Annotated in this window: 37 protein-coding genes and 1 tRNA gene; 22 read left to right on the top strand and 16 right to left on the bottom strand. The window is 63.3% G+C overall.

What is annotated here, in order from left to right:
- On the top strand, positions 1-636 hold a 636-nt coding region (locus LBC97_03380; GenBank protein ID MDR2565099.1), incomplete at its 5' end, for an ECF transporter S component.
- Positions 637-1,127: 491 nt separating this feature from the next.
- Positions 1,128-1,331, top strand: coding sequence for a substrate-binding domain-containing protein (locus LBC97_03375; protein ID MDR2565098.1), 204 nt, complete (start codon positions 1,128-1,130; stop codon positions 1,329-1,331).
- A 478-nt stretch (positions 1,332-1,809) separates the two neighbouring features.
- Here LBC97_03375 and LBC97_03370 read toward each other — a convergent pair whose 3' ends face one another.
- From LBC97_03370 to LBC97_03335, 8 genes are read right to left on the bottom strand one after another with little or no spacing between them, the layout of a single operon-like run.
- Positions 1,810-2,883 carry a C45 family peptidase gene (locus tag LBC97_03370; GenBank protein ID MDR2565097.1) on the bottom strand — a complete coding sequence of 358 codons (1,074 nt, stop codon included), beginning with the start codon at positions 2,881-2,883 and terminating at the stop codon, positions 1,810-1,812.
- Between the two features lie 23 nt (positions 2,884-2,906).
- Complete coding sequence (locus tag LBC97_03365) at positions 2,907-3,548, bottom strand: FMN-binding negative transcriptional regulator (protein MDR2565096.1); 642 nt, start codon at positions 3,546-3,548, stop codon at positions 2,907-2,909.
- Positions 3,549-3,551: 3 nt separating this feature from the next.
- The gene (locus LBC97_03360; protein MDR2565095.1) at positions 3,552-4,571 is read right to left on the bottom strand and encodes a P1 family peptidase; all 1,020 of its coding nucleotides are present in this window, start codon (positions 4,569-4,571) and stop codon (positions 3,552-3,554) included.
- The gene (locus LBC97_03355; GenBank protein ID MDR2565094.1) at positions 4,568-5,359 is read right to left on the bottom strand and encodes a dipeptide/oligopeptide/nickel ABC transporter ATP-binding protein; all 792 of its coding nucleotides are present in this window, start codon (positions 5,357-5,359) and stop codon (positions 4,568-4,570) included. The genes LBC97_03360 and LBC97_03355 overlap by 4 nt, the downstream gene beginning before the upstream one ends.
- Entirely contained in the window at positions 5,356-6,231 is an 876-nt protein-coding gene (locus LBC97_03350) for an ABC transporter ATP-binding protein (protein MDR2565093.1), read from the bottom strand. The genes LBC97_03355 and LBC97_03350 overlap by 4 nt, the downstream gene beginning before the upstream one ends.
- A 48-nt stretch (positions 6,232-6,279) precedes the next feature.
- Complete coding sequence (locus LBC97_03345; GenBank protein MDR2565092.1) at positions 6,280-7,110, bottom strand: ABC transporter permease; 831 nt, start codon at positions 7,108-7,110, stop codon at positions 6,280-6,282.
- Positions 7,107-8,078, bottom strand: a complete 972-nt coding sequence (locus LBC97_03340) for an ABC transporter permease (GenBank protein ID MDR2565091.1) — start codon at positions 8,076-8,078, stop codon at positions 7,107-7,109. The genes LBC97_03345 and LBC97_03340 overlap by 4 nt, the downstream gene beginning before the upstream one ends.
- A gap of 22 nt (positions 8,079-8,100) precedes the next feature.
- Positions 8,101-9,723 (bottom strand): ABC transporter substrate-binding protein, encoded by a 1,623-nt coding sequence (locus LBC97_03335; protein MDR2565090.1) that lies wholly within the window; start codon positions 9,721-9,723, stop codon positions 8,101-8,103.
- A 143-nt stretch (positions 9,724-9,866) separates the two neighbouring features.
- On the opposite strand from LBC97_03335, the gene LBC97_03330 reads away from it, so the two are divergent.
- On the top strand, positions 9,867-10,871 hold the full coding sequence (locus LBC97_03330; GenBank protein ID MDR2565089.1) for a LacI family transcriptional regulator: 1,005 nt from the start codon (positions 9,867-9,869) through the stop codon (positions 10,869-10,871).
- 476 nt (positions 10,872-11,347) lie between these two features.
- Here LBC97_03330 and LBC97_03325 read toward each other — a convergent pair whose 3' ends face one another.
- A complete protein-coding gene (locus LBC97_03325) occupies positions 11,348-11,953 on the bottom strand; it encodes a LytR C-terminal domain-containing protein (protein ID MDR2565088.1) in 606 nt (201 codons plus the stop codon).
- Positions 11,943-12,284, bottom strand: a complete 342-nt coding sequence (locus LBC97_03320; protein ID MDR2565087.1) for a type II toxin-antitoxin system VapB family antitoxin — start codon at positions 12,282-12,284, stop codon at positions 11,943-11,945. Before LBC97_03320 ends, LBC97_03325 begins: the two co-directional genes overlap by 11 nt.
- A 64-nt stretch (positions 12,285-12,348) precedes the next feature.
- On the opposite strand from LBC97_03320, the gene LBC97_03315 reads away from it, so the two are divergent.
- Positions 12,349-13,410, top strand: a complete 1,062-nt coding sequence (locus tag LBC97_03315; protein ID MDR2565086.1) for a hypothetical protein — start codon at positions 12,349-12,351, stop codon at positions 13,408-13,410.
- A gap of 10 nt (positions 13,411-13,420) precedes the next feature.
- Here LBC97_03315 and LBC97_03310 read toward each other — a convergent pair whose 3' ends face one another.
- The 4 genes from LBC97_03310 to LBC97_03295 form a co-directional block, all read right to left on the bottom strand.
- Positions 13,421-15,760 carry a penicillin-binding protein gene (locus LBC97_03310; protein MDR2565085.1) on the bottom strand — a complete coding sequence of 780 codons (2,340 nt, stop codon included), beginning with the start codon at positions 15,758-15,760 and terminating at the stop codon, positions 13,421-13,423.
- A gap of 249 nt (positions 15,761-16,009) precedes the next feature.
- Positions 16,010-16,762, bottom strand: a complete 753-nt coding sequence (locus LBC97_03305; protein ID MDR2565084.1) for a succinate dehydrogenase/fumarate reductase iron-sulfur subunit — start codon at positions 16,760-16,762, stop codon at positions 16,010-16,012.
- Positions 16,759-18,759 carry a fumarate reductase/succinate dehydrogenase flavoprotein subunit gene (locus LBC97_03300; GenBank protein MDR2565083.1) on the bottom strand — a complete coding sequence of 667 codons (2,001 nt, stop codon included), beginning with the start codon at positions 18,757-18,759 and terminating at the stop codon, positions 16,759-16,761. The genes LBC97_03305 and LBC97_03300 overlap by 4 nt, the downstream gene beginning before the upstream one ends.
- Positions 18,756-19,544 (bottom strand): succinate dehydrogenase cytochrome b subunit, encoded by a 789-nt coding sequence (locus LBC97_03295; protein ID MDR2565082.1) that lies wholly within the window; start codon positions 19,542-19,544, stop codon positions 18,756-18,758. The genes LBC97_03300 and LBC97_03295 overlap by 4 nt, the downstream gene beginning before the upstream one ends.
- A gap of 304 nt (positions 19,545-19,848) precedes the next feature.
- Between LBC97_03295 and LBC97_03290 the strand changes: the two genes are divergently transcribed.
- The 11 genes from LBC97_03290 to LBC97_03240 all read left to right on the top strand — a co-directional run bounded on the left by LBC97_03290 (position 19,849) and on the right by LBC97_03240 (position 31,737).
- Complete coding sequence (locus tag LBC97_03290) at positions 19,849-20,769, top strand: MurR/RpiR family transcriptional regulator (protein MDR2565081.1); 921 nt, start codon at positions 19,849-19,851, stop codon at positions 20,767-20,769.
- Between the two features lie 7 nt (positions 20,770-20,776).
- A complete protein-coding gene (locus tag LBC97_03285) occupies positions 20,777-21,784 on the top strand; it encodes a metallophosphoesterase (GenBank protein MDR2565080.1) in 1,008 nt (335 codons plus the stop codon).
- A gap of 16 nt (positions 21,785-21,800) precedes the next feature.
- Positions 21,801-22,679, top strand: a complete 879-nt coding sequence (locus tag LBC97_03280) for an endonuclease/exonuclease/phosphatase family protein (protein MDR2565079.1) — start codon at positions 21,801-21,803, stop codon at positions 22,677-22,679.
- Positions 22,676-24,109, top strand: coding sequence for a hypothetical protein (locus tag LBC97_03275; protein ID MDR2565078.1), 1,434 nt, complete (start codon positions 22,676-22,678; stop codon positions 24,107-24,109). The genes LBC97_03280 and LBC97_03275 overlap by 4 nt, the downstream gene beginning before the upstream one ends.
- Before the next feature lie 11 nt (positions 24,110-24,120).
- Positions 24,121-25,752, top strand: coding sequence for an ABC transporter substrate-binding protein (locus LBC97_03270; GenBank protein MDR2565077.1), 1,632 nt, complete (start codon positions 24,121-24,123; stop codon positions 25,750-25,752).
- Positions 25,749-26,777, top strand: coding sequence for an ABC transporter permease (locus tag LBC97_03265; GenBank protein MDR2565076.1), 1,029 nt, complete (start codon positions 25,749-25,751; stop codon positions 26,775-26,777). Before LBC97_03270 ends, LBC97_03265 begins: the two co-directional genes overlap by 4 nt.
- Before the next feature lie 155 nt (positions 26,778-26,932).
- Complete coding sequence (locus LBC97_03260; protein ID MDR2565075.1) at positions 26,933-27,706, top strand: ABC transporter permease; 774 nt, start codon at positions 26,933-26,935, stop codon at positions 27,704-27,706.
- The gene (locus LBC97_03255; protein MDR2565074.1) at positions 27,703-28,704 is read left to right on the top strand and encodes an ABC transporter ATP-binding protein; all 1,002 of its coding nucleotides are present in this window, start codon (positions 27,703-27,705) and stop codon (positions 28,702-28,704) included. The genes LBC97_03260 and LBC97_03255 overlap by 4 nt, the downstream gene beginning before the upstream one ends.
- Complete coding sequence (locus LBC97_03250) at positions 28,701-29,465, top strand: ATP-binding cassette domain-containing protein (protein ID MDR2565073.1); 765 nt, start codon at positions 28,701-28,703, stop codon at positions 29,463-29,465. Before LBC97_03255 ends, LBC97_03250 begins: the two co-directional genes overlap by 4 nt.
- A complete protein-coding gene (locus LBC97_03245; protein MDR2565072.1) occupies positions 29,462-30,196 on the top strand; it encodes an HAD family phosphatase in 735 nt (244 codons plus the stop codon). Before LBC97_03250 ends, LBC97_03245 begins: the two co-directional genes overlap by 4 nt.
- 47 nt (positions 30,197-30,243) lie before the next feature.
- Complete coding sequence (locus LBC97_03240) at positions 30,244-31,737, top strand: MFS transporter (protein MDR2565071.1); 1,494 nt, start codon at positions 30,244-30,246, stop codon at positions 31,735-31,737.
- 55 nt (positions 31,738-31,792) lie between these two features.
- Here LBC97_03240 and LBC97_03235 read toward each other — a convergent pair whose 3' ends face one another.
- Positions 31,793-32,431, bottom strand: coding sequence for an NYN domain-containing protein (locus LBC97_03235; GenBank protein MDR2565070.1), 639 nt, complete (start codon positions 32,429-32,431; stop codon positions 31,793-31,795).
- Between the two features lie 671 nt (positions 32,432-33,102).
- On the opposite strand from LBC97_03235, the gene tgt reads away from it, so the two are divergent.
- The gene (gene tgt / locus LBC97_03230) at positions 33,103-34,356 is read left to right on the top strand and encodes a tRNA guanosine(34) transglycosylase Tgt (protein ID MDR2565069.1); all 1,254 of its coding nucleotides are present in this window, start codon (positions 33,103-33,105) and stop codon (positions 34,354-34,356) included.
- Positions 34,357-34,767: 411 nt separating this feature from the next.
- Entirely contained in the window at positions 34,768-35,637 is an 870-nt protein-coding gene (locus tag LBC97_03225; protein MDR2565068.1) for a hypothetical protein, read from the top strand.
- Positions 35,638-35,755: 118 nt separating this feature from the next.
- Here the strand turns inward: LBC97_03225 and LBC97_03220 are convergent, their stop codons facing one another.
- On the bottom strand, positions 35,756-37,150 hold the full coding sequence (locus LBC97_03220; GenBank protein MDR2565067.1) for an MFS transporter: 1,395 nt from the start codon (positions 37,148-37,150) through the stop codon (positions 35,756-35,758).
- A 144-nt stretch (positions 37,151-37,294) separates the two neighbouring features.
- On the opposite strand from LBC97_03220, the gene LBC97_03215 reads away from it, so the two are divergent.
- The 5 genes from LBC97_03215 to nifJ all read left to right on the top strand — a co-directional run.
- The gene (locus LBC97_03215) at positions 37,295-38,230 is read left to right on the top strand and encodes a MerR family transcriptional regulator (protein ID MDR2565066.1); all 936 of its coding nucleotides are present in this window, start codon (positions 37,295-37,297) and stop codon (positions 38,228-38,230) included.
- 59 nt (positions 38,231-38,289) lie between these two features.
- Positions 38,290-38,374: transfer RNA gene (locus LBC97_03210), tRNA-Ser, on the top strand.
- A 1-nt stretch (position 38,375) separates the two neighbouring features.
- On the top strand, positions 38,376-40,856 hold the full coding sequence (locus LBC97_03205; GenBank protein ID MDR2565065.1) for an HAD-IC family P-type ATPase: 2,481 nt from the start codon (positions 38,376-38,378) through the stop codon (positions 40,854-40,856).
- Positions 40,850-41,863 (top strand): tyrosine recombinase XerC, encoded by a 1,014-nt coding sequence (locus LBC97_03200; protein ID MDR2565064.1) that lies wholly within the window; start codon positions 40,850-40,852, stop codon positions 41,861-41,863. Before LBC97_03205 ends, LBC97_03200 begins: the two co-directional genes overlap by 7 nt.
- A gap of 53 nt (positions 41,864-41,916) precedes the next feature.
- The coding region (gene nifJ, locus LBC97_03195; protein MDR2565063.1) for a pyruvate:ferredoxin (flavodoxin) oxidoreductase at positions 41,917-45,476 on the top strand (3,560 nt) is incomplete at its 3' end.

Here is a 45,476-nt window from a genome sequence, read left to right as displayed (position 1 = left end):
CTGCCGGCCATGATGCTGCTGATCCTGGCGCAGGTGCTGGAGGGCGGCATGGACGCGAAGACCCTGGCGCTGCTGGGCGTGCTGTCCGCCGCGATCGCGGCGGTCCGGCCGCTCGGCTCCGGGATCGGCGGCGTGGAGACCGTCTTCTTCTTGCTGATCCTGGGCGGGCGGGCGTTCGGGCCGGGGTTCGGGTTCGCGCTGGGCGGGGTGTCCCTCCTCGCGTCCGCGCTCCTCACGGGCGGGGTCGGGCCGTGGCTGGGGATGCAGATGGCCTGCTCAGCCTGGATCGCGGCGGGCGCGGGCCTGCTCCCCAGGCGGGCCGCCGGGCGGGCCGAGATCGCCATGCTGGCCGCCTACGGGGTGGCGGCCAGCTACCTGTTCGGCGCGCTCATGAACCTGTGGTTCTGGCCGTCCCTGGCCGGCGCCGGAACCGCGGCCAGCGGGATCGGGTTCGACCCGGCCGCCACGGCGGCCGCCAACTGGGGCCATTTCCTGGTCTTCACCCTGGTCACCTCCACCACCTCCTGGGACACCGTCCGCGCGATCACCTGCGCCGCAGCCCTGATCGCGCTCGGCCGCCCCATCCTCGCCCTGCTCCGCCGCGCCGGCGCCCGCGCCGCCTTCGGACCCGCCTGACCGCCAAGACCGGACGTTCCCCGAGCCCCTCCATGGCGCTTGTCGGATCAGTTCCCACACGTCCCCGCCAGCGACCACCACGGACCCGCCCGAAGCCCGTGGCACCTCAAGTCCACCGGGCAGGCGACCCGCCGAATGGCGTTCCCTATGCCGCCGACCCGTCGGCTGGCGTCTGGTGCGCCGCCGAGCCGCCCGCTGGCGTCTCCTGTGCCGCCGGCACGCCGAGCGGCGTATTATGTCCGGGCCTTTCGGCGAGTGGCGTGTTTTGTCCGGGCGATCTTACGTTTGCGCTGGTCAGAGAGTTGCACTTCGCCGAGTGGTGTACATTATCCAGCGCTCGACGAGGTGGAGGGCCAAGGACGGCACAGAATCCGCCGCTGGGCAGCTCAAGTGTTACAGGATCCGCCACTCGGCGTCGACTGGCGTTTCTTGTGCCACCGGGTCGCCCATTGGCGCTTCCTTTGCGGCCGGGTCGCCGATTGGCGCTTCTTGTGCCGCCAGGGCCCGTCGACTCCGACCGCTTGGAAATGCACAACCCGCCGATCACCGCGATCGACGTGCGCCCACGTGAGGCAGGCGCCACCTGCGCCCGTCTCCTGTTCGACATAGTGGCCGGAACTGCACCGGCCAATACCCAGGTCGAGCACGCCGTCCGCGTGGTCCGCCGCGCCTCCACGGCGCGCCTGCCGGCGTGATCAGAGTCCTTCATCCACGCGTCGGCTGGCCCCCTGTCCGTTTCTCCCCGAAGCTAGCCGAAAACCCCCGCTTCGGGGAGAAACGGACAACCGCGCCCGATGCCGCCAACCGGCCACACGGCATCGTCGCAGGTCAGCGGACCAGACCGTTGGCGCGCCCAACCCACGCCTGTCCGTTTCTCCCCGAAGCGAGCCGAAAACCCCCGCTTCGGGGAGAAACGGACAACCGCGCCCGATGCCGCCAACCCGCCCCGCGGCATCGTCGCAGGTCAGCGGACCAGACCGTCCCAAGCCCGACCGGGGCCGGGGAGGTCCCCCGGTCGGCTTCTCAGTAACGTCTGTACACGGAAGTCTGCGTTTGGGGTTGTTGGAAATGAGTGGGGCACAGCATCCACCGCCCCGCGCCGAAGAAGTAGCAGATTCAGCGCCCAAGGGTTCAGTGCGAGGTTTCCCGTGCAGCGCGGCGCGCCACCACTGCTCACACGGGAGACGCCGGCGGGATGCGGCGCCAGGTCTGAGGGCTGGCTGCGGCCAGGCCGCCCTCGCAGAAGGCCAAACCCGGAGGATCCAGTTCCAGGCAGACCGTCGCCTTGGTGACCCAGAATTCCTCGGCGGGGGTGTCCGGACCGGACATGACGGTCAGACAGCCACCAGCGTCCCGCCCGGCCAGGGCCGTCACTCGCCTGAGCGAGTCCGGTTCCCTGACGCCGTCTGCTCGGGCAACCAATTCGGTGAAGCGCTCGCGCGACTCAGCTAGATGCGGGCTGATGTCGCCACAGGCCAGAGAGGGGGACAGGAAATGGTTGGTATGGACCAGGGTGCCCCCCTTTTCCAGTCCTAGGACCTCGACCTTCGCGGGGCTGACCTCCAGGCACACGGCTCCAGCCGCGCGGCCGGGCCGCGCCGACACAGCGACAGTCATCGCCGTCGATGCCGCCACCCGCGCCGAAGCAGCGATCTCGGTGGCCGCAGCCAAGTCTTCGGCCGTGTCGACTATGCGCCGCGCCACGGCGTGGACCGGCACCCCAGCCAAGCCGGAGTCAGACTCGTGGTTCAGGATATTGAAGTGCAAGCCCAGACCGGCGGAGTTGACCCCAACCTTCCCGATTTGCCCCATTTCGGTGAACATCCACAACCCCAGCCTGCCCGGACCGGGGCTGGCCATGTGGCGAACAGCCGCGTGCCCGCATACACAGTCGAGCCAATCCCAAGTCTGGAGAGTGCGCGGCGCCGATCCGTCGGCCGGCAGGTGCACTGCGGTCGAACACTCGCGGCCGGATCCCCGTGAGGCCGCCGCCAGGATTTCGGTCCGCGCCGAAAGCATGGCCGCGTCCTCCACAGGCAACCCGGCGCCCCGCGCCAAGGCCTGCACTTCCATCGCCAGGTCGGGTGCCCAGTCTCGAAGCGCGTCAAGCCCTTCCAAGGCGAGCCGCCGAACTGTCCCCGGCTCCAAGCCCAGCACGTCGAACAGCCACCGGTATTCGCGCACGGCGCGCTGGATTAACGAGGCGAAGTGAGCGCCGAAGGCCTCAGCGGCATCAGCTTGACCCACCTCAGCCGACCAAGTGTGTATCTTCAAGCCTGTTCGCCACCCGTTCTTCTGATCCATTCCGCCACCTCGGCGCCGTCCCCCCCACGCTCGCTCGCGGCTTGAGCGATCCGCCGTCGGGTTTCCGGCGCCAGGTCCTGGCTCATTTTGACCATCTCATCCATTGCCTCCACGCGCAGTCGGAAGCCAACGGCGTCGCGGACAATCCTCCGGAACAGCGTCAGCGAACCGGCCATGTCCCAGTGAACCGGTTCGAGGGCCTCGAACGCCTCGACCGTTCGCGTGACAATCTTCAAACAGCCGGCTTCGTCGTCCACGATCGCCACCCTGCCGCGCACGTGGACGGCCGCGTAATCCCAGGTAGGAACGTCCGGCTCCACCCCGGTCGCAGTTGGCGAGACGTAACAGCCCGGCCCGGTGAACACCGCCAGCGCCCGGCCGTCACGCCGCAATTCCGTCAAAAGGGGATTCGACCGGGCCATGTGGCCGACCAGTTCGCTGCCCACCACAGGGGCGTCCGGGGCCTCGTCATTGGCGAACACCACCGGGACGTGGACGCCTTCGGGCCAGGCGTCACAGATCACGGCGACCACCAAAGCCAGCGGATGGCGCGCAATGATCTGGCGCGCGTGGCTTGATCCCGTGGTGAACTGGGCAAAGGTATGCATGGCTCAGTCAACCGCCGCCAGGACTGCATCCCAGGCGACCTCGCCGGCAAGGGCACCCAGTGCCACCGAAACAGCCGCCTGGTCCTCAAACCCACTGCCGAGACATGCCGACCAGGTCACATCCTCGGTGGTGACCGCGAACAGGATGTCACCGTCGAGGGCGGTGTGAAACGGTTGGATGGCGCGGTGCATCGAGGAATGCACTTGCGCCGCAAACTGCGCCAAATCCGGCGGCGCCAAGGCGATGTTCGTCACGACGGCCGTGACGGTCGTGTTGCCGCCGCTGACGCGGACTGGCTCCAGACGGCCGATGCCGTCACGCCAGTCTTCGACCGGCAGGCACCTTCGTCCGGTGGCACGGTCGCAATTCCCCCGCACCACCCGGCCGTCGCGCCCGACTACTACGCCGACGGCGTTGACCACACTCACCACCAGGACTTTGACTGGCCCGACCTGCTCAAAGGCGACTCCTTGACCAGCGAATTCGCCGCGCACGGGATCGACTTTGCCGACTGACGCTCCAATGCCCCCGCCAACTCGCCCAAAGGACGCGCGGCCTTCGCGAGCGGCGGCCAGGGCGGCCGCGCCCAGGGCGGCGTCCGGAAAAACCGCGTTGCGCCTGACCGAGAAGTCGTAGATGATCGCTCCGCTGACCAACTTGAGTTGGTCGAAGGCCGTTTTAGCACCGTCCTCCTCGAGCAGCGCCTCGGCCACGCCGGCGGCGGCAGCCAGTCCGTAGACGGACCCGCCAGCCAGGCAGATGGCGTGGTTCTCGGGGTAGCAACCGGTCGCGCCGATGGCGCCGCCCCGCCGGTCGACAGCAGTCGGCAGGGCACGTTCGAAGGCCAAGACGGTGGCCCCGGTGGGACCCTCGGCGTATTCGGCCGTGCCGATTCGCACGCCCGGAAAGTCGAAAACGACTTCTCCGCGTCCGGCGCTGAAACTGGCCCTAGGCCGCGCGGTCCGGTTGGTCGGGCCGCCTTGGCCAACGTGGAACGGGGCAGGGCGCGGGGGGTTAGTCATCGGTTGAGCTCCTCAATCAGTTGCTTCGAGTAGGGATGGGCCGCTCCGGCGTAAAACGTTTGGGTGTCGGACTGCTCTACGATCCGGCCTTGGACCATGACGGCGACGTGATGGGACACATAACGCACAGCAGCCAAGTCGTGAGAGATAAACAGGGCGGCAAACGAATGTTGGCTCTGCAAGGCGGTGAGCAGGGCCAGGATCTGGGCCTGCACCGAGACGTCGAGGGCACTGACAGCCTCATCAAAGACTATGAACTCAGGGTTTGTGACCAGGGCGCGGGCAATCGAGACCCGTTGACGCTGGCCGCCTGACAACTCGTGCGGACGGCGTTGAGCGTAGTCCTCACCCAGGCCCACGTCTCGCAACATGGCCGCCGCCCGCTCTCGCCGCGTTGCCGCTGGCAAGCCGCGAGCCGTCACGTGAAGCGGTTCGCAGACGGCTTCGAGGGCGCTGTGCTTCGGGTCGAGTGACCACAGCGGGTGTTGGAAGACGGCCGCCACCCGTCCGGCCCGGTCACGGAGGCGGCGGGTGAGGGGTTCTCCGGCGAAGGTGACGGTTCCCGAATCCCAGCGCCGCAGCCCCAAGGCAACCTGGGCGGTGGTGGTTTTCCCGGAACCAGATTCGCCGACCAAGCCGAGCGTCTCGCCCGCATGGATGGCCAAGTTGACTCGGTCCATCGCCTTCAGAACGCGCCGGCGGCGGCCATGGCCGCTAGTGAAGGCCACGCTCACGTCCTTCAACTCGATTACCGGGGCGGACCTGGGGACGGGCTCGACTGTGCTCACGGGTGGCCGCCCTCCTCAACGCATGGATCGGGATCTTCATCCGCAGACTCGTCGCTAAACGGCCCTCGAAGTGCTTCGAGCTTCTGGCCAGGCTTGATTCGGGCAGGATCAGAATCCACCAGGTGGCGGGTGTACGGGTGGGAGGGATCAGTCAGGACGCGGGCGGCTGGGCCGTGTTCCACCACCCGACCCCGGCGCATGACAGCCACGTCGTCGCACCAGCGCGTCACCGCCCGCAAGTCGTGGCTGAGCCAGAGGATGCCCGCATTGATCTCCCGCGCCTTACGGAACAACAGGGTTATGACCTCCTCGCGGACGCTGGCGTCGAGAGCCGCCGTCGGCTCGTCTGCGATGACCACCTGCGGTTTGCCGATCAGCGCCAGGGCAATGGCCACCCGCTGTGCCATGCCGCCGGACAGGCCCAGCGGATAGAGCCGTGCCACTCGCTGCGGGTCGGCCATGGCCACTTCTGCCAACATCGCACCGCAGCATTCCGGACTTGCTGGCAAATTGTGGAGTTTGAGGGCCAGCGCCAGTTGCCGTCCTATCCGCATGGTCGGATCAAGCGCGGCGATGGGGTCCTGTGGAACGTATCCCACGTGCTCACGGCGGAACCGACGCCTCGCACCCGGATCCAGCGCGAACACGTCGAGATCCGCCACACGGACCAGGCCCTCGACCAGTTCGGCGCCCCGTGGCTCCAGACGCCCGATCACCGCCGCCAAGGTCGATTTGCCGGCACCGGATTCCCCAACGATCGCCACGGCCCTTCCCCGCTCTAGTGTCAGATCAACTCCGTCCAGGGCCCGGACGCGGCGTTGGCCGTTGACGTAGTCCAGCCGCAGGCCTCGGACTTCGACGGCGTTACCCATGACCGCTCCCGCAACAGGCGGCGTGCCCTGTCGCGCGAGGCGCGCCAATCACGACAACTCCCTGGTCTGACGCGGTTCGAACCGGTCGCAGAGGGCGTCCCCGATCACGTTGATCGACACAATCGAAGCCACCAGGGCGGTTCCCGGGGCAATCACCAGCCAAGGCGCCGTGGTGAGCTGCCCCATTCCGTTGCCAACCAGCGACCCGAGCGAAGCCGAGGGCACCTGAACCCCGTACCCCAGGAAACTCAATCCGCCCTCAACGAGGATCGCCACAGACAGGGCGTAACTCACTTGAATTGCGATTGTGCCGGCAATGTTGGGGGCGATGTGGGTGGCCAGAATGCGCGGGGTTGAGACTCCTGCTATCCGGGCCACGGTCACGAAGTCCCTCCCGGCCACGCTTCGGGAGGCGGCTCGCACCATCCGCGTCATCAGCGGGATGGTGATGAAGACGATCGCGATGATAGCCGCTTTGCGGCCGGGGCCCAGCACCGCCGAGACCAGGATCGCGAGCACCAGCGCCGGAAAGGCATACACCAGATCCACCAACCGGGAGACTCCCTCGCTGACAGCTCCACCCAAGTACCCGGCCAGCATCCCCAGCAGTACGCTCAACACCGCAGACACCGCCACCGCAGTCGCGCAGAGCACCAGAGTGGTGCCGATTCCCTCAAGCACTCGCGGCATCAAAGAACGACCCAAAGTGTCGGTGCCCAACGGCCAAGCCGCGGACGGCGGTTGCAGGCGCGGGCCGACAGTCTCCTCAGCGGAACCGCCGAACCCCGCCACCTTCCAGGCAACGGTGGCGATCACCATGATCGCCAGCGTCGACGCGGCGCAAATCATCAACACGTCTGGCCGCCGCCGCGCCCTCACCGCCTGCTCCCACGCCCAGAAGACCGCAGCCTCGGATCGATAGCCAGCGCGGCGAGATCCGCAATCAGCCCTGAGGCCAAGAAGACAGCCGCCGCCAGCACCACGCCAGCTTGCACCACCCCATAATCGCGCCGACCCAAAGCCTGGACCAGGTAGGAGCCCACACCGGGAACGTCGAAGACGGACTCCACGATGACGGCGCCGCCGAGCATGCCCGCCACAATGGTGGCAGTTTGAGTCAGCACCGGAATTGAGGCGTTGCGCATGACGTGATGGCGGATGATGAACCAAGGAGTCTCCCCTCGCGAGACCGAAGCGGTGACGTGCGGTTCGACCAAGACTGAGAGCACGGCATCGCGCGTGGTGCGGGCAGTTGCGGAAACGCAGAAAACGGAGAGCACCGCAGTCGGCAGGATCATTGACAGCGCGAAGGCCTGCCAGTCCTGGCCCGGTGCAGCGAACGCTCCGACCAACGACCCGATCCCCAGGCTTGACACCGCGTAGACCACCACGCCGCCCAACACGAACTCGGGGATCGAGATGCCCAGGGCGCTGAGCAAGCGGCCCCCGGCACCTCCAGCGCCGCCGCGGGCGTGGACCGCGCTGATCAAACCCAACCCGGTCCCCAGCACGACCGCCGCCAGCCCTGCTCCGCAGGCTATTGCGATCGTAACGGGCAGTCGCAGGGCCAGTTCTTCGGCGATCGGCGTGCCACTGACAAAAGACGTGCCGAAATCGCCACGCGCCAAAGCGGTGAGCCAGCGCCAATACTGCACCGCCACGGACTGGTCCAGCCCCAGTCGGGCGGTTGCCTCGGCTTTGGCGGCGTCCGAAGCGAAAGGCCCCAGTATCAAGTCGGCGTAATTCCCCGGCAGCAGGCGCATCGCCCCGAAGACGACCATTGTCGACGCCACCAGTGTGCCCAACGCGAGTCCCACGCGCTTGAACACCGTAATCGCCGCCGACATGTTCGTCCCCGAGCCCGCGCCGCTAGCTCGCCCGGTATTCCGCAATGTGGCGCAAGAAGTTTCCGTAGCCTTCACGAGCCGCCAACGTGGGGCTGACGGCACCGGCGTTCCAACCGAGGATTGCTGGGCGTGCAAGCAGCGCGATCATCTCCGATCCCTCATCAGCCTCGACGCAGAGGTCGGTCAGGACTTGAGCACGAGCCTCGCCGGACGGAGTAGCGGCCCCGGCCTCGATCAGTCGATCCAGTTCGTCCGACCCGCGCATGAAGACGCTGGAGAATCCAGCCAGGTCAGGGCTCCACCAGCGGGTCACCATGGAAGGATCGGCGTACCCGGCGTACCAGTTCAAAGCCAAATCGAAATCGGACGGGTCCCCGTAAACCTTGGCGGAGTAGGTCGCGAAGTCGTATTGCTCGATCTTCGTAGTCACCCCGATTCGCGTTAACTGTTGCTGCATCACCTGGGCCATTTCCGCAAGCACCGGCTCATCCGTGTATACGATCAGGTTCACGTCCAGACCGCCGATTGCGTCGATCACCGCTTTGGCGCCTTCAATGTCCGCCCGTGCGGATGGCAACTCGGCCGGATCGCAGGCGTCCGGCAACGAGGCCGGGGTCACGCCTGTGGCACCGGACTGGTTGTTGAAGACCAGTTCGTTCAGTTGATCGCGGTCTACGGCGGCGTTGACGGCGGCCCGAACCGCCGGGTCTGCGAGTTTCTCGTTGGACGAACGCGAGTTGACCACCAGATAGTAGAAGTCGGTGTTCCGCTGCGCTGCCGAAGTCAGGCCGGCGGCCGACAGTTCGCCCACCGAATCCACGGAGTTGAAGATGGACAGGTCCGAATTGCCGTTCTTCAAACTCGCTACCCGCGCGGTCTCCTCGGCAACGATGTCTAGGCGCAGCGAGGAGACGCCCAATTCGTCTGCGTAATGCGGATTGAGCGAGAAATCCCAGTATTCGTCCTGGCGGTGCTCATCCACAACGAAGGGGCCGGTCCCCAGCATTTCGGTGACCGGGTCGAATTCGCCAGCCTCCAACTCCGCGATCGGGAGAACTGCCGCCGGGGTGTTGGCCAGCGCCGGCAGGAATGGCGTGTAGGGACTCGCCAGGACCACCGTGACCTCATGCTCACCGGTCACACTGACCGAGGTGATCGGCCCGAGTTGGGCTGCCCAGACGTTTTCGCTGTTGCGGAGACGGTCAAGACTGCCGACCACATCTTCCGCGGTCATGGTCCGGCCGTTGGAAAAAGTCGCGGCCGGGTCAAGCTGAAAAACGTAGGTGACATCATCTGGCCTTGACCAAGAGAGCGCCAGTCCCGGCACCGGGGAAAGGCTTTCATCGATGTTCACAAGGGTTTCGTAGACCAGACCTTCAATCATCCACGCCCGTGCCACGGTCGCTGCGGCCGGGTCGAGGCCGCCAAGTTCGGCGGCGTCGTAATCTAACTGAACGGTTAGCTGTCCGCCTGAAGGAGCCTTGGGATCGACTCGAGCGATGAATGGCTCTTCGGCACCAGGCGTCGTGATCGTGGCACCGGACCCACTGGGGTTCGGTTCGCTTGGACCGGAGCAGCCAGAGACCAAGGCGATGGCGACTGCGCCTGCCGCGCCAAAGGCGACGAGGGCTCGTGGATGGCTCATATGGGGCTCCTCTTGAGGCATAGTTGGTGCTAACTGGAGCCGGAACGTTCCGGCACAGGTCTGATGCTAACCACATCGCGGGGGCAAAAGGAAGAACAAACGGCGAATGGCAACACAGAATTAACACGCAGTACACTTGGGCCATGTCACGCCCCCGCCGCGCGACCCTCGTTGACGTCGCCCAACGCGCGGGAGTCAGCGTTACCACCGCTTCGGACGCCTTGACCGGCCGAGGTCGGGTCGCGCCTCGAACCCGCGAGCGAGTGGCTCAAGCCACCACCGAATTGGGGTATGTGCCGAACAGCGCGGCCCGGCACCTGCGTGGAACCTCCACCGGAGTCATCGCCTTGGCGCTGCCAGAGGCGCTCAACCGTTCCAGCTACTACATGTCCTTCGCCTTCGGCGCACTGGCCGAAGCGACCCGCCACGACTACGACCTGGCGATCGTCGCCGATCTGTCCGCACGCGCAGGCCTCAGGCCGTTGCGCGCCGACGGCCTGCTCATTTCCGACCCTCGCGTTGACGACCCCTTCATCGCCGCCCTGGCAGGCTCGCCGATCACCGTCGTTACCTGCGAACCGGTGCCGGAGGGACCAGCGCCGGACGGCCTGGTTTGGTCGCGCCACCGCGAGGCAATTCACGAGTTGATGGACGAGGTGGCCGCCAGCGGCGCCCGTCGGCCTGCCCTATTGGCCTGCGAGGGAACCGTCGAATGGTCCCGCCAGGTGGCATTGGGATACACCGAATGGTGCCGCGACCGCCGCTGCGAGCCGCTGACGGCGACTCTGCCCTATGAGGCGACTTGGGCACAGATGCGCGAAACTGCGGCCGACCTGCTCGCCAGGCATCCTGACATTGACGCGTTGGTCTGCGGCCCGGACGGCTCAGCCGTCGAAATCGCCTCGGTCTTGGCTCTGGCCGGCCACGAAATAGGGCGCACCCTTGCCGTCGCAGCCTGCGTCGACTCCGACCGCTTGGAAATGCACAACCCGCCGATCACCGCGATCGACGTGCGCCCACGTGAGGCAGGCGCCACCTGCGCCCGTCTCCTGTTCGACATAGTGGCCGGAACGGCACCGGCCAATACCCAGGTCGAGCACGCCGTCCGCGTGGTCCGCCGCGCCTCCACGGCGCGCCTGCCGGCGTGATCAGAGTCCTTCATCCACGCGTCGGCTGGGCCCCTGTCCGTTTCTCCCCGAAGCGAGCCGAAAACCCCCGCTTCAGGGAGAAACGGACAACCACGCCCGATGCCGCCAACCCGCCCTACGGCATCGTCGCACGTCAGCGGACCAGACCGTCAACGCGCCCAACCCACGCCTGTCCGTTTCTCCCCGAAGCTAGCCGAAAACCCCCGCTTCGGGGAGAAACGGACAACCGCGCCCGATGCCGCCAACCGGCAACACGGCATCGTCCCAGGTCAGCGTGCCAGACCGTTAACGAGCCCAACCCAGACCTGTCCGTTTCTCCCCGAAGCGAGCCGAAAACCCCCGCTTCGGGGAGAAACGGACAGCCGCCAGGTGAGGTTGCGGGAAAGGAACTGCGGGGACATGCGGCGGAGGCACGGCGGGCGCGGGATCTGCCGGGTGGCAGGGTGGCGGCGGCGTGGGAAGGGCAGCGGCCCCCATCAGTCGCCTTCGGCGCCCTGGCTCAGGATCTCATCAAGTTGGCGGCAGGAGGGCAGCGGCTCAATCGTCGCGGCCGGGTCGAAGCCGATCTCCTCGGGGGCTCGGAGCGAGACGAACTCGGAGCCGAGGATCGCGTCCACCAAGGTGCCCTCGCGCCGGTCGATCGTGATGATGGTCCCCTCGGGGAAGAATTCCAGGAGCGTGTAGGCCTGGTTGACGCCTTCGCCTCCGGCCACCAGCCTGGCGACGCCCTCATAGGGCAGGGCGTTGCCCGTCGCGGGTCCGGGGAAGCCCTGGGCGGCCAAGGCCTGGGCGGTGTTGCCGGCCAAGCCGTCCTTGTTGGTGCCGTTCAGAACCTTGACGGTGACCGCGGTCACGGCCGGATAGGTCGCGCCGGCCCCGACCGGGCAGGGCGCCATCTGCGCCTGGGGGCTTTCGGTGGGCTTGTACTTGAAATCGTCGTTGAACATGGGCTGCAGTTGGCCCGTCCACATGCCGATCGCCCAGGCCGCCACCACGATCAGCCCGCCGACCAGCAACGAATAGATGGTCGCCTGGCGCCAGCGCAGATGCTGGCGGCGCGACTCCGGGGTGCTAGGAGCCATCGGCCTGACCTCCGTCTGCCGGCCCGGTTTCCAACTCGTCCAGGTTCAGCACCCGCGCGTGCAGGGTGCCCCGGCCCCGCAAGGCCGCCCGCACCGCCCGGTGCAGCCCGTCCTCCAGATAGTAGGCGCCCTGCCAGTAGACCACGTGGGCGAACAGGTCCCCGTAGAAGGTCGAATCCTCGGACAGCAAGCTGGCCAAGTCCAGCGTCGACTTGGTGGTGATTAACTCGGCGAGGCGCACCTGGCGGGGTGGAACCCGCGACCATTGCCGCGAGGACACGAATCCGTGATCCGGATACGGCCTCGAGTCGGCGATGGAGCGGAAGATCACAATCGGCTAGTCTACGTAATCCGCGCCCGCGCCGGGTCCTTCACCGGGGCGATATAACTGATGCATGGCTATCAAAGTCGATTTCCGATCCGACACGGTCACCCAGCCCTCCGAATCGATGCGCCGCGCGATGGCGGCCGCCCCCACCGGCGACGACGTGATTGACCGCGATCCCACCGTTGCCGAACTGGAAGCCCGCACAGCGGCGCTGTTGGGACAGGAAGCGGGTCTTTTCATGCCGTCCGGCTCCATGTCCAACCTGGTCGCGTTGACCACGCACCTGGGCCGCGGCGAACGCTTCCTGGCGCCCAGGCACGCCCACGTGCTGTCTCACGAGTTGGGCACCGCCGCCTGGATCGCGGGCGGCATCCCCCTGGAGCTCCCCTGGTCCTACGCCCCGGGGGTGCCCGCCCCGGCCGATATTCAGGCCATCGCCGCGGAGGAGTCCGCCCAACCCGCCTACTACGAGTTGATCACGCGCCTGGTCTGCCTGGAGAACACCCACAACCACGCCGGCGGCCACTTCATCCCTTGGCGTTTGGCCCGCCAGTTGTACGATGCCGTCCACCAAGCCGGGTGGGCCGTCCACGTTGACGGCGCCCGCCTTTGGCACGCCGCCGCCGCCCAGTGCGTCAGCCCCGCCGAGGCTTTGGGCCAACCAGACACGGTCAGCGTCTGCTTCTCGAAGGGCCTGGGCGCGCCGGTCGGCTCAATGCTTTGCGCCTCGCGCGCGTTCGTTGAGCGCGCCCGGCGCTGGCGCAAAGCCTTCGGCGGCGGGCTCCGCCAATCCGGGGTGCTGGCGGCGGCCGCGCTGGTGGCTTTGGAGGAGGAGCTGCCCCGCATTGACGAGGACCGGCGGCGGGCGGCCGAATTGGCGAGCGCCCTGCGGGACCTGGGACTGGTGGCCGAGGAGCCGCCCACCAACATAGTGATGGCCGAACCAGGCCCGGACGCAGGCTTCACGGCGACTCAGCTCGCGAAGGCGTGGCAGGAGGCGGGGGTCGGCTGTCTGACCATGGGGCCGGCCGTCCGGCTGGTCACCCACCGGGACATTGACGACGCGGCGTTGGCGGACGGCATCGGGCACCTGCAAGAGGCGACCCAACGTCTGCGGCGGGCCGGGTAACCCGGCCGTTCTAACCGCGGGCCGGGGCCGGGGAAGACGCCGCGGGCTTGGGCGGCGGGCCGGAAGACAGCTTCAGGGTGATCGTGTTGCCGGGGTAGGACCAACTGGAGGGGTCCTGCTCCGCGACGGTGCCGGCCGCGTATTTGTCGGAGGCGACCTTTTCTTTGGCGACTTCGACCTTGAAGTTCTCGGTTTCCAGCTTCTTCTTGGCGTCCTTGGGGCTGAGTCCGAGCACCGACGGCACCCGGATGGGGTTGCCCACGTCGAGCTTCTTCGGGACCGGGCCGAACGTCAGCTTCTCCGTGCCTTCCAGCACGTTGGACATGAAGTGGCTGAAAACGGGGGCCGACAGGTCGCCGCCGAACGCTCCGGAGTAGTACCGGCCGCCGATCGTGCCCCGCAGGACCTTCTGCTCTCCGGGGTAGCCAGCCCAGATCGCCGCCGCCAACTGCGGGGTGTAGCCGCAGAACCAGGCGGCCTTCGAATCATCCGTGGTGCCGGTCTTGCCCGCCGTTTGACGGCCGTCCGTGATCCTCGCGGCCGTGCCCGTGCCGCCGGCGACCGCAGACCGCAAGGCGAAGCTGACGGCGTTGGCCACCCCTTCGTCAAGGACCCGGCGGCATTCCCGTTCCGGGAGCGCGATTTCCTCGCCGGAGGCGTCCGTCACCGACTTGATCGAGGTTGGGGGACAGTAGATGCCGCCCGAGGCGAAGGTGGCGTACGCGCCCGCCATGGACAGCGGGGAGACCTCGTTGGACCCCAAGACCATTGAGGGGAGCACCTGCCACTCGTTGCCGTCCGCCCGCTGCACGCCCATCGCCGCGACCAGGTCGCGGACCTCGCACAGATCGAGTTTGCGCAGCATGGCCGCGTAGGAGGCGTTCATTGAGCTAATGGTCGCCTGGAGCGCGGTGTTGTTCTTCCTGGCGCCGCCTGACACCGGCCAGTCCTCGACCCAGACCGTCCCGCCGTCCATGCATTTGGCCGGCCAGCGGTCCTTGACGTAGTGGTTCTTCGAGCCGTCGAACGTCTCCCGCAACGCGTGGCCGGCGGTCAGCCACTGCGCCAAGATGAAGGGCTTGAAGGTCGATCCGGGCTGGAAACCGGAGGAGCCGCCGTACTTGAGGTCCACGTTGTAGTTGACGGCGGTCGTGGTCGCATCGTCCGTCTGGCCGCCTTTGTAGTGGCGGTTTTGGGCCATCGCTTTGATCTCGCCGGTGCCGGGCTCAACCGCGGTCAAGGCTTGCGCGACCCCCGAAGGGTCCCCCATTGGCACCTTGGTCTCGATCGCGTTCATCGCGTCGTTCTGCATCTTCAAGTCGATTGTCGTGGTGATGTGGAGGCCGCCCCGTTGCAGCAAGGCGCCCCGCGTCTCGGAATCCTCTCCGAACGCCTCCGAGCGGAGCAGTTCCGCCACCACGTAGTCGCAGAAGAACCCGGCGTTCAGCGCGTCCGCGGCGTCGCAGCTGGCGGGGGTCGGGTGGATGTCGAGCGATTCGGTCACGTCGACGGCGATCGCCTCGTCGAATTCCGCCTGCGTGATGTACTTGTCGCGGAGCATGGCGCGCAGCGCGTCGTCCCGGCGAGGCTTGTTCGCCTCCGGGAACTGCTCCGGGTCCAGGCCGTTCGGCTTTTGGGTGATCGCCGCGATCGTGGCCGCTTGGACGGGGGTCAGGTCCTTGGCGCTGACGCCGAAGTAGTAGTTCGCGGCCGCCTCCACGCCGTAGAGCGACGGGCCGAACTGCGCGATGTTCAGGTAGCCCTCGAGGATCCTGTCCTTGCCGTACTTCTTTTCCAGTTCGACGGCCATCTTGGCCTCGCGGAGCTTGCGGCCGTAATTGACCTCGATGGCCGCGTCGGCGGCTTCCTCGTCGCCCTCCAGCGCCGCCTTTTGGATGAGGGAGTTCTTGACGAACTGCTGGGTCAGGGTCGAGGCGCCTTGGACGTCGTCCTCGTTGACCGAGTTGTTGATGAACGCCCTGGCCATGCCTTGGACGTCCACGCCCGAATGCTCATAGAAGCGCCGGTCCTCCAAGGCGATCACGGCGTGCTGCATCGGCTCGGAGATGTCGTCCAGGCCCACCACCACGCGGTTTTGGGCGTAGAACGTGGCGAGCAGAGTGGTGCCGTCTGAGGCGTACATGTAGGAGCGTTGCGACAGTTCCGGCATTTGAAGTTCCGCGGGCACCGCGTCCAGCACCTTGGTCCCGGTGTCCGTCGCCACGTCGGCGATCGCCACGACCGGGAGGAACAGCGCCGACGCGAGAACCCCGCACGCCAGCGAAATCACCATGAAGCCGGCCAGGCCGACCGTCCATTTGCCGCCCATGCGCAGCGCTCGCTTAACCACGGGATACAGAGTACGTGAGCACGGCCCCCGGTTCATCCGCCTGTGGTGGGAACCTCACCGGGCCCCGCGCCCCCGCCGCTTCATGTGTGTCCCCGTCGTTCAAAGAAATGACCGTCCCCGGTTTGAATGGTGGGGACAGTCGTGGGCGTTTTTGGAGGTTAACGACGGGTGCCCGATGCCGTGTGGGCGCCTCCGCGACCTCGGTCACGTTGGCGGCCCCGCGGCACCGGGCGCCTTGTTGTTGGCGGGTTAGTTGGGCTTGCCCTTCTTGAAGCCGGCCCGCAGGCGCTCGCGGTTGACCGCCGCGATCGCCACCAGCGGAATGTTCGCCGGGCAGGCCAGCGCGCATTCGCCGATCTGCGAGCAAGGGCCGAACTCGTGCTGCATCTGCGTGATCATTGAACGGGCCCGCTTGGCGCGTTCCTCCTTGCCGTGCGGGATCAGGGCCAGGTGGGACAGCTTCGCTCCGGTGTACAGGTACGCCGCGCCGTTCGGGCAGGCCGACACGCACGCGCCGCAGCCGATGCACGCGGCGAAGTCGAGCGCCCGCTCCGCGTCGTCATGCGTCACCAGCAGGGTGTCCGCGTCCGGGGCCGTGCCGGCGTCAACCGAGATGGTGCCGCCTGCCTGGATGATCCGGTCCAGGCCGGTCCGGTCCACAATCAAGTCGCGGACCACCGGGAAGGACTTCGCCCTGAACGGCGTGAAGCGGACCGTCTGGCCGTCCGAGAAGGAGCGGACGTGCTGGCCGCAAGCCGGCACGTTGTCCTCCGGACCATGCGGGACCCCGTTGACGTCCAGCCCGCAGGTGCCGCAAATCCCTTCGCGGCAGTCGGACTCGAAGGCGACCGGGTCCTGGTCGTCCTCGACCAGCTGATGATTCAGGCGGTCGAGCAACTCCAGAAGCGACATTTCCGGCGTCGCGTCGTTGATCTCGTGGGTTTCGAAGCTTCCTTCGGCATCAGGGCCGTCCTGACGCCACACTTCAAGGATCAGTCTCACTTGTAGTTCCTTTGCTGGAGGGGCACGGCCCGGAAGGTCAGAGGTTCGAAGTTGCGGATGGGCCTCGCGCTCGGGTCGCCGGGGTACTCCCAGGCGGAGCAGAAGCACCAGTCCTCGTCGTCGCGCTTGGCTTCCCCGTCGATCTCGTGGTCGGTGCGGAAGTGCGCGCCCGCCGATTCGTCGCGGTCCAAGGCGTCAATGCACAGCAGTTCGCCCAGTTCGAGGTAGTCCGCCACGCGGCCGGCCGTTTCCAGTTCCTGGTTGAGCCGGTCGCCTTCGCCGACCACTTTGACGTCCCGCCAGAACTCCTCCCGCAGCTTGCGGATTTCCCCGATCGCGGTGGCCAGCCCTTCCGGGTCGCGGGAGACCGATGCGTACCGGTCCAAGATGGCGCCGAGCTGCTCGTGGAAGTGGTCCGGCCCATAGGTGCCGTCAATGCTGAGCAGGTGGTCAATCCCGTCTTGCACGTACTTAACGGTGTCCCTGACCGCCTGGTCGCCTGGGTCTAGCGCGGCCTGGCCCAACAGCCCGGCCAGGTAGTTCGGCACGGCGTAGGGCAAGGTGAACCAGCCGTCCACGCAACCGGACAGGAGCGAGTTGGCACCCAGGCGGTTCGCGCCGTGATAGGCCCAACCCGCCTCGCCGCCAATGAACAGCCCCGGAATGGAGGTCATCTGGTCGTAATCCGTCCACAGCCCGCCCATGGTGAAGTGGACCGACGGGGCGATCCGCATGGGGGTCTTGTACGGGTCTTCGCCGGTCAGCTCCTCGTACATGTTGAACAGGTTCGAGTAGCGCTCGCGGATGAGTTTGACGCCCAGGCGCTCAATGCCGGTGCGGAAGTCCAGGTAGACCGCGTTGTGCAGGGGGCCAACGCCGTAGCCGGCGTCGATCCGCTCGCGGATGTTCCGGGACGCCACGTCGCGGGGCACCAGGTTGCCGAAGGCGGGGTAGCGCTCTTCCAGGAAGTAGAAGCGCTCCTCTTCGGGGATGGTGTTCGGGTCGCGGTCGTCTTGCTTCTTGCGCGGCGCCCAAATGCGGCCGTCGTTGCGGAGCGACTCCGACATGAGCGTCTTCTTCGACTGCCACTTCGACATGAGCGGCAGGGCGGTCGGGTGGATCTGCACAAAGCACGGGTTGGCGAAGTACGCGCCGCGCTTGTAGGCCCGCCAAATCGCCGTGGCGTTGGAGTTCTTCGCCAACGTGGCCTTGTAGTAGATGTTGCCGTAGCCGCCGGTGCACAGGATCACCGCGTGCGCGGTCTGCGCCCTGACCTTGCCGGTGACCAGGTCGCGCACCACAATCCCCTGGGCGCGGCCGTCTTTGACGATCAGGTCCAGCATCTCCTGGCGGGAGTGCAGTTTGCACGTCCCGGCCGCCACCTGGCGCGACAGCGCGTGGGCGGCCGCCAATTCCAGCTGTTGGCCGGTCTGGCCCCTGGTGTAGTAGGTGCGGGACACCTGGACGCCGCCGAACGAGCGGGTGGCCAACTGGCCGCCGTACTCGCGGGCGAACGCCGCGCCGATCGCCTGCATGTGGTTGATCACGCGGATGCCCTCTTCGCCCAGGCGGTAGGCGTCCTCCTCGCGGCCGCGGTAGTCGCCGCCCTTGACCGTGTCCTTGACGAACCGGTCGATGGAGTCGTTGTCGACCTTGCGGGCGCGCGGCGAGTTGATGCCGCCCTGCGCGGCGATCGAGTGGGCGCGCCGCGGCACGTCGTGGAATGAGAACACGTCCACGTCGTAGCCCAGTTCGCCCAGCGCGGCGGCGGCGCCCGCCCCCGACAGGCCGGTGCCGACCACGATCACCTTGAACTTGCGCCGGTTGTTGGGGTTGACCAGGTTGTAGTGCAGTTTGCGGTCGGTCCAGGCGTCGCGCGGGTGGACGTCCGGCAGGTGGCCGTCCAGCGGCTTGCCCACTACCCGGAGCCGGTCGATCTCAGTGGCCACTTGGGCGCCTTTCTGCTCGCTAACGGGTGTGTCCGGTGTGGCGTTCATAGCGTTATCCCTCCCGCCAGGACCGCCAACGGAATGGAGGCGTTGCCGATCACAATGATCAGCGCCACCAGGTCCGCCAGGAAGAGGAAGACCAACCGGGTCCGGTGGGCGGTGGCGCCGAAGTCGTTGATGATGGACCAGATGCCGTGGCTGAGGTGGAACGCGATCACGACCATCACCACCACGTAGAAGACGGCGACGGACGGCCGCTGGAAGGAGTGGACCAGGTTCGAATAGGCGTCTGCCACCACCTCCCCGCCCTCAAGGGTGTAGGTGGGCCTCGTGGAGAACTCCTTCGAGTCCACCACCCGCCCTATGGTCAGATCCAGCAGGTGGAAGATGATGAAGCACAGGATGATCAGCCCGGACCACAACATGGTCCGACCGGTCAGGTGGTGCTTGGTGGCGTGCACCTTGCGGGCGTGCCGTCCCCGCAGCCGGTGCGCCCTGATCCACAGCGTCAGGCCGGAGTAGACGTGCAGGCAGAGCGCGAGCGCCATGACGGCGCGGAACGCCCACAGGAAGGTCGAGCCCGGCAGCAGCGGGTTGAGCAAGGTCCTCAGCCAGTGGGCGTACTCGTTGAAGTGCCCCTGCGGGTCGTCAGGCAGGTAGACCTTGAGGTTCCCCGCCAGGTGAAACAGTAGGAACAGGACGAAGATCGATCCTGTGGTGGCCATGATGACTTTCAGCACCCACGTCTGCGGACGGGGCGGCGGCGAGGTGGCGGGCCGTTTCGCCACCGGGATCTGATCGATGTCAGACCGCTCTTGAATCCCTGAACTCACTCAGAACCTCCAGGCGCCACTCGTGTACGAACATGAAACTAGGCATACGCCGTGCATCCAACTTACCCCATGAATCAACCCCAGATTTTCACAAGATTCCGCCAAAATAGCTGGTCAGCACGCAGTTTTCGCTACGCTCGTGATGCGTTATTCGGGTTTTTCCCGGTGCCCGATGCCGTCCGCCCGCCTACCAGCCCGCCGTGAAACCATCCCTCACCCGACCAGGGCGACCGAAAAGTTCTTTCAACGTTCGCCGGGCGTTGGCCCGCAGTTTCCCCGCCGTTCACCCACGACCAATAGCTTCGTGGACGTGACAGTCGACACGCTCCCGGCGGCGCCCAAGGCCCAGCCGGTCCCCGCAGCCCAACCGGGCCCCCAAGCCCTCGACGGCGGCATCATGGAGGCGATCCGGGCCGCCGTCCAGACCATGACGCAAGCCGAGCAGCGGGTTGGGCGTTGGGTTCTCCACCAGCCTGGCGACGTGCTTCGCCTCTCCGTCACCGAGACCGCCCAGGCGGTCGGCGTGTCGCCGGCCACGGTGGTCCGCTTCTCCCAGAGCCTCGGCCTTCGCGGCTTCCAAGAACTCAAGCTGAGACTGGCGGGCGAGGTCCTGGGACAGGATCAACGCCTGCCGGAACCGGTGGACGCGGGCGACGGCTACCGCGACATCACCGTCAAGGTGCTGCGGGGCGGCGCCGAGGCCCTGATCGAGGCCAGCCGCTCCGTTGACGGCGAGGTCTTGGAGCGGATCGCCTCCGCGGCGGCGCGCGCCCGGCGCATTCTCCTGGTCGCGGTCGGCACCTCCGCCCCGTTGGCCCAGGACGCCGCCTACCGGCTGACCACCGCCGGGCTCTGCGCCATGCACCTGCCAGACCCGCACGCCCAGCATGTCGCCGCCGCGCTGACCGGACCCCAAGACCTCTGTCTGGCGATCAGCCACACGGGTTCCACCTTCGAGACGCTGGCCGCGATGCGGGCCGCGCGCGAGGCCGGCGCCCAGACCGCAGCGGTCACCAGTTTCGCCCGCTCGCCCCTCACCGAGTTGGCGGAGCTCGTCGTGGTGGGCGGCTCCCGCGAGACCGCGCACCGAATTGAGGCCCTCTCCAGCCGCCTGGTCCATTTGTCCATTCTGGACGCCCTCTTCTCGCTCGTGGTGGTTGAGAACCCCGGCACCGCCCAGACGGTCAAGCGCACCCAAGACGTGATCGTGGAACACAGGCTCTGAGGCTCCCATGTCCACCACCGTCCGCGCTCCCTCCCCAGCCAAAGAAGATGGCGGGGACCTCCTGCGCCTCGGCGTGCTGACCGACCTGCACCTGGCCGCAGCCGGGTCGCCCCCCGCAATGTGGAACAACCCGATCCACTTGGGCAAAGCCTTCGACCTCCTGGACTTGGCGCTCGACTGGCTGGATTCACGGGTCCACGCCGCGCTTGTGCTGGGCGACCTGGCCGACCGCCCCGACCCGGAAATCTACGCCCAGGCCGCGCGGCGGCTCGCGGCTCTTGCCCGACCGGTCTATGTGGTGGCCGGGAACCATGACATGGCGTGGCCCGGCCCGGCGGAGCCTTCGGTGATGGCCGAAGCGCTGACGGCGGCGGGCGGGCCTTTGCGGATGTTCGGCGCGACCCGCCTGGGCCGCCATACGCTGGCCGCTGGCGAACTGCGGGCGGACGGCGCGGGCGGCCATGTGGACGCCGGGACGTTCCGAACGTGGCCGTACCGGACGGCATCGGGCACCGAATCCGGCGCCGGAGGCCTCTTGATCTGGGCGTCGCACTTCCCGGTGCTGAGCGTCAGGCGGCGGGTCGAGGGCTGCGGCTGGCTCTACGCCGGCGACCTGGCCAACTTGTCCGCGGTCGAGGCGGCGCTGCGGCGCTGGCCCGGCCCGGTGCTGGCCCTCACCGGCCACCTGCACGTGCGCACGCACGCCATCAGCGGCAACATCCTCCAACTCAATCAAGCGGCGCTGGCGGAAAGCCCCCATGACGTTGCCCTTGTGGAGCTTGACGCATCCGGCGGCTCCCTCCGCGCCACGAGGTACTGCCACTCCGTGGCTCGATTCGAACCTTGCTTGGAGACCACGATCGATCCGGCGGTGACCGCCTTCACCTGGAACGGCCGCCGCTGGCGCGCCTCAACGCGGGGCAGGCGCCAAGGCGCTGCGCCGCCAGCACGGACCCCCGCGCAACCGCCGACGCGGACCGCCCAAGGCGTCCCCACACTCACCACCACCCAATAAGGAAGGGCCAGACCCCATGACTTCGCCAACACCAAGCTCACCCGCCACCATGACCCTGCGGGTGCTCACCTGGAATGTGGAAGGACACGCCGGCGACGATTCGCGGCAGAACGCGCTGAGGGACGCAATCAAGTCGGCTGACCCGGACCTGGTCTCGCTCCAGGAAGTCCACCGAGACGACAAGTACGACCAGTTGGGACACTTGCTCAGCGCGACCGACTTGACGGGTGTACATGATTCGGATGTCATCCAAGGCGCCTCGGCAGGCACGGCCCTCGCGAGCCGCTGGCGACCGAACCGCGTGGTCGGGACAATGCTCCCAGGCGACCCGACCATGCCGGCGCCCAACGCTTTGGCCGCCGTGATCCCCTTGCCGATTGGCGTGAACATTCTGTTCGTGGCCGTCAAGCCATACTGGCCGTTGAACGGCGAAGCCTTGCGGTGCCGCGATGCGCTCGCAATCGCCGACTTGGAGTCGACGCTGCGCCAAGACGCCCCCTCAATAATCGCCGGGGACTTCGACGCGATGCCGGACAGCGACTGCATGCAGTTTTTCGCTGGACGCAGAGTGTTGGATGGGCGCAGCGTTCACTATCTGAACGCCTGGGACGTGGCCGGGGATGGCGGTCCGGGCCACACTTGGACCACCGAGAACCCGCGCGTCGCCGCGTTCGTCGAGTCGGGGTTGATTGAACCGGTCCACCACCGGCGGATTGACCACATATTGGTTCACGGCCCGGAAGGGCATGCCATAACGTGGGGCTCAGACTCTCTGCGGGTGAGCCAGCCAGTTCGCGCCGTCGCCACCTCCTGTCAGGTGGTGTTCAAAGCCCAACCAGCCAGCGACCACTACGGCGTGCTTGCGGAAATCGAACTGACAAGGATCGGAGCGTGAGCGGCCGGGGGGCGGTGCCCGCGTCCATTCCGGCCCTGGTGCCGCGCGATCCGAGCGGAGCGCAGTTCGTGCTGTACTCCGACTCGTGTTCGGGTGAGGCAACAGACCCATACGGCAATGGCGCACGCCTGGCACGCAATTCCGCGGTGGTCAGACGGCTCGCTCCGCCGCCTGAATTCATTGCTTTTCCGGGCGACGCGGTGGCGGACGGTTCACGTGATGACCTGTGGGCGTTCTGGCTCGGTTCGGAGATGGGTTGGGTTCAGGACCTGGGCCTCACGATCTACCAGGCCACGTCCAACCACAACACTCCCTCACCAGAGTCCTACGGCGTGTACCGTAAGCACTGGGCCGACCGGCTCCCACGGAACGGCCCAGCAGGCCAGGAGACTCTGTCCTATTGGGTGCGCCACGGCAACTTGCTCTACGTTTCGCTGCACCAACCGGACGTGGCCGCTGAGCCCGATTCGCAGCCGGTTCGCGGCCTCACCGGCCTGGAGGCCGCCTGGCTAGAAGATGCGCTCGCTGCGGGATACGACGCAGAATACGTTTTTGTGGCCGGTCACTATCCGGTTTTCCCGGTCAACGGCTATTCGTCCCTCCCCTGGTGCTTCGCTCCTGGTGCGCGAGCCTCGCTCTGGGACATCTTGGTACGCCATGGCGTGACTGCCTATCTGTGCAGCCATGTTTTAGCCTTCGACGCTCAGGTTCACCGGGGCGTACTTCAGCTAACGGCCGGCGGCGCCGCAGGAGGCGACCCCGCAACGGACCACCCGGCAATTCCGCACGGCATGATGCCCGGGCCGCAGGAGTATCCGCACGTCGCCCAGTTGGCGGTGGACGCGCAGGGCCTCCGCTGCCAAGTGCTCGATTTCACGGGCACAGTCCGCGAACACCTCGCCTGGCCGCCCCCGGACTTGGGCGGGCACCTCGAACAAGCCCCGACCACAGACTTGGCGACCTTGGAGCCAGGTGAGATTCTGCACCTTCGCCTCCGCGAGACTGGCGACCTCTCTCAACTGGTCAATGCCGGCTTACGCCCGAACGCCTATGCCGAGGCCGTGAAATGGCTCGAGTCCAGCGACGGCGCCTTCGCGGCCGGTTTCGACTGCGCTAGCCACCGCCTATTCGTGGACATAGACCTCGGCGCGGCGGCATTTCGCGGCGCCGCTGCGGCTTCTGCTCCGGCCGACCGGTGCCGTTGGCACGGCCCGGCGCTGGATTTGGGGCAGGCGGCGCAGATCGAATTGCTGTTCGACCCTCGGTTGGGGCCCGGTGGCCTGCTCTGGCGGCTCGCCCCGTCCGAGCCTTGGACGTCTTCGTCAACGACCTCAGCCGTCGGCCCCGTGCCTTTTCCCTGGCCCGTCGAAATCGAGCCCACATCCCACCTCCTGGAGCTCGCTTGGGCGTCCAGGGTCCCCCAAGAATGAAGGAGACAACCATGAAGGACCCCGCTTCGCTCATCATTGATCACCCGCATGCCGACCGGTGTTCGCGGCGCCCCCGCCGGGGGCTTCGCGCTCTGGTCCGCGCTTGCGCGGTGACTGCCATCGCGGCCGTTGCCGCCACCAGCCTGGCCAGCTGCGTGGACACCACCACGGCCGCCAACCCGACCAACTCAGCCACAGGCGGCGTGCCGGAGGTCATCCGAATTGCCGCGGAAACTGCCCCGGCGAGTCTGGACACCAATACCTGGCAACCGTTCGGCGCTCAAATTGGGTATCTCTACGGCGGGACCCTAGCACTCCCGGGCTGGGCGGATCAGGGCGACCGGATGGAGTTGGCAGAGTCGGTTTCCGAATCCGCTGACCGCCTGACCTGGACCATCAAGCTCAAGCCAGATCTCAAGTTTTCAGACGGCTCATCCTTGACCGCCCCAGACGTGGTGGCGTCATTCGAACGGCTGCGGGCGGGCCCCATGACTTGGACGGTCAAGTTCCTGCAAGACACCGAGGGGATCAAAGCGGTCGACGACTCGACTGTCGAGGTCAAACTGTCCCGACCGCACACCGACTTCGCCAAACAGATCGCGGAGCCCTACGCCCTGATTTTCCCCGCCGCAGGCCTGGCCGAGGGCGACTCGTTCTTCGAGCATCCCATCTCGGCGGGACGCTACTCCATCGAAACGATGGATGTCGCAAACGGACGGTTCGAACTGACCGCGAACCCCAACTACTACGCAGGCGAACAGCAGGTGAAACGGATCGTGATCACCAAGGTCCCGGAGGCGGCGACACGCCTGGCCCAATTGAAGAACGGCGAAATCGACTTCATGGACAACATCCCCGGATCTCTCGCCTCGCAGCTCACTGACGGCATGCGGCTGGACCCGGCGTGGTGGCCAGGCAGCTTCCACGGCTACCTGTACAACTTCAACGATCCAGTGATTAAGGACGCCAACGTCAGGCGGGCGATCGACCTGGCGGTTGACCGCGAGCAAATGGCCGAATTGGTCTTGGGCGGCGCCGACTTCGCCCGCCCGCTCTACGGCATTCCTTGGACTGTGACCGGCGAGCCGCCAAACGTTCAGCCCTTCGCCCGCGACCTGGACGAGGCCAAGCGATTGCTGCGAGGCACCGTCTGCGAAGACGGTTGCTCCGTCAAGCTGATTAGCTGGTCGGACAACACCTGGCAGCGGAACGCCTCAGCGACAGCCCTGCAAGAACAACTCAAGGCCATCGGAATTGAGGTTGAAATCGTTCCAGTCACATCCGCAAACGGCGATGAAGTTATGGCGAGAGGTGATTTCGGCCTCACGCTGGCGATCGCACAGTATTTTGTGGACAGCCCCAACTACATTGGCCAGGTAATGCTGGATCCATCTTCCCTGTACGGCGAATCGTACAGTCCCGGATTCAGCCAGAGCGCCGAAGCCGCCACCCTGACGGAACTGATGAACCAGTTCCGGGGCGCGCGTGAGGCGGAATTGCCCGAGTTGATGGCAACTGCCGATCAGTTCCTGGCGGACAATTCGCTGATTCTGCCGATGGCAATGTTGAGCACCACGGCGGCCACCTCCCTGCCGGAGACGGTCATCACCAACATCTTCGGGCTTTATTACGTGATCCCATGATCGACACAACTGAGGTAACCGCCCCGCCGAGCCCTTTGAGGGCGCGGTCTGCGCACGCGAGCATCCGGCCTTGGAGCTGGACGCTGCGAGTCGGGCGGCCACTGTTCCAAGCGGCTTCTGTGGCGCTCGGCGTCATGGTGGTGACGTTTTTCTTGATTCGGTTCGCCCTGGAGGATCCCGCAGTCGGCCGCGCCCGCCAAGTGACGCTGTTGTTGAGCGTTCCACCCGAGTTGGTCGAGCAAATGCGGCAGGATCTGGGCATTGAGGGCAACTGGATACAACAGTTCGGCGTCTACCTCCTCGATCTACTGGGCGGAGACCTGGGCGATTCCTACCAATACTCAGAGTTGTCGGTGGCCCAGCTGGTTGGCGCCGGGCTAGGCACAACCCTCATGGTTGCCGTTCTGACCGCGGCAGTCTCATCCGTCCTGGGCATAGCCCTCGGCCTTGCAACCGGCACCAAGGCGGGCCGTTCTTTTGACCGCTTGATGCGGGGAGCCTCAACCGTGGCCATGTCGGCACCGAGCGCGCTGATTGCCCTGGCGCTTATCCTCTTGCTGAGCGTCCGCCTGGGGTGGCTGCCCGCAGGAGGCTGGGGCGACGGGTATCCGGAGAACTTCCGCTACTTGGTGCTGCCAGTTGCCACTCTCTGCGTCTGGTACACACCAATGATCCTGCGAGTGGTCCGCGAACGGGTCGCGTCCGTCATGGCGGATGGCCACATCGAAGCCGCCCGGGCGCGGGGCCTCTCCCCCTGGCGGATCACATTGGCGCACGTGCTCCCGAGTTGCGCGTTGCCTTTGGTCACCATGGTCGCGCTGAGCATGGGGGGCCTCCTCAGCGGGGCGGTCATTGTCGAAATCGTCTTCGGGATCCCAGGCATAGGGCACGTCATGACCGGGGCAATCAACACAAGCGATTTCCCCGTTATCCAGGCTTTGACCATTTTCACGGCCTTGGTGATTGTGACCTGCAACATGGCTGCCGAGGTCGCGGGACGCGCGATTGATCCGAGGACGCGATGACGACGACCGCGACTCCGGTCCGGCGGGCGCCGGACCGCCTTGACGGTAGCCGACGGAACATGACCGCGGCCGCCAGCGCGATCCGCCGCTTTGGTAGCGCTCTTCGGCAAGGCGGCGAACGTTCAGCGGGCGCGGCCCTTCTCTTGGCATGCGCAATGCTGTTCATACTGGTGCCGGCCCTGACACGGTCGGATCCGACCAGTTTCGCGGGTTCACCCCTGTCGGCCCCGTCGTGGTCGCACCCATTCGGAACGGACCAGCTTGGCCGTGATGTCTTTGCGCGGGTGTTCGCGGCCGGGATGACGGACCTGACGATCACCGTTGCCTGCGTGGGGGCCAGCCTGGCCATAGGCACTGCGTTGGGGCTTCTCCTGGTCGTTTCCGGCCGCGCAGTCAGGGAGGTAGCGCTCCGTTTGGTGGACGCCTTCTTGGCTATTCCGTACATGCTGCTGGTGCTTCTCCTGGCAGTCGGCGTGGGTGACCGCCTGGCCGTTCCCGGGCTGCCCTCGAGGACTCCGGCCTTGATTCTTGCGATCGTTGTCAGCGGTTGGGCCCCCTACACGCGTTTTGCTGTGGCTCGTGGCCTTTCACTGCGGGAGAGGGAGTCGGTTGTCGCGGCACAGTTGCTCGGTTACGGGCGTCTGCGGATCCTGCTGCGGCATGTCGCGCCGGACGTGGCCTCCACCAACCTTTCATACGCCGCTACTCAGGCCGTGGCGACATTGGGCGGCATCGCCTCATTGGCTTTCCTCGGCGTGGGCATTGGCGACCCCCATCCGGAACTCGGCCAAATGATGCAGCAAGGCATCTCATTACTGCCGGTGGCCTGGTGGATTTCGCTGATTCCAGGACTGGCGATCTTGGTGTTGGGCACCGGATTCGGGTTGATCGCCGACTCGTTCGGCCAAGACTCAGGAGGGCAGAAATGAACGCGCATCACCCAGTGCTCCAGGTGGAGAACCTGCATGTGCGAATAGGGCGGGCGGCGGTGTTGAACGGCGTAGGCTTCGACGTCGGGCCTGGCCAGGCCGTCGGCCTTGTCGGCGAAACGGGCTGCGGCAAGTCCATGACCGTGCGGGCAGTGGCGGGACTCCTGGGGCGGATCGGGGGCGTCGTCACCAACGGCTCGATCCGCTTGAACGGCCAGGACATGACGCGGGCCACGGCCAAGGAATGGCGCGCCCACCAGGGCCGCACGGTCACGGTGGTGCCGCAAGCTTCGCTCTCCAGCCTGGATCCCCTGCGGCAGGTCAGACGGGAAATGGCCGAGACAATCCGGCACCATGACCGCCGCGCGAACGTGGCCGCGCAAACCGCCAAACTGCTCGAAGCCGTCCACCTGGAACCGAGCCAAGAGTTACTGTGCTCCTACCCGCATGAGCTCTCGGGTGGCATGCGCCAGCGCGTGATGATTGCTCTGGCCTTGGCTACCCGTCCGAAACTACTGATCGCGGACGAACCGACCACGGCGCTCGACGCATCGATACGGCGTTCAGTGTTGGACTTGCTGACTGAATTGCGCCGCGACGTGGGGCTTGGACTCCTGTTGGTCTCACACGACATTGGCGCCATCGCCGCCGCCACCGGCCAAGTGGTTGTGATGTACGCGGGTGTGGCAGTCGAATGCGGTCCAACCGCCGAGGTGCTGGCCGCCCCCGCGCACCCCTACACCCGTGCCCTACTGGCTTCGTTGCCCGAACGAACCGCGCCCGGCCGTCCCCTTCCAGTGATAGAGGGACAGCCCCCGGAACCGACCTGGCTGACGAGCGGCTGCAGGTTCGCTCCGCGCTGCCCGGTGGCAACTGCCAGTTGTTCGGACGCCCCGCCGGAGCCCTGCCGCCTTGGCCCCGTCCGGGCGGCGGCGTGCCACGCCCCAGCGACCGACCCCACAGCCGTTGGCGCGGCCGTGTTGGAGACCGCTTCATGAGCGGCCAGGCGGTTACGGTCAAGGCCGAGGATCTCGACTTCAGATTCGGCAATCACCAGGTGCTGCGCAGCGTCTCCCTGACCGCCACACGCACATCTCGCCTTGGGGTTGTCGGCGAGTCGGGCTCCGGCAAGACGACTCTGGGCCGCTTGTTGGTTGGAGCTTTGCCCAGCAGCCATGTCACCGTCAATGGCCGGCCCTGGTCAGTGATCGGGCGACGCTCGCCTCTCCGCAAGGGAGTTCAGATGATTCATCAGGATCCCTACGCCGCGCTCAACGCGCACTTGTCCGCAAGGTCTGCGGTCAGGGAGGCCGCACACGTCACGCAGGGCCTGACCCTGCGGGAAGCCGGGGCCGTGGCGGATGAACTGCTCCAGGCGGTGGGGGTCAGCGCAACCGCCGCGCGGCGGCGGCCTGGAAAGCTTTCAGGCGGGCAATGCCAACGAGTTGCCATAGCTCGGGCGCTCGCCGCCGGCCCGGCTTTGATAGTGGCGGATGAGCCCACCTCGTCACTTGACATCTCCGTACAGGCGCAGATCATCAATCTCCTGGCCGCGCTGAGCCAGGAGCGTCACCTGGGTTTGGTGTTGATTTCCCACGACCTGGCAGTGATTCGGCACGTAACCGAGGAGGTGGTGGTGATGCGCCAGGGCCAGATCGTGGAGGCGGGACGCACGGCGGAGGTCTTGAGCAGCCCCAAGCATCCGTACACCGAGCAACTGGTCCTAACGTCGTTCAGCTCAGCCGAGGGAGCGCTTTGAGGTCCCTGCGGTTGGAAGGCGTCGTTTTTGACCTTGACGGCCTGTTGGTCGACAGCACGGCCGTCTGGGAGGCGGGATTCCAACGCGGCGCGGCGGTAGCGGGCCTGCGACTCACCCGTGCGCAAAGGAAGGCTCTGGAAGGCAGTTCGGCGGAATCGGCCGGGCAGGCGATCGCCACATGGGCCAGCTGTGAAGAGCAAACCGCAGCTATCACCACCGCTGTTGAGGCTGCCCTGCGCGACGGCGCGTTGGTGGCGCCGCCGAGCCTTCTCCCAGGCGCGGCAGGCCTGCTAAACGCGCTCAACGGGCGCCTCCCGCTAGCGATCGCCTCGAACGGACCACCTTCGGTAGTCGCCGCCATGCTCGCCAACGCTGGGCTAGCCGGGGTGTTCCGCCATGTGGTGACCGCCGCAGAGGCCGCAGCCCCCAAACCTGATCCCTCCGTCTATCGGATCGCATGCGAACGCCTGGGACTTAACCCCGTGGACTGCGCGGCGGTAGAGGATTCAGCAGTCGGAGCGGAATCCTCCACGAGAGCTGGGCTTACAACCTTCCTGGTAGGGCCGCAAGCGTTGACGGCGCGGCGAGTGTTGCCCCGGCGTTTGGCGCGGTATGTGCGGACTGCGCCGAGCCTCGCGGATCCTCGGCTGGGCCACTGGTTGCTCGGTGAGCCGGGGCCAGCGCAGGACCGAGGGCTGCCTGCGGCCGCGACGGGGAGGGCCAAGACTTGATGAACGCACACGGGCACTCCCAGCGCGCCCGCGCAGCAGCTTTGGTGATGGTGCCACTCACCTTCGTCGGTGGACTGGACGGGATGGTGACATCAGTCGGGTGGCGGGTGATCGGGGACTCGCTGGGCGGGTTTGAGCAGCAGGCTTGGGTCACCACCGCTTTCCTGGCGGGCGGGGCCGCGACCATCCCGTTCTGGGGACGCCTGGCGGACACGCGCGGGCGGCCACAGCTCCTGGCGGCGGCGCTGATCCTGTTCGCGGTGGGCACGGCGGGGTGCGGCATGGCCCGGTCAATGCTGGAACTGGCGGCCTGGCGTGCGCTTCAAGGCGCCGGAGGCGCCGCGGCCTGGCCTGTCGCCCAGGCCTTTGTGCATGTCGCCATTCCTCCCAAGGACCGGGGACGCTATGTGGGCTTCTTCACCGCCGCCTATGTGGCGGGCGTGGCCGTGGCGCCGTTGGGAGGCCTGATCGCAAGCGCCGGACAGATCGCCGGAGTGGCCGGTTGGCGTTGGCTGTTCTTCGTCCAGGTGCCCGTCATAGTGGCCAACCTGGCTGCGGTCTGGGCAGCGCGGCGTCTCCCCGACCAGCGGACCGCAGCGCGGATTGACATGCGCGGGGGGGCCCTGTTGGTGTTGGGGGTGGGGGCGTTGGCGCTGGCGCCTCAGTTCGCGCGTGATTTGAGCGGCGCCAACCCGACGGTGTTGGTTTGCATGGGGGTCGCGTTTGGGGCGTTTGGCGCGTTCTACTTGTCGGCGCGGTCTGCGGGCCCGCGGTCTGTCCTTCCCCTCGCCATGTTGCGGGGTCCACAGTTCCGGCGGGGTCTGCCCGCCCTCATGCTGGGGTACTTCGCCACCGCCGGGGTCGCCTATGTGTTGCCGCTGTACTGGCAGATTTCACGTGGCGCGTCCCCCGCTTTGGCCGGTTGGCTGATCTGGCCGCAGATTCTGGGTACCCTGGCGGGGAGCTTCGCCGAGAGCGTCTTCATGTCTCGAACCGGCCGCTACAAGCTTCAGTCCGCCGTTGGGTTCGGGCTGATGACGGTGGGGATAGCGGCGGTCGCGCCGTTGGGTTACACGGCGCCTTGGCCCTTGGCCGGCCTGGCGGTTTTCCTCTACGGCTTGGGCGTGGGCCTGGCTTTCGCGCCGCTGGAGGTGGCCCTTCAACGGTCGGTGCCGCCCGCCGAATACGCCACCGCCTCCGGTGCGACCGCCCTGGTCAAGAGCATGGTTTTGACGGTCGGTGCCTCCGTTCAGCTAGCCGTGCTGTTCGCCGCCGCCCAGGCCCGAATCGCCGCGCAAATGCGGATTGACGGCACCGCCTTGCCGCCCGGGGCAGTGTTCGACTTGGGCCACACGGCCGGGCTCGCGGAATTGCCGGGGCCGGTGCGCCAGTCAATTGAGACCGGCTTCGCCACCGCCGTGGGGTTGGACTTGGCCGGCTGCTGCCTGGCCGCCCTGCTCGCATTGGCGGCGGTCTTGCGCGTGCCGGAGGAACGCTTCGAGGCGGGAACGCGCCGGCGGGCCCGCAGAACCGCCCGGTGATCGGCGGACGCATGGGCCGGGCGGCGGCCGGAAGCGCCAACCTTGGGCGGGGCTGTCATGAGGCCGGGTTCGGCGGCGCCGACCACTTCGCTGGACGCGCATACGCCCAGGGCCCGTCGAGCACCGTGTCCGGGAGTTGGGCCCGGCGGATCTTGGCTTCCCCGATCACGAAGGACGCCGGCAGGGCGGCCTGGATGCGTTTCGAGACGCGTCCCGGAGGGAACCCGCCGACCAGGCGCACCCCAGGGGCGGCGGCCTGCGCGATCCGGATGGCCGGCAGGTAGTCGGCGTCCCCGGACACCACCAGCGCGTCGTCCATCCGCGCCAGGACCGCGTCGGCCACGAGTTGGGCGCCGACGTGGACGTCGGTCTCCTTCTCCTCGTAGACGACCCGTTTGTGCCCGCAGTTCTCGCACAGGTGCGAGCGGCGCTGGTAGCGGCCGGTTTGGATCCTCAGCTCGGCCGGGTTCGCGGCCGCGAGGGCTTTGAGGTAGTTCTGCTGACGGGACTGGGCGTCCGGCGATTCGACCGTCATCGCGGTGTAGTAGTTGACGCGCACAAGGTCGCTGGCCGGTCTCAGCGAGCGGACGAGCTCCACCACGTCGAGCCACAGCCAGCGGTGCCCCATCGTTTGACGCAGGCCGTGGTAAAGGTTCAGCCCATCGATATAGGCGATCAATCGTCGCCCGGGCACCGGGGGTCCTTGTCTCTGTCGCGGCTTCGCGCCCCACCTGAAGGGGCGGCTGGCCTGGTAGCCTACCGGTATCACCACCACGTTCGAGAGAGCGTGGCCCGACGGCCCTCCGAATGGGAGGGCCGTTTTTTTCTTGCACTCCCTGAGCTTCCCGACCCGATGGATCAGCCAGCTCCTGTTCCGCCAGCCGCCAGCGGTTCGTGCGAGGCATCTCCCCTGACACGCTCGGCTCGCAACTCGACCCTCGGCGGACCGAATGACGAGGTCACCGAACTCGCGCGACCTTCGACGGGCTGCGCGCCAGACTCGGGCTGGCGCTGGTCGAATCGATCGCCAAAGGCTTCAACCGCCAACTCGACATCGACGCCCGCCGGGAAGGGGAGCTCACGGCGCGGCTGATCCTGCCCGCAGCGCGGGTCGCCTCACGCCCCTGAACTGGATCCGGGCGGCGCGGGCCGAGGACGGCGGGGTCTAGCCGACTCCCTCGCCGAAGCGGTGGCTTAGCGTCAACGGCCAGGCCCATTCCAGTTTCTTCCGGAAGCTGGTTCTTGGACATATCCGGGGCCGCCCGCAGCCGGTTTCCGCCAGGGCGGGTGGGCGGGGCGGGGCCAACTGTGGGAGCATTCCTGCCTGTGGATTCGCTGCGGGGGAAAAACGGTTTCAGTTTCGAGGTGCGCACGCGCCTGGTTGGCGCCGAGGACGGCCAGGTGGACGCCCTTGGGCGGACCGGGGTGATCCGGACGCCGCACGGGGAGATCCTCACGCCCGCGTTCATCCCGGTCGGGACGGCGGCGGCGGTCAAGGGGGCCACGCCGGAGCAGATGGCCGCGCTTGGGGCCCAGGCGTTGTTGGCCAACGCCTACCACCTTTACCTCAGGCCCGGCGCGGACGTGGTGGAGCAGGCCGGGGGGCTTGGGGCCTTCATGAATTGGCCGGGGCCGACCTTCACCGACTCGGGCGGGTTCCAGGTGCTGTCGCTTGGCGCCGGGTTCAAGAAGGTCCTGGCCATGGACACCGCCGGCTTGGCCGACGACGAGGTGATAGCCAAACGCTCGGAACGCCTCGCCAAGGTCGATGACGACGGGGTCACCTTCCGGTCGCACCTTGACGGGTCGAAGCACCGGTTCACCCCGGAGGTTTCGATGCGGGTTCAGCACCAACTGGGCGCGGACGTCATCTTCGCTTTCGACGAGTGCACCACTTTGATGAACACCCGGCCCTACCAGGAGCGTTCGCTGGCGCGGACCCAGGCCTGGGCCGAACGGTGCCTCGCCGAGCACGCCCGCCTGACGCGAGCGCGGGCGGGCCAGCCCTATCAGGCGCTGTTCGGCGTGGTCCAGGGAGCCCAATTCGAAGACCTGCGCCGCGAGGCCGCCCAAGGCCTGGCCCGGCTGACGGAAGACGGGGCTGGGTTTGACGGCTACGGCATCGGCGGCGCTTTGGAGAAGGAAAACCTGGCGACCATTGTGGGCTGGGTCTGTTCGGAACTGCCCGAATCGAAGCCGCGGCACCTGCTGGGCATCAGCGAGGTTGACGACCTGTTCGCGGCGGTCGAGGCGGGGGCGGACACCTTCGACTGCGTGGCGCCGTCGCGTTCCGCGCGGCACGGCGCGGTCTATTCGGCGGACGGCCGCTACAACGTGATCCGGGCGCGGTTCGCGCGGGACTTCGGGCCGCTGGACCCCGAATGCGACTGCTACACCTGCCTCAGCTACTCCCGCGCCTATCTCCACCACCTGCTGCGGGCGCGGGAACTGCTCGGCTACACGCTCGCCACGATCCACAACGAACGGTTCATTGTGCGACTGGTCGACTCGATGCGCGCGGCGATCGAAGACGGTGGAGCGGCCGCCTTCGGCCGCCTCCGCGACCGATTCCTCGCCCGCTACTTCGGGGACGGCGGCGCCGGGCAGCGCGACGGCTAGGCGGCCCCGGCGCTCGGCCCTGCGCGATATTTGGAAACGTCGCCGCTGGTGGGCCCCGCCGCCCGCGCGGCGCCTTGTGTCATTGGCCAGCGCGGGCGCTAGGTTAGAGGTGAACGACTGAGGATTCCCCTTCTCAGCCGCCTAGTCGAAAGCCACACAGTCATGACAGTGCCTCCTCCGCCAACTGCTGGCCCCGACCCGACGCGGCCCCGGCCGACGCGCGCGTCCGGGCAGCCGGAGACCGCGTTCGCGCCCGTCCCGCGCGGCGGCGGGCTCGTTCCGCCCCCCGGCGCCCCGCCCTTGGGCCCGTCTCCTTATTCGGGGCAACCGTATGCCGGGCAACCGTATGGAGGGCAACCGTCCGGCGCGGGCGGCAATGAGATTCCGGGGTTCTACGTTGGCGCGGCTCCCGTGCAACCGCCCGACCCTGCAGGCCCGGCTTCCTCTTCCCCGCTCTACGCCGGCCAACCGGCGGCCCAACAGGCCGCGCAACCGGGCCAGCCACCAGAGCCCGGTCCGCCCGGACCGCCGGGTTCCCCGCGCAAGGCCAAGCCGCTCTTCCGGCGGCCCTGGTTCTGGATCGCCGTGCTGGGGGCGTGGGCCGCCTGCGTGGCCGGGGCTTTTGCTCTGACCAGGTCTGACGACAACTCCGCAGCAGACAAACCGAGCGGCGGGGCGACGGCTGCGACTTCGGCGCCGCCTACCGAATCCGAAACCGCCCCTGCTCCTCAGACGGGCGGCGAGCCGGTGCAAGGCACCCGAGACAACACCCTTGCGACCGAGGTGTCGCTGCCGTCTGGCACGTACACCGTGGGAGTCGAAATATCTCCCGGCCACTACGCGATCACCACCGATCCGGACGACACGGGCAACCTCCGCATCGAATCCCCCGCCGACCCGCTCAAAGCCGTCGAACTGCTCGGCGAAGGCGAGTTCAAGCTGGGCGCCGCGAAATACGTCACCGACCTGGCGGAAGGCGACTTGGTGCATTGGGAGGGCGTCTCCCCGATCACCCTGACCCCGGCGGAAACCAAGCTGGCGACCAACGTCACGCCAGGAAACTACGTGGTTGGCCTGGACATCCCGGCCGGGAGTTACGAGGTCGCGGTGGTCGGGGAATGGTCTGGCAACTTGAGGGTTTACTCGCCGGACGGGGTGCCCGTGGTCAACGAGATAGTGAAGCCCAAAGCCGATGACGTTCCCCCAGTCCAGGTCACCTTGGAGAACGGCCAACGGGTGGACGTGTCCGGCGTGACGTCCCTCAAGTTTGAAGCCCCGTAGCGGCTCGGGTCCCGGCGGCTGGGCCCAACTAACGCCGGAAGAACTCCGGCCGACCAGGCTGGGCTGGCTCGCGCGGCTGGGGGGCGCGCATTCTGGGGCCGGGCAGTCGGCGCCGGGGTCACGTCACGGCCGCCGGCGCGTCCAGGTCCCGCAGACGTCTTGACATCAGCCCCAGTATGGCCACGCCCACCACAGCGGTGCCGCTGACGGCGAACCAGGTGGTGAGTCCCAGACGCTGGGCGCCGAAGCCCGTGAAGACCAAACCGACTGGTGCCGCCAGGGTGATGACCGTTTGGAACAAGCCGGTCACCCGGCCGAGCAGTTCCGGCGGCACGCGCTTCTGCGTGGCAGCCAGGAGCGGAGCCGTGAACATGCCGATCGCGGTCGCCATGATCCCGGCCAGCACGGCGAACACGGCGAATTGGCCGGGTTTGAGCAGGCCGCACGCGGCTTGTCCCGCCCCGAGGGCCAAGGTGGCGGCCAACGCGATCCGCATAGGCCGGCGGCCGCCGCCCCACACCACCAGCGCCGCGGAGCCGACCAGGAGGCCGACCGACCAGACCACCTCCACCAGCGAGGCGTGATACCCGCCGCCTTCGAACACTTGGTACACCATCAGCGGGAACAGCGAACCGGCCGGCATTGCGATCAGCATCACGGCGGCGCAGAAAAGAATCAGGGCGCCAAGCGAGCGGTCGGCGGCGAAGGCCGCCAGGCCCTCGGCGAAGTCGGCGAGCGGCTTGGTCTTCGGCCGTTGGCTCAGGCGCGGGACTTTGGCTCTCGCCATGGTCAGGCAGGCGACCGCCGCGCCTGCCCCATCAAGGGCCAACACGCCCGCGAAGCCGAGGGCCTGGTAGAGGAAGATCCCCAGCACCGGGCCCACAATGCCGGCCAAGGCGATCAAGGTCTGGCTGAGCGAGTTGATCCGCACCAGTTGCGACTCCGGCGCCATGGTCGGCAACGCCGCCGTCAGCGCGGGCGAATGGAAGGCCTGGGCGGCGCCCCTGACGGCCAGGAAGGCCAGCAGCACACCGATCGGCGCTTCGAAGTAGAAGACGATTGCGGCGATGGCCAGGGACAACACGCCCACGGTCGAGTCGGCGGCGATCATCAGGCGTTTGCGGTCGAACCTGTCTGCGGCCAGGCCGCCGATTGGGCTGAGGATTCCAGTGGGCGCCAGCGCCGCAATTCCGGCTACCGCCAGATAGAGCGCCGAGCCGGTGGTGGCGGTGATGTGCCACATGGCGGCGAAGCTGGCCGAATAGGTGGTCAGAATCGAGACGGCCTGGCCGGACCAGATCACCGTGATTGCGCGCCGCCAGCCCGGCTGAGGCGATCCCGGTGATTCTGTGGATTGTGCGGCCTCAGGCGCACGCGCGTCGGGTGCCAGTTCCGGTCGGGCCGGGTCGGCGCTCCCCCCGGCACGGGGGTCGGCTGCGGTCCGGGCGTTGTCGCCCTGCGGCGCCGCGCGGCGTTCGGCCTCGGTCTTCGGTCGCGCCATTTCACGTGTCATGACAGTTCTCCTCCTTGTCGCGGCAGCCCCGACGCCGCTGATCGGCGCGGGCTGAGACGTGTTGCGGTCCTTTCAACAGCGACCCTAAACTGTGGGGTAACCACACAGTCAACAGGCGTTTCGCTTGCGGCCCGAGGAGGCGCCATGGCCGAATACTTGCTCCGGACCGGGGAGTTCGCCCGCCTTTGCGGCACCACCAAGGAGACGCTGCGGCACTACCACCAGGTCGGGCTGCTGCACCCCGCCGTCACCGACGCGAACGGCTACCAGCTATACCTGCCGGTCCAGGTCTCCGATTTCTTCTTCATCAGCGCGCTGAGACGGGCCGGGCGCTCCTTGGCGCAAATCCGCGACTACTTGGCGGCTCCGGATCCGGACGCCCTCCGCGCGGTGTTGGCCGACTGCGTCGCGGCGCTGGAGGTCGAAAAACGGGAGATCGCCCGCAAGCAGCGCGCGCTGCGTGGCACTTTGGCGCGCTTGGAATTGCTCGATGCCGCTCAGCGCGGTCCCAGCATCACCGTCGAGTGGTGTGAGGCGCAGCCTTTCATCCAGACCCGCGTGACGCCGCCCAAGGCGGCCGAAGCCGCCGAGCCGCCCGGCGGCGCGCCGGCGCACCCGGCCACCGACGAATGGAGCCTGACTTTGATCCAGGCGGTGCGGAACCACATCGAATACTGCCAGTCCCTGGGGCAGGAGGTGGAGTTTCAGACCACCTACCGGATTGGGCGCGAAGCCTTCGTCAAGGGGGACTACCTCGAGGACTTCTCCCTGTGCAGCCCCGCGCGAGGCCGCTCCAAGCCGGCCCGGCTGCATGTCAAGCCCGCCGGCACTTATCTGAAGCTGCTGCGCCAGTTGACGCTGGACCCGGATGAGTTGGAGGGTTCGGACGATCTGCTGTTCGCCGCCTACGCGGAGCTCAAAGACTACGCGGCCACCCACGGCTATCGAATCGCGGGCGACGCCTACGAGACGGAGTTGTCCATCTACACCGGCGCGCTGGAGGGCATGGTGGCATCCCAGATCGCGGTTCTGGTGGGTCCGGAACGGGGGGAGGCTGGTGAGGTGGACGGCATCGGGTAATGTATGGCGGGCGAACGCCCCCCGGCGACCTGAAGCGTCGCGGGCGGGGCGAGCCGTCCGGAGGTGTCGCCTAGTGGCCTATGGCGCACGCTTGGAAAGCGTGTTGGGTGCAAGCCCTCGGGGGTTCGAATCCCCCGTTCTCCGCGTGGATGATGCACAATTGTCATTAGTTGCAGGTTTAACTGATGCAGAAGTGCAACGACGCATTAGCTTGGGGCAAGTCAACGATTTTCGTCAAAAATCTTCGCGCTCTTGGTTGAGCATTTTACGTTCAAACGTTTTAACTATTTTCAACTTTTTGCTGATAGGCTTGACTTTAGTTGTTTTGGTTACTGGTTCTTATCCCGATGCTTTGTTTGGGTTTGTAATCATTGTAAATTCAATTATTGGTATTCTTGTGGAATATCGAGCCAAACGAACTTTGGATAAATTATCGGTGTTGTCAACCAACCAACAGTCTGTGATTCGCGATGGTGTTGAAAAGCCTATCAGTTTTGATCAAATCGTGTTGGATGATATTTTAGTTTTACGATCCGGAGATCAGATCTTGGTTGATGGAAAAGTTTTGCAATCTCAAAGTTTGCGAGTTGATGAATCTCAACTTACGGGTGAGTCAGATGAAATTGACAAAAAAATCGACGATCAGTTGTTTTCGGGTTCATATGTGACCTATGGCCAGGGAATAGCCAAAGTTATCGCAGTTGGCGCTGATAGTTTTGCCAATCAAATTTCTAACCAATCCAAACAATTCAAATTAGCCCCGTCTGATCTACGCGATGGAATTAATGCTATTTTGCGTTATATTTCATTCGGCATAATTCCATTGTCACTCCTAATGCTTTGGTCGCAAGTTCGGGCGGTTGGGGGGTGGGAACTGCTATTTACGACCGATCGTTGGCGCGAAGCCTTAGTTTTGACTACTGGTGGGATTGTAGGTATGATCCCTGAAGGACTGGTGTTGCTGACTTCTTTGAATTTTGCTTTGTCTTCAATTATTTTAGCGCGTCAAAAAGTGATGGTTCAACAAATGCAAGCTGTTGAAACTTTAGCTCGGATTGACGTGTTGTGTCTCGATAAAACTGGTACGATTACTACTGGAGAAATTAGATTAGACGACATTATTTGGTTAGATGAATTAGCGAACAGTCCAGTACGCCAAACTTCTACTCTAATCAACCGAGGGCGCAAGGACGGAAAAGAAACTTCGGTTTACCCAAATGAAACCGCCGCCGGAGATTTCAAACCGTCTCAGTCATACAATGAAAACAGTCAATCATTAGGGATTTCAGCTTCATCCTATAAAAAACTCCAAGCTTTATTCACTTTGGTTTCTCAACCCGGATCTAATCAAAGCGCCCAAGCTATTGCTCAGGGTGTGTCCAAGATATTATCCTCAACCAAATTTGAAACATCAGATTCTCAAAATTTTGACACATCCATTGTCTCGGAGTTGTCAGACGTACCCGCCCAAAGAGCTCAAAATCAAGCCAAACCAAGTTCTCTGACTATGAACGGCAGCTTGCCAGCCCCAGTGTCTAACCAAACCGTTCCAAATCATCAATTACTCATCACTAATTACGCTCCGTTTGATTCTGTAAAAAAATCAAGTTCAGGCACAATTGACGGTGTAACATATACTTTAGGCGCGCCAGAATTTTTATTGAAAGAAGTTCCTGATTCTAAAATTGCTAATCAGGTAGAGGTTTTACAAGCAGCAGGATTTCGGGTGATTCTTTTTCAGGCTGGTCAACAAAACTTAGCGATTATTAAATGCTCGGAAACTATTAGGGACGACGCTAAAGCTACCATCAGTTATTTTTTGGAGCAAGGGGTGCATCCAGTGATTATTTCGGGTGATTCTGAAAAAACGGTTCGAGCGATAGCTAATCAAGTGGGGGTAGAAGAAATTTATACGCGAGTAACCCCGCAACGGAAAGTGGAATTGGTACAAAATTTTCAAATGCAAGGTAAAGTGGTCGCAATGACTGGCGACGGCGTGAATGACGCTTTAGCTTTGAAAACTGCTGATTTGGGCATCGCTCAAAAAAACGCTTCGGCTGTGACTAAATCTGTTTCTGAATTAGTGTTATTAGACGGAAAATTTTCGCATTTACCTGAGGTTGTCGCGCAAGGCCGACGCGTTATGGCCAATATGGAAAGAGTGGCATCTTTGTTTTTGGTTAAAACTTTTTATAGCGTAATTTTAGCAATTTCCACCATTGTTTTTTCGGTTGATTACGTATTTTTACCTCGACAAATGACTATTGTCAGTGCTTTAACTATTGGAATTCCAGCTTTTTTCCTGGCTCTTCCAGCAAATTCGACAAAATACACTAGAGGATTTTTGAGACGAGTATTAAAATTCAGCGTACCTTGGGGAATTGGCATCGGATTGGTGGTTTTTGGTGTGTATTTTTATTTACTTCAGTCTAGTTCAATTTTCAATCCTCATGGAATGGCCACAATTTGTATTTTTGGGTTAGCTTTTTTAGTACTCATGTTGAAATCCCGTCCGTTGTTGTCATGGCGGCTGGGAATGATCATTGGATTGATTTTACTATCATTCTTGCTCTTTTATCTGCCTTTGTCTCAAGCCATTTTAGAGCTAGGTTTATTTTCATGGTAAAGTTATCTGAATTGGTCCCTAAATCTTGGAGTGAAGAACTGCGAAAATTTCTTGTATATCAAGAAGTCAATTTAGGTCTGTCAACCAATTCAGTCAGAGCTTATCAAGTTGATTTGGAGCAAGTGTTGAGTTTTTTAGCGAGAAAACATATTCAAGATTGGAACCTAGTTTCAATTGGTAATTTACGCGAGTGGGTTTACGGCTTGAGTGATTTTGAACAACGTTCGACAATTGCTCGTAAAATTACCTCCGTAAAAAAATTTTGGTCTTGGTTGTCTAAGAATCATTTAGTGGAGAAAAATGTAGCATTGCGTTTACGTAGCCCCAAATTAGCTGAAACTTTACCGAAATTATTAAGTCAAGGTCAAATTCAAAAGTTATTCGAATTTTTATATTGTCAGCTACATCAGTCTGGCCAGAATGTTGTTCTTCCAGACGACATTTCGAAGACAACCCCATTTTTCCCCAAAACTGATGAAAATCAGCCATTGACCGAGCCTAGTGTAAAGATTTATCAAACTTTAGCGATAATCGAGTTATTGTATTCAACTGGCTTACGCGTCGGCGAGTTGGTGTCATTGAATATTGAGGATTTGCATCCGGAAAGCGCTTTGATTCGAGTGGTTGGCAAGGGGAACAAAGAGCGTTTAGTTTATTTTGGGGAGCCAGCAGATTACGCTTTACGGGCTTGGCTGGGCATAAGAGTCAAGGTTCGAGGTGCATTGAATCTGAATAGTCCTTTGTTTATTAATTGTTTTGGGCGAAGGATTGGTCAGCGGCAAGTTAGGAGTGTAGTGCATAGTACGGCTTTACAGGCCGGCGTGCCTGATATTTCGCCGCATAGTCTAAGACATAGTTTCGCGACCCACATTTTAGAAAATGGTTCTGATATTCGTTCAGTTCAAGAATTATTGGGTCATACTTCTTTGGCTACTACTCAAAAATATACGCATCTTTCTACGGTTCGGTTACAAAAAGCGTATGATTTAGCTTTTCCAAGAGCGTGAATTGACACCCATTAGCAAGCTCAGCTGCTGGTAAACTATATATTGGAGGAATTATGACTCATAAAGATTCAATGGACGGCAACACAGCCGCAGCTCACGTAGCATACGCATTCACCGAAGTCGCAGCGATTTACCCAATCACGCCTAGCTCAACTATGGCCGAATTGGTAGATGATTGGGCTGCGCATGGGTTGAAAAACGCTTGGGGAGATATTGTCGATGTTCAAGAAATGCAATCGGAGGCCGGCGCGGCCGGCGCGGTTCATGGAGCGCTTAAAGCTGGCGCTCTCACGACAACTTTCACGGCTTCGCAAGGCTTACTCTTGATGATTCCTAACATGTATAAAATCGCTGGCGAATTATTACCGACCGTCTTTCACGTTTCAGCTAGAGCCTTAGCGGCGAACGCACTTTCGATTTTCGGAGATCATTCGGATATCAATGGCGCTCGGCAAGTAGGGTTCGCGATGATTTGCGAAGGCAGTGTCCAAGAAGTCATGGATCTTTCGCCCGTAGCCCATTTCGCAACCATGAAATCTCGAGTTCCTTTTGTTAATTTTTTCGATGGTTTCCGAACCTCCCACGAGATTCAAAAAATTGACGTTTGGGATTATGATGAATTGAAGCCTCTGTATCCGGTCAAAGAATTGGCGGAATTTAGGGCTCGTGCGCTTTCCAGCGAACGGCCAATTATCGGCGGAACGAACCAAAATGGCGATACTTATTTCCAGCAACGCGAAACTGTCAACCAATATTATGAGGATGTTTCGGAGATCGTGCGCCATTATATGCAGGAGATTAATAAATTACGCGGGACTGATTATGACTTATTGAATTATTACGGTGCTCCAGACGCAACGGAAGTGATCGTAGCTATGGGTTCAGTCACGCAGATAATTGAACAAACAGTGGATTATTTGAACTCCAATGGACGTAAAGTTGGATTAGTCAATGTGCGTCTCTATCAGCCCTTTCCGCAAGCTGATTTTCAAGCTATTTTACCTAAGACTGTCAAAAATATTGCTGTATTAGATCGGACTAAGGAGCCTTCGGCGATTGGAGAGCCGCTTTATCAAGATATTAAAACCATTCTTTACGGCAGTGAAATCAAGATTATTGGTGGTCGTTACGGGATTGGCTCTAAGAATGTAGTGCCTAACCAGATTGTGGCCGTTTTCGATGAGTTGATCAAACCAGCTGACCAGCAAAAAGAACGTTTTACTGTCGGTATTAACGACGATGCGACTAAAACTTCTTTAGAATTAGGGCCAGATTTAGATTTAGTCGAACCTGGAACTTTCCAAGGGAAATTTTGGGGTTTCGGTTCAGACGGAACTGTGGGCGCCAATAAATCTAGCTGTAAGATTATCGGTAATCATACTGATAAATATGTGCAAGCTTATTTTGATTACGATTCCAAGAAATCCGGCGGCCGTACCACCAGCCACTTGCGTTTTGGCGACTTACCAATTCGTTCTACCTCGTTGATTGACAGCGCCGATTTTATTTCTTGTTCTTTGCAGAGTTACGTTTATCAATATGATGTAATCGCTGGAATTAAAGAAGGCGGAACTTTCTTGCTGAATACAGTTTGGGAAGATTCTGAGCTGGACGAAAAACTGCCTGCCATTTTGAAACGTCAGTTGGCTGAAAAACATGTGAATTTTTACACTATCAATGCTATCAAATTGGCTCGAGAAGTTGGATTAGGCGGTCGGACCAATACGGTTTTACAAGCGGCGTTTTTCAGTTTAAGTAACATCATCCCTTACGATGAAGCTGTGACTTATATGAAAGAAGAAGCCAAGAAAATGTATGCCAAGAAGTCCATGGACATTGTGGAAAAGAACTGGGCGGCTATTGATCGTGCGACCGAAAGTTTGCATAAAGTTGAGGTTCCAGCTGAATGGGCCCAAGCGACCGGCGAGGGTTTGACTGAATTCCCTACTCCGGATTCGGTGGGCGTAAACTCGAAACAATATATTGAAAAAGTTTTGACTCCGGTTTTACGTCAAGCTGGCGATTCAGTTTCAGTCCAAGACATGATCGACACAGGCATGTTGGATGGCACTATCCCGGTCGGAACTGCTTCGATTGAAAAGCGTTCAGTTTCAGCTTTTGTGCCGCAATGGTTGCCTGAAAATTGTATTTCTTGTAATCAATGCTCATTCGTCTGCCCTCACGCTGCTATTCGTCCGTTTTTGGCTGACGAAGAGGAGATGAAGGCCGCCCCCGAAGGTTATATTGTAAAAGATTTACGGGGTTCGGACGGTTTAAAATATCGGATTCAAGTTTCGATTGAAGATTGTACCGGATGTGGACTTTGCGTTGATGTTTGTCCAGCCAAAGAAAAAGCTCTAATCGCGACGACTTATTTGGGTCAAGAAGATCAAATCAAAAATTGGGCTTTCGCTATGACTTTGAAAGCTAAGACCAACCCAGCCAAACTAGAGTCAGTTTTAGGTTCACAATTCGAAAAGCCTTTGTTAGAATTTAGCGGGGCTTGCGCTGGTTGCGGCGAAACCCCTTATGTAAAACTGTTGACGCAATTGTTCGGTTCGCGCATGGTGATTGCAAACGCGACTGGATGTTCGTCAATTTGGGGAGGAGCTTTCCCGAGTTCGCCGTTTACAACTGACCATAATGGATACGGTCCAGCTTGGTGTAATTCACTTTTTGAAGACAATGCTGAGTTCGGTATGGGTTTGCAAGTTTCGCGGAAAGTACGCCGGAATAAATTGGTCAACAAGATCAAAGACGTGGTTGGCTATGATCCAGGCTGCCAACCTATGGCGATTACCGATGTTACTCCGGAATTGAAAGCCGTTTTTGAACAATGGCTGGAAGGTTACGATGATTCCAATGGGAATCGCGAACGCGCGGAGAATTTGAAACGCGTGTTGCGTCCTGTCGTTCAAAATTCTAAAGATCCGACATTGTTGGAGATCTGGGAGAATAGAGAGTTGTTAGTTAAAACCAGCCAATGGATTATTGGCGGTGACGGTTGGGCTTATGACATTGGTTACGGCGGACTTGATCATGTGATTGCTTCGGGCGAAGATGTAAATATTTTAGTTTTCGACAACGAAGTCTATTCAAATACGGGCGGGCAGCGCTCGAAGGCTACGCCGGCGGCTGCGATTGCTAAATTTGCTGCGGCAGGAAATCGCGGACATAAAAAAGATTTGGGTCAAATTGCTATTGCCTATAAAAATGTTTATGTTGCGCAAATCGCCTGGGGAGCTAACCAACAGCAAGTAATCAATGCCTTCAAAGAAGCCGAAGCATTTCATGGGCCATCTGTGATTATTGGTTATACAGCTTGTATCTTGCATGGTCTGCAAGGCGGAATGGGTCACGTTATTGAAGAACAAAAAGAAGCAGTTGAAAGTGGTTACTGGGCTTTGTATCGTTATAACCCTGAATTGTTGGAACAAGGCAAAAACCCCATGAAGCTGGATTATCGTCGTCCTGATTTTTCCAAAACTGAAGAATTTATGATGAAACAAACCCGGTTTTCTGCACTTAAAACTATCGAACCCGAATTGGCCGAATCTTTGTTCGCTAAAACCGTCCAAGACGCTAAAGACCGATTCGACACTTACAAGTTTGA

The sequence above is a fragment of the Bifidobacteriaceae bacterium genome, assembly GCA_031281585.1.
Lineage (GTDB): Bacteria > Actinomycetota > Actinomycetes > Actinomycetales > WQXJ01 > JAIRTF01.
This window is presented reverse-complemented; position numbering and strand designations above follow the sequence as displayed.

What these genes read in the sequence shown, in the direction of transcription:
- LBC97_03340 (MDR2565091.1), bottom strand. Translation starts at nt 8,078, where the DNA reads ATGTCGGCGGCGATTACGGTGTTCAAGCGCGTGGGACTCGCGTTGGGC.
- LBC97_03200 (MDR2565064.1), top strand. Translation starts at nt 40,850, where the DNA reads ATGGTAAAGTTATCTGAATTGGTCCCTAAATCTTGGAGTGAAGAACTG.
- LBC97_03220 (MDR2565067.1), bottom strand. Translation starts at nt 37,150, where the DNA reads ATGACACGTGAAATGGCGCGACCGAAGACCGAGGCCGAACGCCGCGCG.
- LBC97_03325 (MDR2565088.1), bottom strand. Translation starts at nt 11,953, where the DNA reads ATGGCTCCTAGCACCCCGGAGTCGCGCCGCCAGCATCTGCGCTGGCGC.
- LBC97_03360 (MDR2565095.1), bottom strand. Translation starts at nt 4,571, where the DNA reads ATGACTAACCCCCCGCGCCCTGCCCCGTTCCACGTTGGCCAAGGCGGC.
- LBC97_03255 (MDR2565074.1), top strand. Translation starts at nt 27,703, where the DNA reads ATGAACGCGCATCACCCAGTGCTCCAGGTGGAGAACCTGCATGTGCGA.
- LBC97_03240 (MDR2565071.1), top strand. Translation starts at nt 30,244, where the DNA reads ATGGTGCCACTCACCTTCGTCGGTGGACTGGACGGGATGGTGACATCA.
- LBC97_03365 (MDR2565096.1), bottom strand. Translation starts at nt 3,548, where the DNA reads ATGCATACCTTTGCCCAGTTCACCACGGGATCAAGCCACGCGCGCCAG.
- LBC97_03280 (MDR2565079.1), top strand. Translation starts at nt 21,801, where the DNA reads ATGACTTCGCCAACACCAAGCTCACCCGCCACCATGACCCTGCGGGTG.
- LBC97_03350 (MDR2565093.1), bottom strand. Translation starts at nt 6,231, where the DNA reads ATGGGTAACGCCGTCGAAGTCCGAGGCCTGCGGCTGGACTACGTCAAC.
- LBC97_03315 (MDR2565086.1), top strand. Translation starts at nt 12,349, where the DNA reads ATGGCTATCAAAGTCGATTTCCGATCCGACACGGTCACCCAGCCCTCC.
- LBC97_03250 (MDR2565073.1), top strand. Translation starts at nt 28,701, where the DNA reads ATGAGCGGCCAGGCGGTTACGGTCAAGGCCGAGGATCTCGACTTCAGA.
- LBC97_03270 (MDR2565077.1), top strand. Translation starts at nt 24,121, where the DNA reads ATGAAGGACCCCGCTTCGCTCATCATTGATCACCCGCATGCCGACCGG.
- LBC97_03300 (MDR2565083.1), bottom strand. Translation starts at nt 18,759, where the DNA reads ATGAACGCCACACCGGACACACCCGTTAGCGAGCAGAAAGGCGCCCAA.
- LBC97_03260 (MDR2565075.1), top strand. Translation starts at nt 26,933, where the DNA reads ATGCTGTTCATACTGGTGCCGGCCCTGACACGGTCGGATCCGACCAGT.
- LBC97_03335 (MDR2565090.1), bottom strand. Translation starts at nt 9,723, where the DNA reads ATGAGCCATCCACGAGCCCTCGTCGCCTTTGGCGCGGCAGGCGCAGTC.
- LBC97_03215 (MDR2565066.1), top strand. Translation starts at nt 37,295, where the DNA reads ATGGCCGAATACTTGCTCCGGACCGGGGAGTTCGCCCGCCTTTGCGGC.
- LBC97_03330 (MDR2565089.1), top strand. Translation starts at nt 9,867, where the DNA reads ATGTCACGCCCCCGCCGCGCGACCCTCGTTGACGTCGCCCAACGCGCG.
- LBC97_03285 (MDR2565080.1), top strand. Translation starts at nt 20,777, where the DNA reads ATGTCCACCACCGTCCGCGCTCCCTCCCCAGCCAAAGAAGATGGCGGG.
- LBC97_03265 (MDR2565076.1), top strand. Translation starts at nt 25,749, where the DNA reads ATGATCGACACAACTGAGGTAACCGCCCCGCCGAGCCCTTTGAGGGCG.